Here is a 56,780-nt window from a genome sequence, read left to right as displayed (position 1 = left end):
GGTGCTCTACGAGCTCGCCGCCGAGGAGGAGGGGGCCGACGCGCAGAACGCCACCGCCGAAGCCGATGCCGAACTGGCCAAGCTGCGCGAGGACATCGAGGCGATGGAGGTGCGCACCCTGCTGTCCGGCGAATACGACGAACGCGAGGCGGTGGTGACCATCCGATCCGGCGCCGGCGGCGTCGACGCGGCCGACTGGGCCGAAATGCTCATGCGCATGTACATCCGCTGGGCCGAACAGCACAAATACCCGGTCGAGGTCTTCGACACCTCCTACGCCGAGGAGGCCGGCATCAAGAGTGCGACCTTCGCGGTGCACGCGCCGTTCGCCTACGGCACGCTCTCGGTCGAACAGGGGACCCACCGCCTGGTCCGGATCAGTCCGTTCGACAACCAGGGGCGCCGCCAGACGTCGTTCGCCGATGTCGAGGTGCTGCCCGTCACGGAGACCACCGATCACATCGACATCCCCGAAGGCGACGTCCGGGTCGATGTCTACCGCTCGAGCGGTCCCGGCGGACAGTCGGTGAACACCACCGACTCGGCCGTGCGGTTGACCCACATCCCCACCGGAATCGTCGTCACGTGCCAGAACGAGAAGTCGCAGCTGCAGAACAAGGTCTCCGCGATGCGGGTGCTGCAGGCCAAGTTGTTGGAACGCAAACGCGTGGAAGAACGCGCCGAGCTCGACGCCCTGAAGGGAGACGGCGGCAGCTCGTGGGGCAACCAGATGCGCTCCTACGTCCTGCACCCGTATCAGATGGTCAAAGACCTGCGCACCGAATACGAGGTCGGGACTCCCGCTGCGGTTCTCGATGGCGACATCGACGGATTCCTCGAGGCCGGCATCCGCTGGCGCAACCGGCGCGATGACGACTAGCACGCCGCTGGCGAACGGCTTCTCCGACGGCTGGCACAACTTCTGGAGCGGCGAGATCGGCACCTGGCTGCTGAGCCAGGGGTTGCAAATCGCCCTGCTGATCGTCGGCGCCCTGCTGGCCGCGCGCTTCATCAACTGGATCGCGCGGCGGGTCACGCGGCGCATCGACGCCGAGTATCAGGAATCCGACCAGCTGGTGCGCTCGGAGAGCGCGAAGCATCGCCAGGCGGTGGCGTCGGTCATCTCGTGGGTGTCCATCGCCATCCTGTTCGTCGTCGTCGCGGTCGAGATCACCGACGTCGTCAACGTCCCGGTGGGCTCACTCGTCGCGCCGGCCGCGGTACTCGGCGCCGCGCTGGGCTTCGGCGCCCAGAAACTGGTGCAGGATCTGCTGGCCGGATTCTTCATCATCACCGAACGTCAATACGGGTTCGGCGATCTGGTGCAGCTGAACATGCTGGGCGCGCCGGATGCGGCCGAGGGCACCGTCGAAGAGGTCACGCTGCGCGTGACCAAGCTGCGCACCGGCGAGGGCGAGGTGTTCACCGTCCCGAACGGCAACATCGTCCGGTCCCTCAACATGTCCAAGGACTGGGCACGCGCGGTGGTCGACATCCCGGTTCCCACGACGGCCGATCTCAACCGGGTCAATGAGCTTCTGCACGCGGTCGGCGAAGACGCCATCGAGGATCCGGGCCTGCGGGCGCTGCTGCTGGACACACCGCAGCTCATGGGTGTGGAGAGCATCGAACTCGACACCGTCAATCTGCGGATGGTGGCCCGGACCCTGCCCGGCAAACAGTTCGAGGTCGGGCGGCGGTTACGCATCCGCATCATCGCCGCGCTCAATCGGGCCGGCATCGCCACCTCCGAACACAGCCCGACGGTGGACACCATCGCCGGTCACGGCGAGGCCCCGCAGGGCCGGGCGGAGTCGAAGCAGTGAACATCACCCAGCGGTTGCGCAGCTGGCGCCGCGAGGACCGGGGCTGGCCCCGCTACATGCCGGGTGGGCGCATCCGCACCTCGACCGCCGGCCTGGTGGTGCTCTTCATCGCGCTGGCCTGGGTGCAGCAGACTTTCGCCCCGGAGCCGGCGCCGACGCCCCCGGCCAATCAGCAGGTGGTCCCACCCGGATTCGTCCCCGACCCCGACTACACCTGGGTGCCGCGCACCCAGGTGCAGGAGCCGCCCCCGACCAGGCGGCCCACCTCGACCACGACGACCACCACGCCGACCACGACGACCACCACGCCGACGACCACGACGCCGACCAGCCCGACCTCGCCGACATCGCCGGGCTCATCGCCGTCGTCCACGCCGACGACCACGGTGATCGATCCCGACGGGCCTGGTTTGCTGCCGCCGCAGACCGTCACCGAGCCCGCGCCGGCGTCGCCGAGCCCCCCGCCGGCCCCGGTGCTCCCGGGCCTGCCCGGTCTGCCGGGGTAGCGGGGCCCAGCCCCGCTCACCGCTACACTGGCGTGCCGTGATGATCACCCTCGACCGTGTGTCGAAGCAGTACAAGTCCTCGGCGCGCCCCGCCCTGGACAACGTGTCGCTCAAGATCGACAAGGGTGAGTTCGTGTTCCTCATCGGCCCGTCGGGGTCGGGCAAGTCGACGTTCCTACGTCTGCTGCTGGCCGAGGACTCGCCCACCCAGGGCGACATCCGCGTCTCCAAATTTCACGTCAACAAGCTGCCCGGACGGCACATCCCGGGTCTTCGCCAGGTCATCGGCTGCGTCTTCCAGGATTTCCGGCTGCTCCAGCAGAAGACGGTGTTCGAGAACGTCGCGTTCGCGCTGGAGGTCATCGGGAAGCGTTCGGAGGTGATCAACCGGGTCGTGCCCGATGTCCTGGAAATGGTCGGGTTGTCCGGTAAAGCCACCCGGCTGCCGGCCGAGCTGTCCGGCGGTGAACAGCAGCGGGTGGCGATTGCCCGGGCGTTCGTGAACCGCCCGCTGGTGTTGCTGGCCGACGAGCCGACCGGAAACCTGGACCCGGATACGAGCAAGGACATCATGGACCTGCTCGAGCGCATCAACCGCACCGGTACGACCGTGCTGATGGCCACCCACGACCATCACATCGTCGACTCGATGCGCCAACGCGTCCTCGAACTGGAACTGGGACGACTGGTCCGGGACGAGCAGCGCGGAATCTACGGAATGGATCGCTAAGTGCGCTTTGGTTTCCTGGTCAACGAGGTCCTGACCGGACTTCGTCGCAACGTCACCATGACGGTGGCGATGATCCTCACGACCGCCATCTCGATCGGTCTGTTCGGTGGCGGTCTGCTGGTCGTGCGCCTGGCCGATCAGTCCCGCGACATCTACCTCGACCGGGTGGAGAGTCAGGTCTTCCTGACACCCGAGGTGTCTTCCGGCGATCCGACCTGTGACGCCGACCCGTGCAAGGCGCTGCGTGCGCAGATCGAGGACCGCGACGACGTCGCGTCGGTGCGCTTCCTCAACCGCGACCAGGCCTACGACGACGCCATCAAGAAGTTCCCCCAGTACAAAGAGGTGGCCGGTAAAGACGCCTTCCCCGCGTCGTTCGTCGTGAAGCTGAAGAACCCCGAGGAACACCAGGACTTCGATCAATCCATGGTCGGCGCACCCGGGGTGCTCAATGTGCTCAACCAGAAGGATCTGATCGACCGGTTGTTCGCGGTACTCGACGGCATCAGCAACGCGGCGTTCGCGATCGCCTTGGTGCAGGCGGTCGGCGCGGTGCTGCTGATCGCGAATATGGTTCAGGTCGCGGCCTACACCCGGCGCACCGAGATCGGCATCATGCGTCTGGTGGGCGCCAGTCGCTGGTACACCCAGCTGCCGTTCCTCGTCGAAGCCATGCTCGCGGCGTTCATCGGTGTGGTGCTGGCGATCGTGGGGCTGATCCTGGTGCGGGCGCTGTTCCTGGAGAACGCGCTCGACCAGTTCTACCAAGCCAATCTGATCGCCCAGGTCGACTTCCGCGACGTCCTGTATTACTGCGCGCCGTGGATGCTCTTCCTCGGCCTGGCGATGTCGGGCGTCACCGCATACGTGACCTTGCGGCTGTACGTGCGAAGGTAGGTCGTGGCGAAAAAGGCCGGCGGCACGAAGGACCGCAACAACCAGGTGGTGGCGAGCAATCGCAAGGCCCGGCACAACTACACGGTTCTGGACACCTATGAGGCCGGTATCGCCTTGGTCGGCACCGAGGTGAAGAGCCTGCGCGACGGGCAGGCCTCGCTGGCCGACGCATTCGCCACCGTCGACGACGGCGAGATCTGGCTGCGCAACCTGCACATCCCGGAGTATCACCACGGTTCCTGGACCAACCATGCACCGCGGCGCAACCGCAAGCTGCTGCTGCACCGCAAGCAGATCGACCAGCTCGTCGGCAAGATCCGCGACGGGAATCTGACCCTGGTACCGCTGTCGCTGTATTTCACCGACGGCAAGGTGAAGGTGGAACTCGCGTTGGCCCGCGGTAAGCAGGCCCACGACAAGCGGCAGGACCTCGCCCGCCGCGACGCTCAACGCGAGGTCGTGCGCGAACTCGGCCGACGCGCCAAGGGCATGTCCTGATCGGAGTCCTGTTCGCGCTGGCCTCCGCGACGGCTTACGGGGTCAGCGACTTCGTGGGCGGTGTCGCCTCCCGGTATACCGCCGCCATCCGGGTCGTGCTGGTGTCCTATCCCATCGCGATGGTGCTGTTGGCGGTGCTCTCGTGGGCGGTCGGCGGCGAGATCACCGCGCCCGCGGTGCTGTGGGGAGCGCTGTGCGGCGTCTCCCAGGGTCTGGGCGTGTGGTGGTTCTACGCCGCGCTGGGGGCCGGGCCGATCTCCGTGGTGTCGCCGCTGACCGCCGTGCTGGTCGCTGCGCTGCCGGTCGGGGTGGGGCTGGCGCTCGGCGAGCGCCCGGGGCTGATCGCCGCCGGCGGGGTCGTGGTAGCCCTGATCGCCGTCGTCCTGGTGAGCCGCGAGACCACCGACGAGGACGTCCGGCCGCACCGATTCACCAAGAAGGTCGCCTGGCTGACGCTCGGCGCCGGGGTGGCCTTCGGTCTGAACTTCGTCCTCATCGACCAGGCGCCGGTCGAGGCACGGCTGTGGCCGCTGGTGTTCGCCCGGATCGCCGCGACGGTCCTGGTCATCGGCATCGCGGCGGCCGGCCGCCAGCTACGCGTTCCCACGGGTGTGCCGCTTCGGCTGGCACTGCTCGCCGGAGTCCTCGATACCGGCGCCAACGTCGCGATGCTGCTGGCGCTGCAGGCGTCGCTGCTGTCGCTGGCCGGTGTGCTGATGTCGCTCTACCCGGCCGCGACGGTGCTGCTGGCGATCGTCGTCCTCCGCGAGCGGGTCACCGCCTGGCAGGGATGCGGCATGGTGCTGGCGTTGGCCGCGGTGGCCATGATCGCCGGCGGTTGAGGTTCGCGGCAGGCGCCGCTGGTCGAGATTCGAGGCGGCTCGCCATCGCCGAGGTGGCACGATAGGTCTCGATTTACTTTGCCGAGGGGGGCGTGTGGCGGTCAGGGGCTATCAGAAGCGCCTCGTATTGTTCGCCGTGGTCGTGCTGCTGTGGGCCGCGAACGCGGCCGCTCCCTACGGCGCCGACCTGGCCGGAGCCATCGCCTTCGTCCTGCAGGCGGCGGTCACCAGCGGGGCCGTCGGGTGCGCGGTGGTCGTTGCCCGTCGGATGCACGGCACCATGCGTTGGTGGCGGCTGCTGATCGCGGCCGCGTTGGCCTGTTGGTTGTTCGCCGAAATCCTGTGGTGGGCCGGCGGTGGGTCGGCGCTGGGCGGCTTCGAGGCGCCGGCCGGAGTCGCGGCCTACTACCTGTTCCCGGTGTTCGGGCTCGCATCGCTGGTTCTGCTGGCATGGTCGGGCCAGTCCATCTTCGGTCCGCGGGACGGCCCGACCCGGTTGTACGTGGTGACGACGGTGCTCGACGGTCTGGTCGCCGTCCTGTCTTTTTCCATCTTCGTGCTGATCGCCAGGCTCGGGATGTATGCGCCACGGGCGCTGCCGCGGTCCGGGAATCGATATGTGGACCTCGGCTTCGTACTGCTCGAATCGGGTGTCGTGGTGGTGGCCATCGTGATGGCCATGGTCTACCGGCCGAATCGGCTGTACCGCGCCAACGGACTGTTGCTGACGGGCGGCGTCCTGGCCATCGCGGCGTCGGACCGTTTGTTGGCATACCTGCACAGTGTCGGTGTCAACGACCAGGAACTGTGGGGCGGCGGCGGATTCGTCATCGGCCCGTTGCTGATCGCGTTCGCGGTGTTGCCCCTACAACCGCGGCCCCGGAGCGGGTCGGATGGCAGCCATCGCGCGATGGACTGGGTGCAGCTGATCCTGCCGTACGCCGGATTCCTCGGCACCGGCGTGTTGTTCGCCTTCCATGTGCTCATCGGTCAGGTCCTGCAGCCGGTCGTCGTGACGTTCGCCATGGTCCTGATCCTGCTCGTGGCGACCCGTCAGGTGATCGCCATGCGCGCGCAATGGCTGCTCACGCTTCGGCTGTTTCAGACCCAGCGCTCACTGGCCCACCAGGTCAACCACGATCCGCTCACCGGTCTGCCGAACCGGCTGCTGTTCGCCGAACGGCTGCAGGCCGCCATCGAGACGGGCCGGTTCGTCCTGATTTTCGTCGACCTCGACGATTTCAAGGTGGTCAACGACCGTTTCGGTCATGCCGCGGGCGACGAACTGCTGTGCGCGGTGGGGGAGCGCCTGCTGCGGTGCATGAGTGACGGCGACACTCTGGCTCGGATCGGCGGCGACGAATTCGCGATCCTGGTGCAGGGCGAGACCGAGACGCCGGAGGTCGTCGCCGACCGCCTGCGGGTGGCACTTCGCGAGCCGTTCGCCGTCCACGGCTCGGCGGTGCGCGTGCGGGCAAGCATGGGGCTGGTCCGGCCCGGCACCGAGGGACCCACGCCGACCTCGGATGACCTCCTGCGTCAAGCCGACATCTCGATGTACGCCGGTAAACGGATGGGCAAGGACACCGCCGTCGTGTACCAGCCGTCCTCGGCGGCGACCATCGATTTCCCGACCGCGCTGCGGCAGGCCGACGGCGGGATCCCGCCCGGGTTCCGGCTGACCTACCAGCCTGTCGTACGCCTGACCGACGATCAGCCGGTCGCGGTCGAGGCGTTGGCGCGCTGGAGCACCCCCACCGGCATCGAGATCCCTCCCGAGACGTTCGTGGCCGCCGCCGAGGCGGCCGGTCTGGGGGCCGCTCTGGACGCGCTGGTCCTCGATCTGGCCTGCCGTGAGGTCCGCGAGGCCGGGCTGCCACTGGTGCTGCACGTCAACGTCGGTGCCGCCCGACTCGGCAACGGTGGGTTGACCGAACAGGTGCGGCGAACGCTGCAACGGTGGGAGCTGCCGGCCGAGCAGCTGGTCGTGGAGATCACCGAGACCGTGCCGATCGTGGATCTGGCTGAAGCGGCGGCCGAGATCGAACGGCTCAACGGGCTGGGTGTGCGCGTCGCCCTCGACGATTTCGGTGCCGGCTACAACTCGCTGACGTATCTGCATGGGCTGCCGGTGCAGATGATCAAACTCGACCGGGGCCTGGCGGTCGGTGCCGACCCGAAGCGCGACGTCACGCTCTACCGCTCGGTGATCGGGCTGTGCGACGCGCTCGGTCTGGACGTCATCGCCGAGGGCATCGAATCCGCCGCGCAACGCGACATCATCGTGACGGCGGGGTGCCGATTGGCCCAGGGCCATCTGTTCGGCCAGCCGGTGCCGATCGGGGATATCTCCGGCCGGGTCGCGGAAGAAACGGGTGGAGCGCAGCGTTGACTCTCGCGTACCATTGACCATCCCGCCGAAAGTCGACGGGGATGCGAGGGGCTGAACGGTTTCGACTTCGCGCATCGAATCAAGGGAAGCGTGCCGGTGCAGGCAAAGACCACCGTAAGCGTCGTTGCAAACCAATTAAGCGCCGATTCCAATCAGCGCGATTACGCTCTCGCTGCCTAAGCGAAGCTAATCCGTCAGACCGGGAGGGCCCTCGGCCCGGACCCTGGCGTCATCTAGAGGGACCCACCCACGGGTTCGGTCGCGGGACCCGTGGGGACATCAAACAGCGACTGGGATCGTCATCCTGACTTGTTCGCGTGATCAGGAGATCCGAGTAGAGACACAGCGAACTGCGCACGGAGAAGCCTTGAGGGAATGCCGTAGGACCCGGGTTCGATTCCCGGCAGCTCCACCGACGACAAGCAGGCCGGTTACCACCCGGCCTGCTTGTTGCTTTTCGCCGACCCGTCGTTGCCGCGAGCCGCTCTGCCGGTTGCGGTAGATTCCCCGGCATGCCACCTCGTTGCGGGCGTAGCTCGGCGACGGATGCGCGATCGACGGGCCGCTGGGCCGGTGGCGCGGTCGCGCTGGTCCTCGCCGCCGGTGCGCAGTGGATGCCGAATGCCCTACCGGTTGCGGCCGCCGCGGACTGCGCCGACGCCGAAGTCGTGTTCGCCAGGGGCACCGACGAGCCTGACGGCATGGGCGTCGTAGGCAACGCCTTCGTCGGCGCGCTGCGCGAGCAGGCCGTCGGCATGAACATCTCGACCTACCCGGTGGACTACGACGCGGGCAAGCTACAGCTGGGCAGCGGCGACGGCGCCAAGGACATGATCAAGCGCATCAAATCCACTACGGCATCGTGTCCCGACACCAAGATCGTGTTGGGCGGGTACTCGCAGGGCGCGAACGTCGTCAACATCGTCGCGGGCAATCCCATCGTCGGGATCGCCTGGGGCGAGTCACTCCCGCCATCGATGGCGGACAACATCGCGGCGGTCGCCACCTTCGGCAACGTCGCGAACCGCTCGGGTACCAAGCTGCCGTCCCAGTCCCCGATGTTCACCGGTAAGGCGATCGACCTCTGCAACCCCGCCGATCCGATCTGTCACGCCGGCCCGGGCAACGCGTGGAGCGGACACACCGACGGCTACGTCCCCGCGTACACCGCGCAGGCTGCGAGTTTCGTTGCGTCCCGATTGTCGGTGGGTTCAGCCCCATCGCTGCCCGGATTCGGGCCGCCGACGGGTTATGGGCCGCCGGCATATGCCTCCCAGACGCCGGTGTATGCGCCGCCGCCGCAGGGCGCCGACCACATGCCGCCGGCGTACACGCAGGTTCCGGCGTATCGCCCGCAGGCGCCGGGGTATCAGCAGCTGCCCGGCTACTCCACGTCCGTGCCGGGCTACGCGCCCTCGGCCGTGGCCGGCTTGCCCTGACGCTCGATGACGGTATTCCGCCCACCGACGCGGTGTGGCGACGTCGCCCTGAATGGGACAGTGTCTTCATGCGAGCGCTTCGGAAGGTCTTGGCCGTCGCATCCACGGCGCTCGCCGTCGCCACGGTGTCCTCGTGCGGACAGGCCGGCCCGGTGGCGGCCACGCAGCTGACTGTCCCGGCGGCGACGACGATGCAACCGCATGCCCCGCCTCCGGTACCGCCGCCGGCGCCGACGTGGCAGCCGGCGGTCACGGCCGACTTCGGCGCCGTCTCCCGGCTCGTGAACGACGCAATCGGCGCTCGCAAGCTGCCCGGCGCCGTCGTCGAGGTCGGCCACGCCGGACAGGTGGTCCTTCGTCAGGCGTACGGGCTGCGCAAGCTGGCCGGCGAACCGGGCCTCGACGGCCGGCCGGCCGCGGCCGAACCCATGACCGAGGACACCGTCTTCGACGTGGCCTCGCTGACAAAGTGCCTGGCCACCGCGACGGCGATCATGCAGCTCGTCGAACACGGGTTGCTGCTGCTCGACGACCCGGTGCAGAGATACCTGCCCGAATTCAACCGCGCCGCCGATCCACAACGCGCCGCGGTCACCGTGCGAATGCTGCTCACCCACACCTCCGGGGAGGTGCCGGATGTCAATCTCGAAGATCCGTGGGGACTGGCCGGCGCTGACAAGGCCGAAGGCCTCACCCGTGCGCTGACCGCGCCGCTGATCTCCCCGCCCGGCGAGGTGTTCCGCTACTCCGACATCAACTTCATCATCCTCGGCGCGATGGTCGAGAAGATCACCCGCCAATCGCTGGACGTCTACGCCCAGCGTTACGTCTTCACCCCGCTCGGTATGAGCGACACCCAATACCTGCCGGCCGCGAAAGCGTGCGGCCCGCACCGGATGTGGGGTTCGGTGCTGGGCTGGTCACCCGGACCGCCCGAGACGTGTCCCACCGGCACGTGGAGCACCGGCCTGCTGCCACGCATCGCACCGACCGCCCACGACGACGAGAACTGGCGCGACCCGACGCGGAACCCGGATTTCGGCCGGCTGCTGCGGGCCTCGGTGCACGACACCACGGCCCGCCGGATGGGTGGGGTGGCCGGGCATGCCGGTGTCTTTTCCACCGCACGCGATATCGGCGTGTTCGCCCAGGCACTGATCGATCGACTCTCCAACCGCCCCAGTGCGTTTCCGCTCACCGTGTCGACAGCGCAGTTGATGACCACGCCGGCGCAGCCCGGACACAACGCCCGTCAGGTCCCCGCGGCCAACCGTGCGTCTATCGCGGCCGCCGCGAAGACACCGAACCTCCGCCATCCGATGCTGGCCCCGAGCTATCCGGCCATCCCGGGGCAGAACCTGCGTGGTCTCGGCTGGGACATCGACACCGCGTTCTCGCAGCCACGCGGAATCGTCTTTCCGATAGGGAGTTTCGGCCACACCGGCTTCACCGGAACCGCCCTGTGGATCGACCCGGGCTCGGACAGCTACGTCGTCCTGCTGGCCAACGCCATCCATCCCCGGGTCAATCCGCCGATCTCGATCCTGCGCGGCGAGGTCGCCACCGCGGCCGCTCGGGCGCTGGGTCTCTACGGCAGTGCGCGCTGACCGGCTATCCGGTGCGGTCGAGGTCCCACTGCCCGTAGTCGGCGGCGAGCACATCGTCGACGTCCACGTGCGTGCCGCCGATGGCCACACCGGGTTCCGATGCGGTGACAACCACCGACTGGTAGAGCACCGCCCGGGCTTCGCGCTGTCCTGCTGACCAGGCCTTCGTCTGCCACGCCCACCAGTGCCCGGGCGTGGTGGAACGTCCGATGACGCCGTCGTCGATCGCCCAGGCGCACACCCGGTTGTGTCCGTATACGCCGGTGCGGTTCACGCCGAGCACCGAGTTGATGCCCCGTAGCCATTCGACCGCCGTGGTGGTCCAGGCGTCGGCGTCGATGTCCTCGTCGATGCTGAAGAAGATCGGTGCGGTCGGCGGTCCGCCCGCGGCGGTGTGCCACTGCAACGCGGTCCGGGCGTCGGCAACCCCGCCGGCATATCCACGGGTGTAGTCCGACGGGGTGGGCCAGCCCGGCTTTCCGTACTGATAGCAGCTGACCACCTGAAGCCCTTGTGCGCGAAGCGCGTCGGCGTAGCCGCGGGTGACCGGTTTGAAGTCGAAGTCGGCGCCTGGCCGCAGTTCGGACACGTAGACCAGGGCGCCGTCGAAGCCCGCCGCCTTGATCTGCTCCGGCGCCACCAGTCGGTGGGTGAAGTCGATCAGCCGCAGCGGTGCGGCCGCCGCCTGTTGGGCACACAGGGTCGCCGCCGCCGGTGCGAGCGTGAGCAGCATGGGCGCGGACACCGCATAGGTCAGGACATCGCGGCGGCTGATCGGCCGTCGTCCGCCGGGCCGTGGCGGGGGAGGCGACGGGTGCACGGCGCGATGCTAACAACGCGGACATGTCAGCGAGGGCGGGTCCGGCGGTACTGCTCCACCGGGATCGGCGCGCTGGCCGCATAGCCGACGGGCAGCACCACATCGCCGGCGGTGGTGGTGTAGGTGACGTCCCAGCGGTAGTAACCGGCGAACGCTTCCGGATCGTCGGCGAGCACCGCGGCGTACGCCCGCACCGCCCGTACGTAGTGAGACGAATTGTTGTACCGGTACAGCGCGTGATCCGGGTCGCGGGCGAATCCGTGCGCGTCGAGGAATCTGCCGGCCGCGATGATGGCATCGCGGGGTGAGTTGATGTCGCCACCCGAACCGTAGGCGGCGAACGTCGACGGCAGAAACTGCATCGGCCCCTGCGCCCCGGCGGTGCTCACGCCGGCGATGCGGCCGAATCCGTTCTCGATGAGGTTGATCGCGGCGAGATAGCTCCACCCGACACCGGACATCGTCTCGGCTTCGCGGTACCAGCGCATCAGGTCCGGGGCCGGCGGCGGCGGGATGATCCGCCAGGCCGGCAGGGTGGCCTTGGCCTGTCCGGCACTCAACGCCGTGAGTTCGCGGCGGGCTTCGACGTTGCGGTCGTAGGACGCCCGCAGACCGGGCGGGATACGCGGCTGCGCCACGGGATCCCACTCGGGGCGGCGGCCCAGCACCCGGTAGGCGGCCTGCTGGCGGGACGCCGCCGCCACCAACAGATCCTCCGGCGAGGCTGGACCACGCAGCACCCGTTCGTCGCTGACCAGATCGTCGGCCAGCCGCACCGGATCCGACGCCAACACCCGCTCGGCGGGCGGTGGCCGCGGCGGATCCGACGCGACCGCGGGGGTGGTGGAGCCGGCCGGTGGTGGTGTCGACGGCCCCGGCGAGCATCCCGTCAGGACGGCCAGGGCCAGGACCAGGGCTGCGATGCGCTGCATGCTCAGCCTTCTGCGCTGTCCGACCGGGCACCGATGTAGGTCAGCACCCGCGGATCGTTCGAGTCGAACCGGTCGACCTCCTCTCCGCCGTCGCACGTCATCAGCGCCACGGTTACCCGCCCGGCGCCGCGCGAGACGACCCGCCACCGGGCGCCGCTGTCCTCCCCGCGCCTCAACTCGGCCACCCGGTCGCGGACGGTCATGACACCACCATCGCACAGGGCGGGGCTGGGCCTACGCTACGAGCGTGCACGCAGCGTCGTCGGTGGCCGCCGCGGCGTCCTTCATGTGGCTGGGCATGGTGGTGGCGATCTCGTTCATCGAAGCACCGCTGAAGTTCCGCGCACCGGGAGTCACCCTGCCACTCGGCCTGGGCATCGGGCGGCTGGTGTTCCGTGCGCTCAACGTCGCCGAGGTGGTCCTCGCCGCCGTCATCGTGACGGCATCGGTGATCGGGGAACCCACCAGAACCTCGGTGGCCACCGCGGGACTCGCGGTCGTCGTCCTCGCCGTTCAGGTCCTGGTGGTCCGCCCCCGACTGAGCCGCCGCTCCGACGCCGTTCTGGCCGGTCAGCAGGGTCCGCGCTCGCATGCGCACTGGGTGTACGTCGGGTTGGAATGCGTCAAGGTGGTCGCCCTGCTGATCGCCGGCGGGACGCTCATCTCGGGATGAGGTGTCCGGTAGGCTCGGCCGACAAATGACCGAGATCGACGAGGCGCACGCGCCGATCCTGCCGCGCCAATTGACGTCGGTGTCCGAGACGGTCCGGTCGGTGCCCGCACCGCCGATGCCGGTGCTCACCGAACCGTTCGCGGTGCGGGTGGTCGACGCCGAGGCCGACTGCGAGCTGATCTCGGAGTGGATGAACCGCCCGCACCTCGTCGAGGCGTGGGAGTACCCCTGGCCCCCTGACCGGTGGCGCCGCTATCTGCGTGCGCAGCTCGACGGTGACTATTCGCGCCCGTTGATCGGCAGCTTCCGCGGCGAGCCGGTCGCCTATGTCGAGCTCTACCGGGCGGCCAAGGATTCGATCGCGCCCCGTTACCCGGCCGACCCGCACGACATCGGTATGCACGTCGCGATCGCCGACGAGCGGTTCATCAACCGGGGGATCGCCCCGCTGCTGCTGCCGAGGGTGGTGGCCAGCATCTTCGAGACCGAACCGCAGTGCCGGCGAATCATGTTCGATCCGGACCATCGGAACAGCGGGGCCCGCCGGGTCTGCGAGTTCGCGGGCTGCGTCTTCCTCGGCGAGCACGATATGGCCAACCGCCGCATGGCGCTTTATGCCTTGGCGCGCACACCGCAGGACGCACCGCCGCTGCCCGCCGACACCTAGTCGCTCCCGCCGAAGAGCGAGAAGAACCGGTACGACGGGTCATTCGCGTCGAGGGTGCCGGTCGGCGTGCCCGCGGTGATGGGATGGCTGAGATCCCGCCGTGACGGGTCGTGCACAGTGGCCCAATCGGTGACGATGGCGCGTTCGAGGAACTTCCAGGCGCCGCGGCGCTTTTCGTACCTGTCCAGATAGCGCCCGCCGACCACGACGTCGACCTCGCGTTCGCCTGCGGAGAACGTGTGGGTGGCGATGCTGTAGATCTCGCCCTCGGCGCGCTCCCCGTCGATCTCGAAGTTCTGGGTGGTGATGTGGTGTTGCATCGACCGCAGATGGGGTCGCGCCGCCGCGATCCCCTCGACGAAGCTGTCGACCGCGCCTGCCGAGAACGTGCCGTGATCGTCACGTGCGTCGTCGTGGTACAGCGCCCGCAGGGCCGAGACGTCGCCGCGGTCGACGGCTCGGCAATAGCGGTGCACCAGCTTGCGCAACTGGTACTCGTCGAGCATTTCTTGCGGCAGCCCATCGGAACTCACCTCGACACCGTGCCATACGAAGCCGGGCAACACGCCGGAACAGGTGACCCTATTCGCCCTGGTCGACGGGCATGATGGTTCGCTGATGAACGCCGTAACGTTGGTGGACAATGTGTTTCGGCCCACCGCCGACACTCGCGGGTCGATGCCGTCGCCGCCCGCCGAGGACATCCGCGACGGTGATCTGGTACGACTGATCGCCGGGCTGGTCGACGACGCCCCCGATGACCCGGGGGCGATGGCAGGCGTTCTGCTCTACGGGTTCGCCAGCGGGATCAGCTCGTCGCGGGTGATCGCTCGTAAATGCGCCGAGGACCCGCGATTTCGGTGGCTCGCAGCGGGTGAGCAGCGGGACCATCGGGCGATCGCCCGGTTCCGCCGGCGGCATACGGCCGAGCTGACGGCGCTCTTCGTGCAGTCACTCGAGCGGTGTCAGTCCGAGGGTCTGGTCCGGCTGGGCCGGATCATCGTGTCCGGCAAGCCCAGGAGTGCCCTCGCGGAGGAAGTCCGGACGCTGCTGGCGAACGCCGAACGCATCGATGCGGCCGAGAACGACGCACCCGCGACGTCGAATACCACCCGCGCATGGGTGGGCGCGGTTCTGGTGGCGTTGATCTGCGCCGGCGGTTACGCCGTCGCGGCCGCCAAGCACGTGACCCTGTCGGTCGACGGCGTCACGACGACGGTGTCCACGATGGAGTCGAACGTCGGTGCCATCCTGCGGGACAGCGGTTATGTGCTCGGCCCCCATGACGCGGTCAGTCCGGCTGCTGACCAGGTCGTCGCCGCGTCCGGGACCATCGAGCTCAGCCGGGGGCGTCCGGTGCAGATCTCGGTCGACGGCCGAGCGGAGGAGCAGATCTGGACCACGGCGCTGACCGTCGGTGCCGCCCTGGACGGGGTGTCGATGCACGAGGTGGCGCCGGTGGCGGCATCGCGCGCGGACCCGGTGCCGCTGGCCGGGATGGCGCTGACGGTGGTGACCCCCAAGCGGGTAGTCGTCGACGACGCCGGTGTCGCGAGCCGGCCGCGGATCGCCGCGGCCACCGTCGGCCGGCTACTGGAGGTCGCGGGGTCGCCGCTCGAACAGCAGGACACGGTGAGCCCCCCGCCGTCGACGCCGGTGGTCGAGGGGATGCGCATCGTGGTCACCCGCATCAGGGTGCATCAGGTCTCCGAACGTCTGCCTCTGCCACCGCCACTGCGGCGCATCCACGACCCCGCGCTGAACGTCAGCCGCCGCGTCGTCGACGATCCGGGTAAGCCCGGAACCCAGGACGTCACCTTCGCGGTGTCGACGGTCAACGGCCGGGTGACCGGTCGGCAGGTGCTCGATCGCCACGTCGTCTCGCCCGCCCGGCCGCAGGTGCAGCGGGTCGGGGCCAAACCCGGCACATACGTGCCGCCGGTCGGCAACGACGACACCTGGGATGCGCTCGCCTCCTGTGAATCCAGCGGCAACTGGGAGATCAACAGCGGCAACGGATTCTACGGCGGCGTGCAGTTCACCCAGCGGACCTGGGAGAGCTTCGGCGGACTGCGCTACGCCCCGCGCGCCGACCTGGCCACCCGCGAGGAACAGATCGCGATCGCCGAACGCACCCGCGCCGGTCAGGGCTGGGGTGCCTGGCCGGTGTGCAGCAAACGGGCGCGGCGCTGAGCGTCGCTAGCCGTCCGCGCCCGCCGGCGCTTCGATGAGTTCGGCATATCCCTGGTAATCCGGTCGCATCGCGGCCGCCACCAGCTCCCACAGCACCTCGTCGGTGCCGCCGCCCACCCGGGCCAGCTTCATATCGCGCCACCAGCGGCCCAACGGGGTCTCCCCGGTCAGATATCCCGAGCCGCCGAAGATGTGCATGCATTCGGAGAGCACTTCTTCGCCCAGCCGTGCGGCCGTGACCTTCATCGCGGCGGCCGAACGCAGATCGAGACGGCCCTCGGCGGCGATCCCGGCCAGCGCGTAGCGCAGCATGTCGACTCGCGCCTGCAGATCGGCCATCCGCATGCGCAAGGCCTGGTGCTCGTAGAGGGTGTGGCCGAACTGGCGTCGTCTCATCATGCGCGCCAACGTGATTCCGATGACCCGCTGGGACGCCCCGGCGACCTGACCGGCGATCGACAACCGTTCGTGCGCCAACGCCCAGGAAATCGCGGCCAGACCGGTGCCCGCCCGGGCGACCAACGCATCCGCGGGCACCCAGGTGTCGAGGTGGACCGCGGCGGTGTCCAACGGGCCGGCCCCGACCTTGCGATAGGGCGCATGCACCTCGACCTGCGACATCGGCACCGCGACGACCACGACGTTGCCGTGTCTGCTTGCGGGGTCGTGGTCCACGCTGCGGCCCACCACCATGATGTGGTCGGCGATCGGGGACAGGGAGACGAACTTCTTCACCCCCCGCACCGCGAACCCGCCATCCGCCGAGCGCACCTCGGTGCCGACGATCTGCAGATCGGATCCGCCGGATTCTTCGGAGGCGCCGATGCACAGCACCGCATCTCCGTGTATCGCCGCCTCGCAGATGTCACGGAGATGGTCGGTTCTGCCGAACCGGCGCAGCAGCGCGATGGCCGAATCATGCAGGCTCACCCCGACACCGATACCCGCTGATCCCAGTCCGCCGAGCCGAATCGCCAAGTCGACGAGCTTGCCGACGTCAGGATGGGGTCCATTGCCCCATTTCTCGGCGAAGACGCCGCAGCGGCCGAGATGTTCGATCAGTGCGCGCGGAAACCGCTCGGTGACTTCCGCTTCGGCCGTCCATGCGGCAACGCGCTCGCCGAAGACCCGGTCGAGCAGATCCTGGTAGTCGGCGTCCGCCGCGACCGGGGCGGTCACGTGTTGCTCTGCGCGGCCGGCAGTTTGGCGGCGATGGCCTCGTCCAGATCGGCGACGGTGTCGCAGCTGAGGAGATCCTCCTCACTCAGCGCGACGCCCAGGCGATCCTCGATCGCCACCATGCCGACGGCGAAGGCGACCGAGTCGAGCCCCACGTCGTCGATCAGGCGGGAATCCCGCGTCACCCGGCCGATGTCGACGTTCAGATCGTCACGCAGGATCTCGGTCAGGACGGTGCTGACCGACTTGCCGACCGACGCGGTGTTTTCAGCTGACACGCGCAGGGACGGTACACCCACAAATCAGGTAAGGCTAGGCTTACCCGTCGAGGTCACCCGTCATATCGCAGGGTGCCTCGGCGTTCGCCGTCGTCGATCGACACCGCCGCCGGAACCGGCCCCACGCTGACCACACCGGCGTCGCCGGTGAGCTCGCCGACCACGTCGAATGCGGCCGCGATGCGCTCGGCGGTGTCGATCATCACCGTCGTCACCGGCGCCCGCCGGCCGAATTGGAACATCCGGTCAGCGTGCGGCTCCCGATCACCTTGATACCCCCACACCCCGTGCAGCACGGTCACACCTGCGGTCGGCTGCACGTCGAGCAGGGCCCGCACCAGCGCCCGGTGTACCGGGAGCCCATCGTGCAGATCGGCGGATGCGGTGTGCACCATCAGGCGCTGCCGCGGCCACGCCCGCTCCGGCCTGGCCAGTTGCCGGCCGCCGACCTTGCACACCTGCGCTGCGTCCACGGTGACCAGTTCGACGCCGGGCAACCCACGGATGTCCGTGGCGGCTGGTCGTGCGCCGCTCGCTGGGCCGACAGCCAGCACCACGGTCGGCACCGCCACGTTGCGGCTGAAGAAGCCAGCGCGCCGGCGGGCACCGCCCACGGTGCCGTCGACGCCGCGGTAGGCGGTGGCGGCCGCAAAGCCATGCGTCCGCAGCACGTCGACGACCGCGACGTGATCTCCGCCGCTGAGCGCGACGGTGAGCTGGATCGACGGGTGCTCGGGTGGTTCCTCGGGCGACCACGCCTCCTCGATGGTGACCAGGCCGCGGTCGACGAGGTTCACCACCTGCGGTGCGATGCGCTCGATGTGCTCGGCGAGGTCGACCGCGATCACGGTGACCGGGGGGTCCTCCGACAGGCTCAGCGACACATCGGTGCGCAGCCGGTGGCGCGGCCCGAATCCGGCGATGCCGCGCAGGACCACGCTGGTGGCCATGTCGTCGGCGGCCAACAGGTCGAGCAGGGCGTCGACGGTGAAGCGGTGGCCACTGCGCAGTCGCTCGCCGAAGTACGCGGTCAACTTCAGATGCTCGGCAGTCACAGCAATCCTCCGCACCACAGGCCCAGCGCCGCGGCGGCCAGCCCCAGGGCCACGCTGACGGCGATGTTCGCGAACGCCGCCCACAGCCGTCGCTCCTCGGTCAGCCGCTGGGTCTCGAGCATCCACGTCGAGAACGTCGTGTAGGAACCGACGAACCCGGTGCCGGCGATCAGCGCGAGGTGGGAGGGGAGGGCCAGTCCGCCCAGGAAGCCGAGCACCAGCGCGCCGGAGACGTTGACCGCGAGCGTGCCGAACGGGAACGGCCGGCCCAGCCGGGCGGTGACGGCGCGGTCGGCCAGAAAGCGGCACACCGCCCCGGCACCGCCGAGCAGCGCGACTGCCACCCACACGGCGAAGGCCGTCATCTCCGCACCCGCCGAGCCAGTCCGGTGGCGACGACCACCGCGAGCAGACCCGCGGCGAGGCTGGCCGCGGTGTAGCCGCACGCCAGGCCGAGGTGGCCGCGTTCGAGCATCCGCACCGTCTCCACCTGCATCGTCGAGAACGTCGTCAGGCCGCCGCACAACCCGGTGCCCAGCAGCGGACGCCGGTAGCTGGACACCGGCAGGCGTTCGAGCAGGCGGGTGGTGAAGTACCCGAGCAGGAACGCCCCGAGCACGTTCACGGTGAAGGTGGGCCACGGCCACCGGCCGGGGTCCGACGCGGCGAGCTCCTCGAAGCCGGCCCGGGCCAGTGTGCCCAGCGCACCGCCGACGAAGACCGCGGCCAGTTCACGACGGTCCAAACGGGGCATGAGGAGAAAGTATGACGGGAATACACCCGACCGTCGGAGACCCCACGTCGCGCGAGGAGCAGAATCAGAATCATGGCCGCCAATCCCCGCGCCGGTCAGCCGGCGCAACCCGAAGACCTCATCGACGTGGCACAGGTGGTGACGGCGTACTACAGCGTCGACCCCGACCCCGACGACGTCGCCCAACAGGTCGTGTTCGGCACCTCCGGTCACCGCGGATCCAGCCTGGACGGCGCGTTCAACGAGGCGCACATCCTGGCGACCACGCAGGCGATCGTCGAGTACCGCGCCGCCCAGAACACCACCGGTCCGCTGTTCATCGGACGGGACACCCATGCGCTCTCGGAGCCGGCGTGGACGTCGGCGCTGGAAGTGCTGGCTGCCAATGACGTTGTGGCGTTGATCGATTCGGCGGACCGCTACACCCCGACGCCCGCGGTCAGCCACGCGATCCTGCAGTTCAACCGCGGCCGCGACGCGGATCTGGCCGACGGCATCGTGGTGACGCCGTCGCACAACCCGCCGCGTGACGGGGGCTTCAAATACAACCCGCCCAACGGCGGACCGGCCGACACCGACGCGACCGGGGCGATCGCCAAGCGGGCGAACGAGATCCTGCGCGGTGGGTTGCGCGAGGTCAAGCGCGTCCCGCTGGCGCAGGCCCGCCGCACCGTGCAGCGCCACGATTATCTGGACGCCTATGTCGAGGACCTGCCGAACGTCGTGGACATCCACGCCATCCGGGCCGAGGGTGTGCGGATCGGTGCCGACCCGCTCGGTGGGGCGAGTGTGGACTATTGGGCGGCGATCGCCGAGCGCCACAATCTGGAGCTGACGGTGGTCAATCCGCTGGTGGATGCGACGTGGCGGTTCATGACCCTCGACACCGACGGCAAGATCCGAATGGACTGCAGCTCGCCGAACGCGATGGCCAGCCTCATCGCCAACCGCGAGAACTATCAGATCGCCACCGGCAACGACGCGGACTCCGACCGGCACGGCATCGTCACCCCCGACGGCGGGCTGATGAACCCGAACCACTATCTGGCCGTCGCGATCGACTACCTGTACACCCATCGCAAGAGCTGGCCGTCGGGCACGGCGGTGGGCAAGACGGCGGTCAGCTCGTCGATCATCGACCGGGTGGTGGCCGGGCTGGACCGGACGCTGATGGAGGTGCCGGTCGGCTTCAAATGGTTCGTCGACGGATTGATCAGCGGCACCATCGGTTTCGGTGGGGAGGAAAGCGCCGGAGCGTCCTTCCTGCGCACCGACGGGACGGTGTGGACGACGGACAAGGACGGCATCATTCTCGCGCTGCTGGCCTCGGAGATCCTCGCGGTGACCGGGTCCACACCGTCGCAGCGTTACGACGCGCTGGCCGAGAAGTACGGGGCGCCCACCTACGCGCGGATCGACGCGCCGGCCAACCGGGAGCAGAAGGCGCGGCTGGGCAAGTTGTCGGCTGAGGAGGTGACCGCTACCGAGTTGGCCGGTGAGCAGATCACCGCGAAACTGACCGCTGCGCCGGGCAACGACGCCCCGCTGGGCGGGCTGAAGGTGACCACCGAGAACGCGTGGTTCGCCGCGCGGCCGTCGGGCACCGAGGACGTCTACAAGATCTACGCGGAGTCGTTCCGCGGCCCCGACCACCTCGCCGAGGTGCAGGAGGCCGCGCGCGACGTCGTGAACAAGGTCATTTCTTGAGTTCACGAACCGAGGACGAGTGTTCGACGGACAAGCGCCGACTGCCTCGCGAAGTCTGGGTTCTGGTTGTCGCCAACGTCGTCGTAGCGCTGGGGTACGGGGTGGTCGCCCCGGTGCTGCCGCAATACGCGCGGCACTTCGGGGTGAGCATCGCGGCGGCGACGTTCGTGATCACCGCGTTCGCCGTGATGCGTCTGGTCGGGGCGCCGCCGGCCGGATTCCTGGTGCAGCGGTTGGGGGAGCGGCCGGTCTACATCAGCGGCCTGATGATCGTCGCGGTGTCGACGGCGGTCTGCGCGTTCGCTGAAAGCTATTGGCAACTGCTGCTTTTCCGATCCCTGGGCGGGGTGGGTTCGGCGATGTTCACGGTGTCGGCGCTGGGTCTGATGATCCGCATCTCGCCGGCAGATGCGCGCGGGCGGGTATCCGGGTTGTTCTCGTCGGGCTTCATGGTCGGTTCGGTGGGCGGTCCGATCCTGGGCAGCCTGACCGCGGGGTTCGGGTTGTCGGCGCCCTTCCTGATCTACGGCGCCGCGCTCTTGGTCGCGGCGGCGGTGGTATTCGTCAGCCTGCGCAACTCCTCGGTGGTGGGCCGCGAGGACGACGAGGTCCACACCCCGGTGCCGTTCCGTACGGTGTTCCGGCACCGCGCCTACAAAGCGGCGCTGTTCTCCAACTTCGCGACCGGGTGGGCGTCGTTCGGGTTGCGCATCGCCCTGGTCCCACTGTTCGTCGTCGAGGTGCTCGGCGAGGGGCCGGGGGCGGCCGGCTTGGCGCTGACGGCGTTCGCCATCGGCAACATCTCGGTCGTCATCCCCAGCGGGTATCTGTCGGATCGGCTCGGGCGGCGCAAACTGCTGATCTTCGGGCTGACGCTGGCGGCGGTGTCGACGGCGCTGGTGGGCTTCACGACGTCCCTGCCGGTGTTCCTCGTCGCGGCGGTCATCGCCGGCGCGGCGACGGGCATCTTCGTCTCGCCGCAGCAGGCCGCCGTCGCCGACGTGATGGGCAACAAATCTCGCGGCGGAACCGCAGTGGCGACGTTCCAGATGATGGCCGACTTCGGGTCGATCGGCGGCTCGTTGCTGGTCGGGCTGATCGCGCAGTACACGTCCTACGGGTGGGCATTCCTGGTCAGCGGGGTCATCCTCGGCGTCGCCGCCCTCGGTTGGGTGTTCGCACCCGAGACGCGGCCGCGCGCGACGCCGGAGCACACCGAGGCTCGCCCGCTGGGGCCCGAGGCCGGCGGTGAGGTGCCCTGATCCGGCGATTTGGGGCCGCTCGCGCCCGTGGTGTAACTTCGATGAGCACGACACGGGGCTATGGCGCAGTTGGTAGCGCACCACACTGGCAGTGTGGGGGTCAGGGGTTCGAATCCCCTTAGCTCCACCCATTTATGCAGGTAGCGGCGATTCTAGGTCGGTTTGGACTGAAGGTCCACATATCCCGTCCACATCGCGCCATAGACTGACAACTATGTCGGTTCGTTTCCGCACGCTGGAGGATGGCACGCCGTAGTGGCAGGTCCGCTTCCGTGAAGAGAGAGCGGAAGGAACCCGGGAGGCCAGCATCTCCTGGGACAACCCCGCCGACGCCGAACGCTGCGACGAGCTGATCAAGAAGCTGGGCCCCGCGACGGCGCGCAAGATCCTCAAGATCATCGAGCCCGGAACGCGGATGACGCTCACCGACTGGCTCACCCAGCACGTCGACTACCTCACTGGAGTCGAGCCCGGAACCACCCGCCGGTACCGGTCCTATCTGAAGAACGACATCGGCCCGGTCATCGGCGACATTCCGCTCGAGCACCTGTCCCGCGACGACATCGCCCGCTGGATGAACGGGCCCAAGGGCAAGGACGGCGGCAAGCCCAGCGGGAAGACGATCGCCAACAAGCACGGCTTTCTCGCCGGCGCCCTGAAACGCCGCGGTGATCGCCGGCCGAATCAAGGCCGACCCATGCGACGGGAACCGGCTTCCGCGCTGGGATCGCGAGGAGATGGTGTTCCTCGACCGCGACGAATTCCGGCTGCTGCTCACCGCGGTGACTGAGCATTGGCGGCCCCTGGTCGAGTTCCTCGTGTCTTCCGGGTGCCGGTGGTCCGAAGCGACCGCGCTGAAGCCTGCGGACGTCAAAGTGTCCGCAGGGACGGTGCGGGTGCGGCGCGGCTGGAAAGGCCGGCGACAGCGGCGGCTATGTCCTGGGCGTCCTCAAGACGAAGAAGAGCGTGCGCACCATCTACGTGCCCACCACGGTGCTGCAGAAGCTCGACCTGTCCGGGGAGTGGGTGTTCACCAACTCCGGTCGCGGCCGCCGCAACGCCGACGGCCCCGTGCGGATCCACTTCTTCCACCCGAACGTCTGGGTGCCCGCCGTCGCCCGGGCCCGGGAAGACGGGCTCACGAAGAAGCCGCGCATCCACGATCTGCGACACACCTGCGCGTCCTGACTGATCCAGGCCGGCCGGACGCTGCCGTCGGCGCACCAGCAGCTCGGCCACGAATCCATGCAGATGACCAGCGACGTGTACGGCCACCTCGACCGCTCCAGCGGAAAGGATAACGCCGACGCAATCGCCGCAATGCTCGCGTGATCGGGACACAGTTCGGCGGCGGTCTGAGAGTCGACTACGGGCGTGCTAAGGCTCCCTCGTGCCGGAGTCGAGAATCATTTTGTTGATGCCCTTTATCCAACAAGCCGACGCCAGCCATCGAGAGAAACAGAAACTCCAGGCAGCGGCGCCACCGAGACAGGTTATGGCCGTAACTGCGCCCCCGGCGTGTGCGCGAAAGCTGAACGCTGCCACCATAATCGGAGGAGTCAGGCCGAACAGAACAGTGGTGTAGCCCAGTCCGAGAATTCTTTCGCCCAGCTCTTCTCGCCGATGCCTGACGAACTCCGAACGCTCACGACTCCAATAGGTCAGTGTGCCGTCGCGCAGTTGCCTGAGAAGCGTTCCCATGCGAATACATCGAGGCTGCCGGTGAGCTGGGTCAGTTTGTGCCTAAGGTGGACGGCCACGTACGCCGCAACCCGATACATCCCGGATACGTGGTCCAGGTAACGGAGCCATAGCAATAGAGTTATGCCGGCTAGAGCTGGGAAAACGTATGCATGGTTAATCGCGACTGGGATGCCAACCCCTAGCGACGCAATCTCGAGGGAGACAATGGCGCTAGCGGTGGAGTTGTGCAGTCGACTCTCTGCACATAGCTGTTCGTACTCCGCGATGAGAGCGTCGCTCGCATCCATACGCCCCCCCCAGCGAACCAACGATTGGATCTCATAGTTTGAACTATGTGATGCGGTCTGGAGGCCGAATACGATGGGCGGAGGCGAAGCTGCTCCGCCCAGGCTTGTTCTGGCACCCCTCATCCCGCCCGCCGGCGCCCGTGATAAGCCGTCCGGTAAAGCCATAGGGTGCAGGCGGTGAACGGGGTGTGGACAACTCGCATGGCCCTGCTCGCAGCGTGCGCCATCCTTGCGTTGGGCGCCTGCAACCAGCAAGGTCAGGGTGACGACGATCGGGGTGTACGGACACCTGGACCGGCGGATTGCGCAAGCGGCCGCTGTTCCGATTGGAGAGGAACTACCCTAATTCGATAGCGGCACGGCGTGTCGCCCGCGGACCGCGACCGGTACGGGTAACTTCCGCGGTTTGCGAGTGTGTGGCTTCAGTGTCGAAGAGGGGTGGTTCAGATTACAAATCCGCAGCAGCCCTCGATCAGTACGAGCATACTTGCGAAGATTGCCGCCGTTGGCGATGACGGGCGCACCCTCTTCCTGCGTCTTCCAAACGGCTCCTTCACTACGTTTACGCTTCACGACGTGATGCCTTTCAACGTCGAAGATGTTGTCTTCCTTGGCGACTCGCAAATTGGTCTTGCGCCACCGGCGCTGTGGGCTGAGCGTGACAACGTCGGCGTCGTACGGCGAGTCCTTGAGTCGGGTGATCTTCTCATCGAGCGCAGCGTGGGGCTTGAGAAGGTTCGGGATCCGAACGAGTTGACGGTCGACGTCGGAAATACCGTCGCTTATAGCGACTTCGGTGGGATCAAGCGAGTTCTCGCAGACGGACCGGTGGGAGTTAGGGACTTCGATCTACATGAACAGGATCCGGTCGCACTTTACCGAGTCGACCTCGGCAACTCGGGCCTTACCTTTGGCGACTTTGGTGGTTATCGAGACGTCGTGGACCGGGCGAATGAAATAATCGACACGCAGCTTAGTCGCAAGGCGCAGCTGGACAAGATAGGTGCACGGCCTATAAAGGGAGTTCTTTTCACTGGCCCGCCTGGAACGGGGAAGACTTTGCTCGCAAGGATCATAGCAGCCGAATCCGGCGCGGACTTCTTTCTTGTGAGCGGCCCCTCTATTGTGAGTAAGTGGGTCGGTGACAGCGAGGAGACGCTTCGACGAATTTTCGAAGCAGCGGCAGAGTCGCCTCGGTCGATTATTTTCTTCGATGAGATCGATAGCTTGGCTGAAAAGCGCTCGGGCGACACCCATGAGGCCTCGAAAAGGCTGGTGGCACAGCTGCTTACGCTCATGGATGGGTTTGACAGCAGCTCGGGAAACACCGTCGTAATTGCCGCCACGAATCGCGTTGATGATATCGACGTTGCCCTCAGGCGCCCGGGTCGCTTCGACTGGGAGATCTACTTTGGTATGCCGGATGTCAGCGATCGATATGAGATCTTAAACGCGTCGATGCGAAACTTGGCTGTCGATGGAGACATGCCGCTTGAGGAACTGGCCCTACTGACGGAACAATGGTCTGCAGCCATGCTTGCCTCCCTATGGACAGAATCTGCGCTTCTTGCCGCATCGGACGGGCGAAGCTCTATCTGTGAAGAGGATCTTGTTCTCGCATATCAGAGAATTAGCGATCGTCAGTCGGTTGGGCGATAATAATGGGGCTAGCGCGTTGGTGGAACGGCAAGAGGTCGAAATTTGGGAAGCGATCCGGTGGACGGACGGAGCAACTGCCCCTGCGGGAATTTGTCTACCTGGACGAAGTTAGTCTTGTCAGCCTGATGTCGTCGGTTAGCGGAGAATTGAAAGACGAAGTTTCTACCGCAATTTCCTCGGCAGAGGAGGCTCAGGTTGTCGCTGGCGCAACGGCTTCCGTAGGGCTTCTCAAGTCTGATCTGAGTTCGAAATATCAAACTTCCAATAGTCAATCGACCCAGACGAAGCGGAAGGCCAACATCCAGTCCCTCTTTCGCGATTTCCGATCGGCAACTGCGGACAGTCTGCTGCTTGAGTCACTGCAAGCCCTGGCTGAGGATGATGGCCGTCAGCGAGCTGAGGTCATCGCAGACAAAAGTTACTGTATCGATGTCGACCGCCTCGAGCGCGGGTGCTTGATCGAAGTCACAGTCGAATTGGAGGCGGATCCGATCTTCCGTGTCAGCACTATGATGTCGGAAATTTATGATCTCGGGTCTGAGCATCCGGCGGTTCTCGGAGCTTCGTCTTTCCCGCCAGAGATGACGCAGATGGTCAAGATGCTAGAGCGACTCCTGACTGGCTTGGTCCCTATCAGAGGCACGAGTGTCGACCTGCACGTATTCGTGGAAGACGACAGGACATACATCGCACGACGACAGACTCTGGAATCTCTTAAAATCCTGGGACGGCCACTCGTCGTAGTTGGTGTGACTGACCATCTTTCCTATTGGAAAGATATTCGACGAATCTTGTTCTCGAAGTCCCGATTCAATATGCTTTGCCGGATCAGTCGCGATGGTGTACAGCGCGAGTGGACGCCCGTAAAGCTGTCCGATGTCTTCGCGAACGTCGTTCCCGAGATCGGTAACCTCTCGGAGCTTGTGAATGCGATGAGTCAGTCGCTTCTAACGGCGACTCCCGTTCGGCAGCAAGGCGACCTCGCTGCCGCTAATGCGCTGCGGCACTATGCGGCTCAACTCGATGTAGAAGGGGGCGAGGGACTGTTGGATGGCAGAGTCGAGCAACTAGAAGCTCTCGTCGATGACTTGAGTCGTCGGAAGCTCCGTGATGTGGCAGCGCAGAGAGCGGCCTTCGACGCGGTCGCTTCATTCGTAGGAGCTACAACCACGCCGCAGCGTGCGGTCGAAATGCGGCGCGAGGCGAGACTAGCTTCGGGGATGAGCCTATTTCCAGAGTCGAAGTCTCGTCTAGCCTATCGCGCCTCGGACGCCACGCGCGAAGACGAGCCGTTACTCGATACAGAAGTGATCGCGATCTACTGGTAGCGGATTTGCCGTGATTAGCGGAAGATCGAGAGTCGATCAGGTAACTGCGGTCGTGCTTGGCGACACGTCGCGTGTTTAATCGCTCAGCGAAGCGGCTGTGCTTCGAAAGGCCAGAAGCAGAGGGTGTGTCGGCAGGTCGCGCATCGACGCATATCCACTCAATGGCTGCTTAGGGTCGCTTCGGCGCATCAGGACGGCGTGCATAGCCAGGATCGCGTTGTCGTCGAGTCGGTCGGCAGCGCGACTGCAGCCTTCATGGCTTCGGTGTTACTCACGATCAGCGTGGCATCGCGCCGGCTGGTGTAGCCGAGGGCTTCGGCTTCGGCGATCGCGCGGGCGGAGGCGGTCAGGTTTTCGATATTCGAACTCGCCGCGGACTCCGATCGCAGCAAGACGGCGGCGAAGGGCGCGATCTCGTCGCCGAGCTCAGCGTCGAAACGGGTGATCTCGATGCTCGTTTCTTCGGCGTCGGCCAGCACCGCCGCAGGAAGCGACACCGCGAGTTCGGCGACGGACGCTGGGATAGCGGCCTCGTACGCTCCGGCTTGTCGCTGAGTGATGCTATCTGCTGACCGTGGCGATGATGTCCCCGCTGGAGTGCCGTCGCATGTTCGCGTCACGTCCCCGGTCCTGGCAGCTTGGGATCAAGGTGGAAACCCCTTGGCTCCACTCCGCTAGGCGGATGCGGCGCATCACGTGGCGACGCTGGCGACCGGCTCGATTCCGTAGGTTCGGGCGTAGCCGTTCTCGACGCCGACGAGTAGGTCGACGATCTCGAAGTAGCGGTCCCAGAAGGGTGTTTCGCGCAGCGCGTCGACGAGCAGCTGATAGGCGTGGTGACTGTCGGCTTCCCACACCCAGACGTCGGTGACGCGGGCGGAGTAGAACTCGGTGTCGTAGAAGCGGGACCGCACGCCGGTGGTTTGAGCTTCGATGGCGGGTAGGACCTGGGTGGTGAACGCGACGACGCGTTCCTCGACGGTCAGCGCCAGCCACTCCGGGGTGGTCTTGACGAGCATGAATGCGGTGATTGGAGCCTGAGATTCGTCAACGGACATCAGAAGTTCTCCTTCGAATTGGGTGAGGTGTGCACGGCGGGGCGCGTCAGATAGCGGGCACGAGAACCCGTGCGCACCAGTGCTCGAACGTGGTCATCGACGCGGTCTGCGGGGTGCGGGCGACGCCTGCGTCGAGGCCGGCATCCTTGGCGCGCTTCATGTCCACGACGGCCTGCGCGAATGCTTCGTTCAGGCCGTAGCGGAGCAGGGTGCGGTGCAGGTCGTCGAACGACTCGCGTTCGTAGCGAATCGGCCGCCCGAGTTGTTCAGTCATGATGCGGGCCAGGTCATTCGGCGACAGATCCTGCGGGCCGAGAACGGGGATGCTGTCGCTTCCGGTCCACGAGCGGTCGAGCAGTAAATCGGCGGCAACGGCAGCGATGTCGGCGACCGCCACCATGGGCGCTTTGCGGTCCGCATCGAGGACGTCGACGAACACGCCTCTCTCGCGGATCGATTCGACCTCCTCCAGGAGGTTCTCGAAAAAGGACGGGTTGGCCAGCGCCCGGTAGGCGACGCCGGCCCCGGCGAGCAGGTCGTCCATCGCCAGAGAGGCGGTGACCAAGCCGGCACGGTCGACGACCGCGGTGCCCCGGCCGAGAGCAGATACCCCGACGACATGTCCGACGCCGTGGGCCGCAAGCGCTTCTGCGGCCGGACAGGTGAAGTCGATCCACGCGGCATGGGGCGTTTTCGACGCGTCCGGTGGAACGAGCCAGAACACGGCGTCCGCCCCGTCGAACGCCCGCTCGAGGACCGAGGCGTCGGCGTGCGAGCCCGCGATCACCTCGACCCGTTCGCGGACCGCGGCGGGGAGTCGGGCCGGATCCCGGGTGATCACCCGCAGTTCCTCTTGCGTCTCGGGGGCTGACTCCAGCAGTCGAGACAGCAGGGCAGAGCCGATGTTGCCGGTGGCGGCGGTGATGACGATCAATGGGAAACCTCGTGTGTCGTGATCGGTCGGGACGTCCGCCAGCATGCAGATGGCCATGCGAATGCCACAATGGGAACTTCGGCACGGAATTATTGATCAGAGTGGAAAAACGGTGGTAGATCGATCGATGAATGCGATTGTCGACGCGAATTTGGCCGTCGCGTTGGACGCGCTGCTGGCCGAGAACAGCGTCACGCGGGCAGCCGAGCGGCTGCACACGTCGCCGGCAGCGATGAGTCGGACCCTCGCGCGGCTGCGCCGCATTCTCCAGGACCCCCTTCTGGTTCGCGCCGGGCAGGCCATGGTTCCCACACCGCGGGCTCAGGCCCTGCGCGACGAGGCCGCCACCGTGGTGCGCAGCCTGCAAGCGTTGCTGAGCCCGGGTACCGGCGTCGATTTACTCGGCCTGAGCCGTAACTTCACCCTGCAAACCGCCGACCTGGTCGGGGCGGCCTTGGCGTCGCGGCTGCTCGACCGGGCCCAACAGGAGGCGCCGGGAATCACGTTCCGACTTCGTGCCGAAGAGTTGGAGGCCGGGCCGGCGCTGCGCGACGGCCGCGTGGATCTGGAAGTCGGATCGATCGACCATGTCGACCCCGAAACGCACGTCGAAGAACTGGTCCAGCTCCGCATGATGGCGGCGGTTCGGCCGGACCACCCCCTCACCGACGCGCCACTGACCCCCACACGGTTGGCTGCCGCTCAGCACGTGGCCGTGAGCCGGCGCGGCCGCTTCAGCGGCCCGCTCGACGCTGCGCTGGCCGAACACAACCTCACCCGGCGGGTCACGGTCGTGCTTCCGAGTCATCTGTCTGCCATGACTCTCGCCGCACGCAGCGACGTCGTCTGCCTGGTGCCGGCCGCAGTCCCCGGTGCCGATCCGTCACCGCTCACCGCCGACGCGACTGCTCTCGGACTGCGCCTACTCGACATCCCTTTGGACCTGCCGCCGGTGGTCATCGGCATGGCATGGCACCCTCGCCACACCGCCGACGGCGCGCATCGATGGCTTCGCGCCACGATCCGCGAGGTGCTTCAGACGCCATGACCGCAGCGATTGCCTCTAGGTTTGTCCCGTGACCATCCTCGATCTCGCCACCGCCCAGCGCATCGTCGCCGCCGCACTCGCCGAAGCGGCGCGCCGCTCGGTGCTGGTCTCCGCGGCCGTGGTCGATGCCGGCGGGCATCTGATCGCCTTCGGCCGGATGGACGGCGCCGAGATCGCCGGGCCGGTACTGGCGGTCGACAAGGCCTACACCGCCGTGGCCAACCGCATCGCGACCGCCGAACTGGCTGGCCTCGCGGCGCCCGGGGGCGAATTGTTCGGACTACACGCCAACGGCGGCGGCCGGTTCGTCATCTTCGGCGGCGGCGTTCCCATCACGGTCGGCGACGCGATCGTGGGCGGCGTCGGGGTGAGTGGTGCGAGCACCGCCGACGACGACGCCTGCGCGAGAGCCGGGCTGGCCGTCCTGCCCTGAGGCGCTTCGACTGCGCGCCCGAGACTGCGGGGACGGTGCGGCGCCGTGAGCGATGGCCGTGCCCGCCGAAATACCGGCGGCGAAGGCGTGCACGGCGTCGCCCAGCTGAACGAGTCGGTGTCGGGCGGTGCGGGTGCTCGGATGCATGATGTCCTCCAATGGGATTGCGGGACAGCCGATTCGGATTCGGCTGCGTTCCGATATCTCTACGGTAGGCGGCCGCCCCGTCCACCACCAGTGGCCTGATTGCCATTAATGGTTAAGATCGGGCCATGAAGCATGTGGTCGCCGTCCCGGTCTGCGACGGAATGACGATGCTCGAGACGGGCATCGTCATCGAGGCGCTCGGCTTTCGCTGGAGCGATCAGCTCGACCTCGGGTATGACCTCGTGACCTGCGGGGACACCACGGGCGTCGCTGTCGTCGGGGGCGCCACCTTCTATCCCGAGCATCCCATCGAGGCGTTGGCCGACGCCGATACCGTGATCACCACCTGCGTGGCCAGCGTCGTCCGGAACGAACTGCCCACCTGGGCGCCGCTGCTGTGCGCGGCATCCGAGCGGGGAGCCCGGATGGTCTCGATCTGCAGCGGGGCCTTCGCCCTGGCCGACGCGGGGCTGCTCGACGGCAGACAGGTCACCACACACTGGCGCCACGCCGCAACCCTGCAACGGCGATTCCCCCAGGCACGCGTCACGCCTGAACACCTCTACGTCCGGGACGGGAACGTCCTCACCGGCGCCGGCTCGGCCGCCGGCCTCGATCTGTGTCTGACCCTGATCCGGGACGACCACGGGGCGGCTGCGGCCAACGGTGTGGCCCGGCACCTGGTCGCCGCACCGCACCGCGACGGCGGTCAGGCGCAGTTCATCGACCGCGACACCGCTCCTGACCCCTCGGCGGGTTTCGGCGAGCTCCTCGAGGGCATCCTGGCCCGTCTCGACGAACCGCACGACACCGATTCCCTGGCCAGGGCGGCCGGCGTCTCGCGTCGGACCCTGGCTCGCCGCTTCCGCGACGAACTCGGCACCACCCCGATGAAATGGCTGAGCCGGCAACGGATCTTCCTGGCGATGCAGCTCCTGGAAACCACCCGTGAGACCGTCGAGGCCATCACCGGTAGAAGCGGATTCGACTCCCCGGCGACCCTGCGCTACCACTTCGCCGAGCAGGTCGGCCTGACCCCGACCGAATACCGCTCCCGGTTCCGGTCACCCGAGTGAGGGCCAAGGCCACCGGAAGCATCCGATCTCGCAATCATCCGGAAACCCCATGTCATCCCTATCGGCACCCGGTGTCGCATACCCTCAGTGCAACAGCAACGAGTTCGACTCGCGACGGGGGGACCACCGGGATGGTGACGGGCGCGAGGTGCGTGGTGCGCTGGGTCGCCGGGATCGCTGTTTCGGTGTCGCTGGTGGCGTGCGGTGGAGCCGAAAAGTCCGACGTCAGAGACCTTCTCAGCGGAGCCCCGCCGACTCCGACGGCCGTGATGGGCAACCCGGTCGCATGCGCTCAGACCGACGGCCCCGCTGTCGACATCCCTTCCGCCGACGACTTCGAGCCGAGGATGCGCATACCGCAACCTCCCGGTTGGGTGCGTAACACCCAGCTCGACAGCCAGTTGGTCCGCTTCGTCCTGATGAACCAGGCGCTCACCGCCGATCAGTTCACGCCCAACGTCGTGGTGACCGTGGAGAAGGCGCCGGCCACGGATGCGCGCACCATCTACGACCAGGCGCGCAAGAACCTGGTGAAGCTGGCCGGCGCCACCGATGTGTCCGCCGTTCCGGCCGACGTCTGCGGTCTGCCGGCCGAAAAGGTCACCTACCGCAGCGCGGCGACCGGGGCGGCCACTGCCGAACGGTCACTGACAACGCTGTACGTGGCGACCCGCGACGGCGACCGGTCGAATCTGATCTCGGTGACGATTCAGACCACCCGGCCCGACAATCCGACGTATCAGCGCGATGCGGCGCTCATGCTCGACGGCTTCGAAGTGCTGCCCTCCCCGGCGGGCGCGCCGTAGCCCCGGCGCGTCGGTGCCGCGTCGCCCTCGGCGGCGCCGCGCTCTGCCTCGCCGCGCTCGACGCCGCCACGGATGCGGGCGTTCGGGCCGTCGTCGGCCGCTGACGGGCGCGACGTCGGCAACGGTGTCGGCGACTTCGTCGGCTCAGCGGTAGTCACGCCGTTCGCGCGGTCATCCGATGACGCGGTCGCCATGCGTGGTCGGATTTCATTGCCGGACAACGACATCTCGGATTGGCGTGACTGCTCTACCGAGGCGACCCGGGTCTGCGGGCCGGTCCCGGTGGGCTCGGCAGCAGCCGTGGCCTCGGCCTGCCCGTTGTCGGCCGCCGCGCCGGTTCCGACCAGAGCGGCGTTGTCGTCGGCGTAGCGCTGCACCGGATCCGCACCCCAGGGGGTGAGCAGACCCGGGGCCGGGATCGGGTCGCCGCCCACCTCCCCGGTGAGCAGTGGCCGCAGATCGCCGTATCCGCCGTTGAGAAACCCGTCCACGACGTGGCCAGGCGCGGCGAGAACCGCCTCGATGAACGGCGCGATCTCCCAGGTGGTCGTGGAGTAGTAGATCTGCTCGTGCGCGGCGCCGGCCGCGCCGATCGCCGACAACACGGGTCCGACAGCCCGGACGACGGCGTACTCGACGAGGTCGGGAATGCGCAGGATCACGTCCGCCTGGCCGGGCAGCGCCTCGGCGACGGCTTCGGCGATCGCATCGTTGACCGGGCCGATCACCAGCGGGGCCAGCGGGGCCAGGAAGATGTCGGTGAACAAAGCGTAGTTCCACGGCAGCAGTTCCGGATCCGGCCACTGCTCGTGGACCTGCCAGTACAGCGCCGGAGAGGTGTTCACCAGCGCGTCGCCGCTCTGCTGCACCGCGCTCACCACACTGGTGAGCACCTCGGCGAAGCCGGTGAGCGCGACGGCCCGGGTCTGCTCCACGGCCACCTCCGGAGCCACGGCGACCTCCTCGGTGGGCACCGCAGTCACCGTGGCCAATGTGATTGCGCTCGCGCCGGCCAACGCCGCCCCGGCGAGCAGGGGTCGGTGAAACACTCTGTACGCCATGTGTTTTTGCAGCTCCTGGTCCGGAGGGGATCGTGGACTGGAGCGGACAGTAGCCGAAATCGCCCGGCGGTAGTGGGCTCCGTGGGCGCGCGATGAGTTTTGCGAGCCGGCCGGGTCGATACTTGCAACGAAGGAGATGAGGAGGTTGTGACATGACCGTATCGCCGAAGACCGGCGGAAAGCCGCCCGTGGTCGACCAGTCGACCTGGCGCGCGGCGCTCGACGAATTGCGCGTACGGGAGAAGGCCGCCACCCGAGAACTCGACGCCATCGCCGCGCAGCGCCGCCGGCTGCCCATGGTCGAGCTTCCGGAGTACACCCTGGTCGGTGCCGACGGACCGGTCCGGCTGGCCGAGGTCTTCGCCGGCCGGTCGCAGCTGATCACCTACCACCACATGTGGTCGCCGGGAGCCCAGTGGCAGTGCGGTGGCTGCACCGGCTTCACCAGCCAGTTCACCCGCCTCGAATTCCTCGACAACTACGACGCACGGTTCGTCGTGGTCACCACCGGCGCGATCGACGAGGCGCTGGCCTACCGGGACCGGGTCGGCAACCGGATGGAGTGGTATTCGTCGTCGGACAGCCCCTTCGCCGCCGATGTCGACGCCCCGCCCGGCGGAGGATTCGCCGTCAACGTCTTCTTCCGTGACGGCGAGACGGTGTACCGGACGTGGCACACCAACGGACGCGGCACCGAACAGCTCAGCCACACGTTCGCGCTGATCGATCTGCTGCCGTGGGGGCGCCAGGAGGCGCGCTTCGACTCGCCCCCGGGCTTTCCCGCCGGCCCGACGTATGCGGGGTGGCTGGACTCTCCGGACATCGCGGCGGCCTACGGTCAGCAGTAGGGTGCGGGCATGACGCCCGGCCCGGTGACCGTCGATCAGGCTCTGGAGGAGCTGGTTCGCGACATCGCGACACACCAGCCGGACGGCGGCCGGCAGATGGTGGGCCTCGCAGGTCCGCCCGGTGTCGGGAAGTCCACTCTGGCAAGCCTTCTCGTCGAGCGGCTGGGTGCCGACGCGAGCTACGTACCGATGGACGGCTTTCATCTCGCCACCGCCCAGCTGGAGCGGCTCGGCCGTCGGGGCCGCAAGGGTGCGCCCGACACCTTCGATGTCGGCGGGTACGTCGCCGCGCTGACGCGCATCGCCGCCGGCTTCCGCACCCACGACGTCTATGTGCCCGGCTTCGACCGGGCGATCGAGGAACCGGTCGCAGCGGCCCTGGTGGTTCCGGCGGATGCCCCGGTGGTGGTCACCGAAGGCAACTACCTCGCGCTGTGGGAGGAGGTCCGGTTGCGGCTCGACCGCATCTACTACCTCGACGTCGATCCGCAGGTGCGGCAGACGAGGCTGGTGGCACGCCACCGGCAGGGCGGACGCGGCGAAGACGACGCGATGCGCTGGGCCCGAGAGGTCGACGGCGCCAACGCCGAGCGGATCGCCGCCACCCGCGATCGCTGTGATCGCGTCTTCGTCCTGGCGCCCTGATCACCGCGCACAGGTGCTCGGGTGTCCGGTTGCAGCGCTGTCAGTGATCGGTGCCGGGCAGGATCAGCGCAAGCATGGTGTCGAGACGAGTGGCCATCTCCCGATAGCCGATCCGCTGGGACTGCGCCTGCAGCAACGCACCCCAGAACAGGGTCTCCACGGTTGCCAGCACCTCCGGCCAGGCCCCGGTCCCCAGCGCCGCGGCTACCCGCCGATGGACCTCGGCACCGATGCGTTCACGGGTCGCGGCGACCGCCGCATCGTCGGTGCGCAGCAGCGCCCGACTGCACGCGGCGGCCAGTTCGGTCTCGTCGACCATCACCAGGGTGATTGCCCGCAGCGCAGCACTGACCCGCGCCGCTGCGCCTGCGGTGGCGTCGACGTCGAGCGGCAGCGCCGAGACGCGATGCAGGTAGAGCTCGGCGAACATCGCGTCGACCGAGGGAAAGTGCGCCGTGACCGCGGCAGGGGCCAGTCGGGCGCGGGCCGCCAAGGTCGGCATCGATACGTCGTAGCCCGCCGATTCGCCGAGTATCTCCGCCGCGGCGGAGAACACTCGCCGGCACGCATGGCTACGTCGGCCATGGGCGTCGCGCAGCAACGCGACGCGAGACCCTCCCAGGCTGGACATGTGTCCACAGTATCCGCGCTGCTCGGCGGCGGCAATGACCTGAATTCGACAACTTGATGGACAACTGTCCAACTCCGGTTCAGGGTCGCGTCAACGCGGCGTAACGGCTGAGGTGATGGTCGGTGGACCCGAACTCGTACTGCAGCGCGGTGAGCCGCTTGAAGTAGTGGCCGATCGCGAGTTCTTCGGTCATCCCCATGCCGCCGTGCAGCTGGACGGCGTTCTGGCCGATGAACCGCGCGGCCCGGCCGATCGTCGCCTTGGCCGCCGACACGGCCCGGCGGCGTTCGTCGTCTCCGGCCTCGCCGTGCAGTACCGCGAGGTACGTAGCCGCCACGGACTGCTCGAGTTCCATGTGCATATCGACCAGCCGGTGCTGCAATGCCTGGAAGCTGCCGATCGGTACACCGAACTGGTGGCGCTGTTTGCAGTATTCGACGGTGTCGTCGAGGACCCTGCGCATCGCGCCGACAGCCTCCGCGCAGACGGCGGTGGCACCCTCGTCGCGGGCCTTGTCGATCGATGCCCACGCCTGCCCGGCCGGTCCGAGCAGCGCGTCGCCGGGCAGGTCCAGCCCGTCGAAGACGATGTCCGCGGCCCGGCGGTCGTCGATCGTGCGATAGGCGTGGCTGCGGATCCCGTCGGGGCTCGACGACAGGTCGACGAGGAACAGCGAGATGCCCCCGGCCGCACTGTCGTCACGGGACGTCCGCGCGGTCACCAACAGATGGGTGGCGATCGGCGCGCCGAGGACGACGATCTTCTCACCGCGCAGCGTCCACCCGTCCCCGGTCTGCGCAGCGGTGGTCGATACGTCGCTCCAGTTGTCGCCCGAACCGGCTTCGGCCGCCGCCAGTGCCACGATCGCCGATCCGTCGGCAACGGCCTCGAGGACCGCTGCGGCACGAGAGCCGCCGGCGCGGTGCAACAGTCCACCCGCCACGACGACCGTGTCGATGAAGGGTTCGACGACCAGCGCGTGCCCCAGTGCCTCGGCGATCACCATCGTCTCCACCGGGCCGCCGCCGATTCCCCCGGCCTCCTCGGGCAGGGTGGCGCCGAGAATGCCCAGTTCGCCGGCGAAGCCCCGCCAGATGTCGGGTTGCCAGCCGGCGCCGGATTTCGCTGCGGCGCGGCTCTTTTCGAGGTCGTATCGGGTCGAGAGGAACTTGGTCAGGCCACTGCGCAGCAGCTCCTGTTCCTCGGTGAGCGAAAAGTCCATTACAGCCCCAATGCCGCCTTCGCCAGGATGTTGCGTTGAATCTCGTTGCTGCCGGCGTAGATGGACCCGGCGCGGTCGTTGAAGTAGCGCAGCGCAGCCACGGCCTGCCACGGTTCACCGCTGACGTAGCCGTCGCCCGGCGGCTCGTATTCGGCGATGGGGCCACCCGGGCAGGTGGCATGCGGTTGGTAGACCCGGCCACGCGGGCCGGCGGCCGCCATGGCCAGCTCGGTCAGCTGCTGGCTCAGCTCGGTTCCGAGCACCTTGAGCATGGACGACGCGGAACCCGGATTGCGCCCGGCGGCGACCGCGGCCAGCACGCGGTACTCGAGGATCTCCAGAACGTCGGTGCGGATGCGGGCATCAGCGAGTCGACCGGCGAACACCGGGTCGTCGATGAGCCGGCCGCCGGACGGGCCGGGGGAGGCGGCGGCCACCGACGCGATGTCCTCGGCCAGCACCTGGAGCGCCGGTGCGGAAGCCCCGCCACCGCGCTCGAATTCGAGCAGGTACTTCGCGACCGTCCAGCCGTCGTCGATCTGGCCGATGACGTTGCTCTTGGGCACCCGGACCTCGTCGAAGAACACCTGGTTCTGCACCTCTTCGCCCGAGGTCATCACCAGCGGTCGGATCTCGATGCCGGGAGTGGTCATCTCGACCAGGACGAAGGTGATGCCCTGCTGTTTCTTCGGCCGGCGCGAGGTCCGCACCAGGGCGAACATCCAGTTCGCCTCCCTGGCGTGCGTCGTCCAGATCTTGCTGCCGGTGCAGATCAGGTGGTCGCCGTCGTCCGCGGCGGTCATTGACAGCGCGGCGAGATCCGAGCCGGCCTCGGGTTCGGAGTATCCCTGGCAGAAGAACACCTCGCCGGTGAGGATGCGCGGCAGGAAGAAGTCCTTCTGCGCCTGCGTGCCGAACTTGATGATCGCATGGGCCACCATCCGAATACCCATGGGCGACAACGACGGAGCCCCGGCCAGCGTCGACTCGCGGCCGAAGATGTAGTGCTGGGTCAAGCTCCAGTCGCATCCGCCGTGTTCGACCGGCCACGCCGGCGCCGCCCACCCGCGCTCGTGCAGGATGGCCTGCCACTGCATGCTCGCGTCGTGGTCGGCGTACACACTGGTCATCAAGCGGCCGGCCCGGCGCAGTTCCGGCGTCAACTTGTCGGCGAGGAATTGACGAACCTCATCGCGGAAGGTCGCGTCCCGCTCGGACCAGCCTAGTTCCATCGCGTCCGTCCCGTCGTCGAATGTGCTGTCCACAGAGTAAACCTAGTTAGTCAACTGACGATCCACCGGCGCCCGAAACTACCGTCCACGTGTCGACACCGAGACGGGTCAGGCGGGGCCCTGGCCGCGGGTCTCCCGGGCGAGGAATTCGGCGAAATACTGTCGGGAGTCCTCGGCGACGGTGGCGGGCAGGACCAGCGAGAACATCCGCGCCACGCGCAGGCGCAGATCGGCGCCCGCGGTGGTGGCGTCCGCCAGCACCGCACTGCCGACGATGGCGCTCACCAGCGTGTCGGCGAGCGCCTGGACGTCGACATCGGCGCGCAGATCGCCTTCGTCACGGGCCCGAGCCACGTCGGCGGCCATGGACGTCAGCCAGGCGGTGTAGATCGCCGTTGCCGCGTCGCTGAAGCCGGCGAACATGCGCAGCAGTGCCGTGCCGACCCGCGCCAGGTCGTCGCTGCGCACCTGATCGATGACCAGGAACGTGCCGTGGATGATGCCTTCCAGCGCAGGCGCCTGGGATGCGGTGATCTCCTCGAAGGTGCGGGACAGGCGGGCGCCGGCCTCCCCGACGATCGCGCCGGCCAGTGCCTCCTTGGACTGGAAGTGGTGGTAGAGCGCGCCTTTGGTCATACCGGCGCGCTCGACGATGTCACTGAGCGCCGTACCCGGATAGCCCCGTTCGCTGAACAATGCGACGGCCGCACCGATGATCCGGTCGCGGGTGAGCGCGGCCCGGGCGTGGCGCGTCATGAGGTTGCCCTGGCGATCGCGAGCGCGGTGCGTCGCTTCAGAAACGTGGTGAGGTAGTCGGTGCGATCGCGGGTCGCCATCGCCGGCAGGATCATGATCCAGGCGCGCTCGAGATCGGTCAGGTAGCGGGCCGGGTCGTCGAGGTCGGTCGATGCGCGAACGCCCAGATAGAACGACACCAGCAGCCGGGCCAGTTCGACCGGGTCATGGTTGGTCGACACATCGCCGTCGGACTGGCCACGCTTTGCTATCGGGGCGAACGCCTCGGCCCAGGTGCCGATGACGTGCCGCCCGATCTGCTCACTGCGGCCGATCGATTCGAGGAGGTTGAAGCCCGCGCGCGCGAGCGGGTCGGCGATGTCTTCGACAGCGATGAGGTAGGTGACGTCGACCAGCGTCTCGACCGCCGAGTTGCGGCGCGCCACCACCTGGGCCACCGACGCCAGGCTCACCTCGACCCACTGCTGGACGACGGCGGTCGCCAGCGCGTATTTGGACCGGAAGTGAAAGTACATCGCCCCCTTGGTCACCGCGGCATCGGCGAGGACCTCGTCGATGCTGACCAGGCTGTACGGCTTGCGGGCGAAATGAGTTGCGGCTGAATGGATCAGCTGGCGGCGTGTGACGTCCGACCGACGATCGCCCGGTTCGGACACCTTTGACCCTCACAGTTCTCATCGGTGCGATCCGTGCACCCCGGATCGGACGGTGCGCGGCCTCCACCCGGTCTGCGTGGTGGCCGTCACATCGTTGCGAGCGGTAATACCCTAAGGCATCTACCGGAATGCTTCACATCCGAACAGTATGTAATGTGCGACATGTGATGACTCCCGGTCTTCCCATTGAGGTGCCCGCACGTTGACGTGGGATGACGAGGTCGACGTCGTCTGTATCGGCGGTGTCGTCGGAACCCTGGCCAGCGCGGTGGTGGCCGCGGACGCCGAGGTCGAGGTGTATGTCGCGACGACTGTCGCGTCCGACGGTGGCTGGCTCGGCACGGGGGTCACCGACCCCGAGACGCTCGAATACTTCGCGGCCTTGACCGCCGGCCCCGGTCCGGTGGAGCCGACCACCGACGACGGCGTTCCGATGCGGGTCGTACACGACGCACCCGCCGACGAACGCCGTGGCCGCAAGGTGGCGCCGTTCTTCGGGGGCCGGCTCGACGCCTGGGCCGCCGACTGCCTGTCCTCGCCATACGGGCTGTTGCACACCCGGGTGACCGACTGGGATACAACGGCCATGCGGACTCTCGACGACAAACCGGTTCAGGTCAAGATCGTGGGCACCATGGCTCTCGATGGCCCCGACGGCGCGTCGTCGCTGGCCGGGTGGCTGTTCGATGCGGCCGACGCCCGGGGGATCGACATCCACACCGACACCGCGCTGCAGCGACTGGTGCTGGAGGAGGGCATCGTCACCGGCGCCGTGCTCGACACCGCCGACGGGCCGTGGGCGATCCGCGCGCGGCACGGTGTGACGCTGGCACCGGCGGTGACCGTGGGCGAAGCGGCGGTCGCGGCCGGGGGTTCGCAGGTACAGGTGGCCCTGGTCAGTCAGACCGGCAGCCGCTTCGCCCGCGTCGAGGCGCTGGTACCGGCGGCCGCGCCGTCGACCGGCGGCGCGCACTGCTCGACCAGCAGTGGGCGGCTCTCGGAGACCCTGCGGGACCGGCGCAGCGGACGTTCACCGAGTCGGCGCCGGCGAGAAGTCGACCGCCACCCGCCCTTCGGCCAATAGCCGCTCCATCGCCGTGCCGTCGATCGGCCGGGACAGCAGGAAGCCCTGCGCGCGATGACACCCGTGCTGCAGCAGGGTCATGGCGGCCGACCCGGTCTCGACACCTTCGGCGACCAGTTCCAGTCCGAAGGCCTCGGCCAGCGCGATGATCGCGCGCACGATGGCCAGATCCCTCGCGTTCGCGCCCAGGTCGCACACGAAACTCTTGTCGATCTTGAGGGTGTCGACCGGAAGCGTCTTCAGCAGTGACAGAACGCTGTAGCCGGTGCCGAAATCGTCGATGGCCACGTTGAGGCCGGCCTCCTTGATGCCGGCCAGTGTGACCTGGGTGGTCTCGATGTCCTGGACCACCACGCTCTCGGTGATCTCCAGGCACACCGAACCGCGCTCGAGTCCGAACTCGGCCAGCACCGCCGCGACCGACTGCGCGAACCCTTCGGTGACCAGCTGAACGGGGGAGACGTTGACCCGCAGCATGATGTCGCGGGCCAGCCCCTGGGCGCGCCACTGCGCGAACTGCGCACAGGCATTGCGCAACACCCACCGGCCGACGTCGCCGGCGAGGTTGATCGATTCTGCGACACCGATGAACGAATCGGGGTACAGCAGCCCACGGGTGGGATGCTGCCAGCGCACCAGCGCCTCCGCGGCCAACACCTCGCCGGTGCGCATGTCGAACTCGGGAAGATAGTGCAGCACCAGCGCCCCGCTGTCGACGACGTTCTGCAGGTGCAGCTCGATGTCGTTGCGCAGTTCGCTTGCTCGCGACATCGACTCGGAGAACGCGGCGAGGCGGTTGCCGCCCGCACTCTTGGCGGCCATCACGGCCTGATCGGCCCGGCTCAGCAGATCCGACGGGGTGTCTGTCCCCGGTTCGGCTACGGCCACCCCGATGCTGACCGTCCGGGTGAGGAGCTCGCCGTCGATCGCCACCGGGTCACCCAGAATCGATCTCAGGTGTTCGGCGACCGCTTCGGCGGCTCGCGACGCCGTGGCGGCGGCGGGCACCACGACGAATTCGTCGCCACCGAGGCGGGCGACGAAGTGGTCGCCGCCGGCACGGACCAGCCGTTCGGCGAGGATCTGGATGAACCAGTCACCGGCGCTGTGGCCGAGGTAGTCGTTGATGGACTTCAGCCGGTCGAGATCGAAGAACACCATCGCCACCGGCCCGGGACTGCCCTCGGCGAGGCGATCCGCCAGGTGGCTCAGCAGAGCCCGACGGTTGTGCAGACCGGTCAGGTCGTCCCGATCGGCGAGCAGACGCAGCCGCTGTTCGGCGATCACCCGGGCCTGCACCTGGGCGAACAGCGACGCGATCGCACGCAAGGCGTTCAGCTCGTCGGCCGACCAGTCCCGCGCGCCGGTGAACGCCAGCACACCGGTGGTGACGTCACCGCCGCGCAGCGGCACCACCACCCAGGTCGGTGCCTGGGTGATGGTCGGCTCGGTGTACCAGGCCGATCCGGCCAATACGCGGTCGGCGCCGGCCAGCGTGGTGTGGTCATCTTCCACCGGCCAGGCGGCCACCAACTGTGCGGGGACGCCCTCACGGCCGGTCCGGTGGGCGAGAATGCCGCCGTCGACGCCGAAGCGGCTCACCAGATCGCCGAGCACCTCGTAGGTCACCCGGGCCGACGTCGCAGCGTCGGCCGCCATCAGCCGGGTAGCCACCGAGGTGACGACCAGCTCGATATTCGCTGGCACGTGCCTTCTCTCTACCGCCGCGGATCATGAGCTGCGGGCACGACGCCGACTTCGGGTCGACGCGCGACCGGCGTAGGACAGTCTGAGCACCAGTGCCTGCGACTCATCCGGACCGGTTCCGGTCAGCGTACGGAATTCCCGGCGCAGATCGACGAGCCGGTCGGCGAAACGCGGCGCGAGTTCGGCATTCTCGGCATCGTCGTGCGCGTAGAGGAACACCGGGGAGACCGGCTGCACCCCGATGCCCAGCTCTTCGGCGGCCACCCACACCGCCTCGACCGCCGATCCGCCCGCGACGAAGTCGGTCAGGTCGCCGCCGTCGATCACGACGACGGCCACGGCGGCGCTGGACACGATGCGTTCATAGGTGTCCTCACCGAGCGCTTCGCCGCCGTCCCAACCGGCGATCTCGGCCATCACCTCGGAACGGCGCAGGATGTCCAGCTTGACCAGATCCGTCTGGCCCAGCTCGAGGCCGCGTACGTCGATCCCGGTGTCGGGCTCCGGATCGCCGGGCCAGCGCAACTCCGAGAACATCTGCTGGTGCAGCCGCGGCGTCAGATACCGGATCCGGTCGGCCGCGGCGAGAATGCGCGCCGCCCGGTCGACGTCGGATGGCTCGGTCAGCAGCACCAGTCGTGCGCCCTCGCCGACGGCCGCATCCTGCAGCGCGCGGATCGCCGGGTCGTCGAGCCGCACGCCGCTGCCGCGGTGGCGGTTGGTCTCCCGGCGCATCATCGCGTCGTAGCGCGCGGCCAGATCGGCGTCCTCATCGGCTCCCAGGCGTACGACGGCCTGTACCGGCGCGCGTTCGTCGCCCGGCCCGTAAGACACCTCACCCACCCGCTGCGCGGCGGCGGCGGCGACCCGCGCGTTGTAGACCGCCGCGCCCAGAGCCACCGCGCTCGCTCGATAGCCGACATCCATGGCCGTGGTGCACTCCGGGGCGACGCGCAGATGCACCGCGTCGGGGTGCACCTCGATATGCCACGGTTGCACATTCCCGCCCGACGGGGCCCGCATCGCCGCCTGTGCGACGGCGTTCGCCACATCGGTCGCCGCCTCGTGGCCGTCGGGCTCATCGGCGGGTTCATCGGCGGCGGGCTCGTCGATTCGTAGGCCGGAGCCGACAGCCAGCGGATCCTCGATGCGGTCCAGCGTCGCGGGGGCGTCGATCCGGACCCGGCCCGATGGAAGCGCTTCGCCCAGGCCGATGCGGCGCACCGCCTCAGCCACCGCCGTCGCGCCGAGGCCCACCTCGCCGGCGAGCTGGGGCCAGGTGGACAGCGTCGACCCCACCTCGACCAGCGACGCGGCCATCCGCGGTGACAGAGCGCCGGCGTCGAGGATCCGCAGCACGTGGGGCACCTTGTCGCGGCTGGACAGACCGGCGAGCGCAGCGGCGTCGATGTCGCCGAGCAGCCCGTGCAGGATCGGCCGCGTCGGTTCGAGATCGAACCGCTCGACGTCGAGGAGACCCCGGTCGCTCGTGGTCATCAACACCGGCAGGCCGCGGGCCCGGGCCCGCTCTCGGATCAGCGCTTTGGCGTCGAGTGAATCGCATTCCTCGACGACGATGTCCAGGCCGTCGAGGAACGCGTCGATCGTGGTGGCGCTGACGCCGTCGGTCATGACCTGAACCGGCAGATACGGGTCCAGCTCGGCAATCCGGCGTGCGGCCACCACGGCCTTGTTCACTCCGATGTCGAACAGCGTGGCCGGCACACGGTTGAGATTCGACAGCTCCATCTCGTCGAAGTCGGCAAGCCGCATCTCGCCGCAGAATCCCTGTGCGACAAGGGTGTGAGCGATCGCATGTCCGACGCTCAGCCCCACGACGCCGATGCGGAGCCGGCCGAGCCGATCCTGCTCCTCGGCTGTGACGAGATTGCGGTTGCGGTCCAGTCGCAACCGGCGATATCCGTTCGGACCGAGGATCCCGGCCAGCGTTCGGCGCCACGGGAAGTACGCCCAGCGCGTCGGTTCGCCGATCAGCCCGTCGTCGCTCGTCGACTCGGCCAGGGCGGCGCGTTGCCGGGCGGCCGTGTCGAGGACCTCCACACGGGTGTCGGCCCGCAGCTCGGACAGCACGGTCTGCTCGCGCGGGGTGTCGTCGGAGAGGACAACGGCGGAGTGGGTCGAATCCGGTGTCGATGAACCCATCACATGCTCGCCGCGGCGGTCGCGAACTGGCCGGCCGGAACGGGGCCGCTGCTGACCGCATCCGCTTCGGCCAGATAGGCCGCAAGCTGGCCGGGGCTGGCGTGACCGGCGAACGTCCGCCGATCCCACCACATCATCTTGGTCTGATAGCGGGCGTCCGGGTACGGGGTCGCGGGGATCTTGGCCGCCAACACCCCGCCCGAGGACAGCCAGCGCTTGAGGACGTAGGCGGCGGCGGTCGCGACGGCGAATTGCGAATCGAGTAGACCCATCGAATGCAACGGGAAGCGTGCCAACACGTCGGTCAGTGCCCGGCTTTGTTCGGGATCGTCGCTGACCCACGCGGATTTGATTTCCACGACGCCGAATGGCAGGCGGTCGCCCACCATTTTGCGCACGGCGTCCAGACCCGGCTGACCGCTCCATTCGGTGACGGCATGGCACTCGTCGACCTCGATGTAGGGTCCTTTCGCCCGCACTCCGCCGACGACCTCGCCGGTGCGGCTGATTCCCGCGCAGAACAGCGCGGTGTCATCGCCGCGGTGCAGCGCGGAGGTATCCAGGGCCTGCTCGACTCCGTGCTTGAGATAGCTGTGTTCGGCTCCGCGAACGTAATCGCGCCACAACTCGGGTTCGGCGGACGGCGTAGCGACGACGATGGTGCAGTCACTGGCGGCGTCCCACCAGGTGTGCCGGATGTCGGAGGCGAAGCGGTCCGCGGTCGAGAGGTCGAGCGGGGCGATGGTCATCGATTTACGTCCTTCGGGCGGTGGTCCGGCCGGGCGGGGTATCGCCGGCCGTCGTGTGTCAGTCGCGGGTTCGCGATTGTGCGGAATGAGTATCCCGCCGACAGCTCATTTCATTACAGCTAGCGAGAAAATCGTGGAAGAAGGCCGCGTATACGGATAAGGGCTGATTGCCGTATTCCCTGCACGGCGGACGGTCGGCAATCCCGTCAGGGGGCGTCAACGCAGGTCGTTACTGCGGTTATGAAGCCGGGCGAACTGTGCCATTGTCCGAGCCGGTCGAATTCGCGCTCAGATCGCAGCCAGGCCTCTTTAACGGTGTTTGCGCTCGCGGGATAGCGGCGGGTGGTTCGAGCCAGGGTCACGGCTGCCACCCAACGCGTCCGGCCGCCGCCGAACCGGGCGACCGGACCGCCGATCAGGATGCGCACCGAGCGGCCAGCGCGCTGACCACCTCGAATGCGCCGGCGCGTCCGCGGGACCCCGGCGTGGCCGTCGGCGTCCCGGGCCGGCGCCGGGAGCGCTCGACGTCCGGCGACTTCGGCCGAATTTGCCGGTGACGATCGGCGACTTTGGTGACCGGCCGGTAACAATCGCGAGCCGAAGACGGCTTTTGGCGGGTACCGACATTTCCGCCGACCGGTAGAGTTTCTTGGCGTCGACGGCAGGCCGGGACCCTACCGTCGAACGGCCGATTGGGCCACCGCCCGCCGCGACACGTATCAGCCGGCGCCTGCACTTAATCGACGCGTGTTCCATAATTCGACCGCAATTGGGCCTTCATTCTTGACGCCATCACGATTGGGTAAACACCGAAAGCGCCGCGCGGCTCGCCGGAGAAAGCAGCGCACCCGGCCGTTCGACGGCCCGAGTGCATTCCGCTGGCAGCCGCGACCCGACACCGTTCGCGGCGCCGGCGGACCGTATCGTTCGTGGCCGAGGCGGCGCGTCGGGCGTCGGCGGAGGAGAAGCGCCAGTGAAGACCTTCAGCGGGCTCGAGGAGTTCGTGGCGGCCGAGGGCAGCGCCCTGGGCCCCACCGAGTGGCTCGAGATCACCCAGGACCGCGTCAACCTGTTCGCGGACGCCACCGACGACCACCAGTGGATCCATGTCGACCCCCAGAAGGCGGCGGACGGCCCCTTCGGCGGCACGATCGCCCACGGCCTGCTCACGTTGTCGCTGCTCCCTCATTTCAGCCATCAGCTCTACACGGTCGACAACATCGCGATGGCGATCAACTACGGCTACAACAAGGTCCGCTTCATCTCACCGGTGAAGGTAGGGGCGCGTCTGCGCGCCCGAGGCGAGATCACCAAGGTCGACCGGCTCGACGGCGCGGTGCAGGCCACCACCACGATCACCGTGGAGATCGAGGGCGCCGAGAAGCCCGCCGCGGTCGCGGAGTCGATCGTCCGCTTCCTGGGCTGACGCTCAAAACTGGGTGGAACCGAGGCCGACGGCGATCGACCCTGCGGTGACATAGCGGGATTCGTCGCCGGCCGGCCGGCCGGTCATGAATTCGCCGCCCGCTGTGCGGCTTTGACCAATCCGCCGCCGATGATCAGGCGCTGGATCTCACTGGTGCCCTCGTAGAGCCGCAGCAACCGCACATCCCGGTAGATCCGCTCGACGGGAACCTCGCGCATGTATCCACTGCCGCCGTGGATCTGGACCGCCAGATCGGCAACCTGCCCGGCCATCTCGGTGCAGAAGACCTTGGCCGCCGACGGCGCGATGCGCCGGTCCTCGCCGGTCACCCACTGCCGCGCGGCATCGCGTACCAGTGCGCGGCCTGCCATCACGCCGGTCTGCTGGTCGGCGAGCATGGCCTGCACCAGTTGGAACGTGCCGATCGGAGAGCCGCCCTGGGTGGCGTTCGCGGCATAGGCCACGGATTCGTCGAGGGCGCGCTGCGCGGTGCCGACGGCCAGCGCCGCGATGTGCACTCGCCCCCGGGCCAGTGAGGTCAGCGCCGCCCGATACCCGATGTCCTCGCTGCCGCCGATGAGAGCCGAGGGCGGGACTCGCACGTCGGTGAAGGTGACATCGGCCGTCCAGGCCCCCTCCTGGCCCATCTTGGCGTCCTTGGCTCCCACGCTCACGCCGTCGGCGTCGGCCGGGACGAGGAAGACGGCGATGCCGGCGCCCTCGCTGTCGGCCGGGCGGGTCCGCGCGAACGTGACGAACAGATCGGCGGTCGGGGCATTGGTGATGTACTGCTTGCTTCCGTTGATCACCCAGTCCTGGCCGTCGCGGACAGCTTTCGTGCGCAGACCGGCGGGGTTGGAGCCGGCGCCGGGCTCGGTCAGCGCGAAGGAGGCCACGATGTCGCCGGAGGCGATCCCGGCCAGCCAGCGGTGCTTCTGTTCGTCGGTACCGAATCCGACGAGGACCTGCCCGGCGATGCCGTTGTTGGTGCCGAACATCGATCGCAGCGCCAGCGAGGTGTAGCCGAACTCCATCGCCAACTCGACGTCCTGGGTGAGGTCCACACCGAGTCCGCCCCATTCCTGGGGGATGGCGTAGCCGAACAGGCCCATCTTCTTGGCTTGATCCCGCAGATCGTCGGGAACTTTGTCGGCGGCGAGGATCTCCGACTCGCGGGGGACCACCGCGGTACGGATGAAATGCTTTGTCTGCGCGAGGATCTCGCGGAAGTCGTCGGCGCTGACCTCGCTCATCACGGATCTCCTGTCGGGGCGGAACGGGCTGGCGATATCGTATACGAAATATTATGCTCACTTCGCGACCCGGGCCGCCCGGGCTGGGAAGGGTGATGATCTATGACACTGCTCGACGGCCGGACCGCGGTGATCACCGGTGGCGCACAGGGTCTCGGTTACGCCATCGCCGAACGATTCGTCGCCGAGGGTGCCAGGGTGGTGCTGGGGGACCTGGACCTCGATGCGACGACCGCTGCCGCCCAGCGATTGGGTGGCGACGCGACGGCCGTGGCCGTGCAGTGCGATGTCACCGACTCGGCGCAGGTCGAGGCGCTGGTGGCGACGGCCGTCGATCGTTTCGGCGCACTGGACATCATGGTCAACAACGCTGGCATCACCCGTGACGCCACCCTGCGCAAGATGACCGAAGACCAGTTCGATCAGGTGATCGCCGTGCACCTGAAAGGGACCTGGAACGGGCTGAAGTCCGCGGCTGCGGTCATGCGCGAGCGCAACAGCGGTGCGATCGTCAACATGTCGTCGATCTCCGGCAAGGTCGGGCTGGTCGGACAGACGAACTACTCCGCGGCCAAGGCCGGCATCGTCGGTATGACCAAGGCGGCGGCCAAGGAACTCGCCCACCTCGGTGTGCGGGTGAACGCCATCCAGCCGGGGCTGATCCGCTCGGCGATGACCGAAGCGATGCCGCAACACATCTGGGATCAGAAGCTCGCCGAGATCCCCATGGGACGGGCCGGCGAACCAGCCGAGGTCGCCAAGGTGGCACTGTTCCTGGCCTCGGACCTGTCGTCGTACATGACCGGCACGGTGCTCGAGGTCACCGGCGGGAGACACGTATGACGTTGCGTGACACCGTCATCTGTGAACCGGTCCGCACCCCGATCGGCCGGTACAACGGGATGTTCAGATCGCTGAGCGCCGTCGAGCTCGGCGTCGCGGCACTGCGTGGTCTGCTGGCCCGCACCGGGGTCGCACCCGAGACCGTCGAGGACGTGATCGTCGGGCACTGTTACCCGAGCATGGAGGCGCCCGCGATCGGCCGGGTCATCGCGCTCGACGCGGGGTTACCGGTGACGGTGCCCGGCATGCAGATCGACCGGCGCTGCGGCTCCGGACTGCAGGCCGTCATCCAGGCCACCATGCAGGTGGCCACGGGCGCCGACGAGCTCGTGGTCGCGGGCGGCGCGGAATCGATGAGCAATGTGGTCTTCCATTCGACCGACATGCGCTGGGGCGGCGCCCGGAGCGGGATCACCGTTCACGACGCGCTGGCCCGCGGGCGCACGACCGCGGGCGGGAAGAATCACCCCGTGCCCGGCGGCATGCTCGAGACCGCGGAGAATCTGCGTCGCGAATACGGCATCGGCCGGGCGGAACAGGACGAACTCGCGGTGCGGTCGCACCGCCGCGCGGTCACCGCGCAGCAGGACGGACTGCTCGGCGAGACGATCATCCCCGTGACGGTGCGCAGTCGGGCGGGCGAGGACGTCGTGGACACCGACGAACACCCGCGGGCCGATACCTCGATCGAATCGCTGGCGAAGCTCAAACCCGTGCTGCTGGAGGCGGATCCGCAAGCCACCGTGACGGCCGGGAATTCGAGTGGACAGAACGACGCGGCCGCGATGTGCCTGGTGACCACGGCGCGCAAGGCTGCCGAGCTGGGGCTGCGGCCGCTGGTGCGATTGGTGTCGTGGGCGGTCGCCGGTGTGGCCCCCGCGGTGATGGGCATCGGGCCCGTGCCGGCCACCGAGGTGGCGCTGGCCAAGGCCGGGTTGACGTTGGCGGACATGGACCTGATCGAACTCAACGAGGCGTTCGCCGCTCAGGCGCTGGCGGTGACGCGGGAGTGGGGCTTCACCGACGCCGACATGGAACGGACGAATGTGCACGGGTCGGGCATCTCGCTCGGGCATCCGGTCGGTGCGACCGGCGGGCGAATGCTCGCGACGCTGGCGCGCGAATTGCACCGCCGGGGCGCCCGCTACGGGTTGGAAACGATGTGCATCGGCGGCGGGCAGGGGCTCGCAGCCGTCTTCGAGAGGGTGGCGGCGTGACCAGACTGGCGCAGACGCTGGGGCTCACCGACACCCAGACCGAGATCATCTCCACCGTGCGGCAATTCGTCGACAAGGAGATCATCCCGCACGCGCAGGAGCTCGAACACGCCGACGCGTATCCGCAGGAGATCGTCGACGCCATGCGGAACATGGGCCTGTTCGGGCTGATGATCCCCGAGGAGTACGGCGGGCTCGGCGAATCGTTGTTGACCTACGCGCTGTGCGTGGAGGAACTGGCCCGCGGCTGGATGAGCGTATCCGGGGTGATCAACACCCACTTCATCGTCGCCTACATGATCCGCCAGCACGGCACCGACGCCCAGAAGCGAAAGTTCCTGCCGCGGATGGCCACCGGCGACGTCCGGGGTGCCTTCTCGATGTCGGAGCCCGAGTTGGGGTCCGACGTCGCCGCGATCCGCACCCGGGCGCGACGAGACGGCGACGGTTACCTGATCGACGGCCAGAAGATGTGGCTGACCAACGGGGGGAGTTCGACCCTGGTCGCGACCCTGGTACGCACCGACGAGGGTGCCGAGAAGCCGCATCTCAACCTGACCGCGTTCCTCATCGAGAAACCCGAGGGCTTCGGCGAGGTCGCCCCGGGCCTCACGATCCCAGGCAAGCTGGACAAGCTGGGCTACAAGGGTATCGACACCACCGAACTGATCTTCGACGGATTCCGGGCGGCCGCGGATGACATCCTCGGCGAGCAGCCGGGTCAGGGGTTCTTCCAGATGATGGACGGCGTCGAGGTGGGCCGGGTCAACGTCTCCGCCCGCGCCTGCGGTGTTGCGTTGCGGGCCTTCGAACTCGCGGTGCGCTACGCCCAGCAGCGCCAGACGTTCGGCAAACCGATTGCCGAACACCAGGCCGTGGCGTTCCAGCTCGCCGAGATGGCCACCAAGGTCGAAGCGGCCCATCTGATGATGGTCAACGCCGCGCGGCTCAAGGATTCCGGTGAGCGTAACGACGTCGCCGCCGGCATGGCCAAGTACCTGGCATCGGAGATCTGCGCCGAAGTCACCCAGCAGAGCTTCCGGATCCACGGCGGATACGGCTACTCCAAGGAGTACGAGATCGAGCGGCTGATGCGTGACGCGCCGTTCCTGTTGATCGGTGAGGGTACGAGCGAGATCCAGAAGAACATCATCAGCAAGCGGCTGCTGGCCGACTACCGGATCTGACCGTGCCCGCCTCCGACCCCGCCTTCGAATCCGGCCCGCCGTTCGCCCTCCGACCGCGGCTGGCCGAAGACGTCGCACGTCTGGTGCGTCGCCGCATCTTCAACGGCACCTACGCCGCCGGCGGGTACATCCGGCTGGAACAACTGGCGGTCGAGCTGGGGATCAGCGTGACTCCGGTGCGCGAGGCGCTGTTCCAGTTACGCGCCGAGGGGCTGCTCGACCAACAGCCCCGGCGCGGCTTCGTGGTGCTGCCGGTGACCGACCGCGACATCGCCGACGTCGCCGACCTCCAGGCCCATGTGGGCGGTGTGCTCGCCGCCCGCGCCGCGGCCAACATCACCGCCGAGCAGTTGCGCGTCCTCACCGAGATCCAGGATCAGCTCGAGGATGCCTACGCCCGCGACGACGGTGAGGGCGCGGTGCGCCTCAACCACGACTTCCACCGCGCGATCAACGTCGCCGCGGATTCGCCGAAACTCGCTCAGCTGATGTCGCAGATCACCCGCTACGCACCGGAGTCGGTGTTCCCGACGATCGAGGGCTGGCCGCGCGAATCGACGCGCCACCACCGCCGGCTGCTGAAGGCACTGACGGCCGGCGACGCGGACGGTGCCAGGGCGGCGATGTCGGAGCACCTGGCGGCCGGTGCGACGCCACTGATCGAGCACCTGGTCGCGCGCGGCGTCGTCACGACGGGTGGCGAAACGCAATCCTGACCGTATGACCGTGGGCCGACCACGTGGTGTGATCGGCCCACAGTCATGATCCGGCGGTCAGAGGTGACTGTCAGCGGTGTCCAGCGCCCGATCGAGGATCGCCAGACCCTCCCGTGCCTCGTCCTCGGAGACGGTGCACGGCGGGACCACGTGGATGCGGTTGAAGTTGGCGAACGGCAGCAGTCCACCGGCCTTACACGCCGCGATCGTCGCGTTCATCGCCTCGCTGCTGCCGCCGTAGGCGGCCAGCGGCGCCCGGGTGGTCTGGTCGGCGACCAGCTCGACGGCCCAGAACACGCCCAGGCCCCGGACCTCTCCGACACTCGGGTGCTTGGCGGCGATGTCCCGCAGACCCGGTTCGATGACCTCGCGGCCGACGCGGGCCGCGTTCTCGACGATGCCTTCCTCCTGCATCGCGGTGATCGTGGCCACGGCCGCGGCGGTGGCCAGCGGATGACCCGAATACGTCAGGCCGCCGGGGTAGGGGCGATGGGCGAACGTCTCGTAGATCGCGGGGCTGATCGCCACGCCGCCGAGCGGCACATAGCCGGAGTTGACCCCCTTGGCGAAGGTCAGCAGATCGGGCACGACGTCGAAGTGGTCGATGGAGAACCACTTACCGGACCGGCCGAACCCGGCCATCACCTCGTCGGCGATGTAGACGATGCCGTAGCGGTCGCACAGCTCCCGCACTCCGGCGAGGTACCCCGGCGGCGGGACCATGATGCCGGCGGTACCGGGGATGGTCTCCAGGATGATCGCGGCGATCGTCGCCGGACCCTCCATCTGGATCAGCTTGTCGAGGTACTCCAGGGCACGCTCGCATTCCTGCTGCTCGTTCTCGGCATAGAACGAGGAGCGGTAGAGGAACGGACCGTTGAAGTGCACGATGCCGGCATTGCCGTGGTCGTTGGGCCAGCGGCGCGGGTCACCGGTCAGATTGATCGCCGTCTCGGTGCCGCCGTGGTAGGAGCGGTACCGGGACAACACCTTGTAGCGGCCGGTGTGCAACCGCGCCATCCGCACCGCGTGCTCGACGGCATCGGCGCCGCCGTTGGTGAAGAAGACGCGGTTGAGCTCACCGGGGGTCTTCTCGGCGATCAGCCGGGCCGCCTCCGAGCGGGCCGCATTCGCATGCTGCGGCGCGACCGTGCAGAGTTTGGCCGCCTGATCGGCGATCGCAGCGACCACCTTGGGGTGCTGATGGCCGATGTTGGTGTTCACCAGCTGCGAGGAGAAGTCGAGCAGCCGGTTTCCCTCGCCGTCCCACACGTAGGAACCCTGGGCCGCGGTGATCGTCATCGGCTTGAGCTCGGCCTGAGCCGACCAGGAATGGAAGACGTGGGCGCGGTCGAGTTCGTAGGCGCGGGCGGCCTCGGCCTTGGCCTCGTCGACGGTCAGGCCGTTGGGCAGGGCGGTGTCGGACGCGGAGCGGTCGAGCAGTGTCATGGTGGTGTCTTTCACTGGTTCTGCGGGAAGCCGAGGTTGAGGCCGCCGTGGCTGGGATCGAGCCAGCGCTGGGTGACCACCTTGCCTCGGGTGAAGAAGTGGATGCCCTCGGTCCCGTGGGCATGGCTGTCACCGAACAGCGAGGCCTTCCATCCGCCGAAACTGTAGTACGCCATCGGCACCGGGATGGGCACGTTGATCCCGACCATGCCGACCTCGACCTCGTTCTGGAAGCGTCGCGCTGCGCCGCCGTCGTTGGTGAAGATGGCGGTGCCGTTGCCGTACGGGTTGGTGTTGATCAGCTCCAGCGCCTCGTCGTAGGTCTCCACGCGGACCACCGACAGCACGGGGCCGAAGATCTCGTCGGTGTAGACGCTCATCTCGGGGGTGACCTGGTCGATCAGTGTGGGGCCCAGCCAGAAGCCCTCGGCGGCGCCGTCGGGCTGCACCGTACGGCCGTCGACGACGATCTTGGCTCCGTCGGCTTCGCCGGCATCGATGTAGGAGGCGACCTTGTCGCGGTGGGCCTTGGTCACCAGCGGGCCCATGTCGGCGTCGCGGGTGCCGTCACCGGTCTTGAGCCCGACGGTCCGCTCGGCGATCTTGGCCACCAGGTCGTCGGCGATCGGGCCCACCGCGACACAGGCGCTGATCGCCATGCAGCGTTCACCCGCGGAACCGAATCCGGCGTTGACCATGGCGTCGGCCGCCAGGTCCAGATCGGCGTCGGGGAGCACGATGGCATGGTTCTTCGCCCCGCCGAGCGCCTGGACGCGCTTACCGGCCGCGGTGCCCGTGCCGTACACGTACTGCGCGATGGGCGTGGAGCCCACGAAGCTCACCGACTTGATCTGCGGGTTGGTCAGCAGCTCGTCGACGACGGTCTTGTCGCCCTGCAGCACATTGAACACACCGTCGGGCAGGCCGGCCTCCTTCCACAGCCGCGCCAGCCACAGGGAGGCCGACGGATCCTTCTCCGAGGGCTTGAGCACGACGGTGTTGCCGGTGGCGATCGCGATGGGGAAGAACCACATCGGCACCATGGCGGGGAAGTTGAACGGTGAGATGATGGCGACCGGCCCCAGCGGCTGGCGGATCGAGTAGACGTCGACCTTCGTCGACGCGCTCTCGGTGAATCCGCCCTTGAGCAGATGCGGGATGCCGCAGGCGAACTCGACGACCTCCTGGCCGCGAGACACCTCGCCGAGGGCGTCGGAGACGACCTTGCCGTGCTCGCTGGTGATGATGTCGGCCAATTCGTGCTTACGGGCGTTGAGCAGCTCCCGGAAGCTGAAGAGCACCTGGGTGCGCTTGGCCAGCGACGCGTCGCGCCACGCGGGGAACGCTGCAGCGGCGGCCGCGATCACCTCGCGGGCGTCCTCGACGCTGCCGAGCGCCACCTGCCCGGAGACCATGCCGGTCGCCGGATTGGTGACCGGGGCGGTGCGGTCGGAGTTGCCGGGGAAGAGGGCGCCGTTGCGCCAGTGCTGAACCAATGCGGTCACGGTGTTTCGCTTTCGGTCGACTCGATGCGGGCGCGCCCCATCGCGCGCGGGATCGTCTCCCACTGTGCCACCGCGGATAGGCGGTGTCGGCGCCGAAGTGTAAACAATCCACACTCGATGAATACACTGTGTAAATGGGTTTGACCGTGGCGGACGTGGTCGCGCTGCCGGTGATCCAGGCCGGCGACCCGCAGGTCCTCAGCGACCGCCGCTGGCAGGACTCGATCCGATGGGTGCACGTCGGTGAGGTGGCCGACCTGTCCGACCTGCTGCAGGGCGGTGAATTGGTGCTGACCACCGGTTCGGCGTTGCACACCGACCCCGACCGGTACCTGCGGGGCCTCGCCGATGCCGGTGCGCTCGGGGTCGTCGTCGAGCTGGGTCCCGGCCATGGTGGTCTTCCGTCGGCCGTGGTCGAGCAGGCCCGGCACCTCGATCTCGCGCTCGTCGCCCTGCGTCGCGAGATCCGGTTCGTCGACGTCACCGAGGTGGTGCACCGGCGCATCGTGGCCGCGCAGTTCGACGAGGTCGCCTTCGACCGACGGGTGCACGAGACCTTCACCGAGCTGACCATGAACCGGGCCTCGGCGGTGGCCATCGTCGACGCGGCATCCGACATCCTCGACGAACCGATCGTGCTCGAGGATCTGGCTCACCAGGCGGTGATCGTCTCCACCCACGGCGGCCGGGCGGCGAACATGCTGACCGACTGGGAGCGGCGGTCACGGCGAACCCCGGCCGGTGGCGACGGTGCCGAATCGTGGGCGGCCACCGCCGTCGGACCGCGGGGCGAGGAATGGGGGCGGCTCATCATCCCGCACCCGCCCGGCGATCCGTCGCGGGCGACGATGGTGCTCGAACGGGCGGCCGCCGCCCTGTCGCTGCACCGGATGATCGAGCGCAATCGCACCGGTCTGCACCATCAGGCCCAGAGCGGGCTCGTGGAGGATGTGCTGGCCGGCCGCATCGCCGACGACCGCGAGATCGCCGCGCGGGCGCATGCCCTGGGCCTACGGGTGCAATCGGCTTACCACCCCGTGGTGATCCGGGTCGCCCGTTCGCTCCCTCAGGTCGACCCGGTCACCGCGCAGCGTCACAACGTGGGATTGCTGAACGCGGTCGCCCATGCGGTCAACGCCGCGGGGCACAGCGGGTTGTTCTCCGTACGCGGTGACGACGAGATCGGTGCCCTGGTGGCGCTGCGCCCCGGCCGCGGCGCGGACAAGGCCTTCGACGCGCTCGGCGAGCGGTTGCACGCCGATCTGCTGCGACTCGACGGCACGCAGCGGTGCGTATGTGCGCTGGGCGAATCCTCCACCCAGGTCGCCGACGCCATCCGCGGCCTGCCGCAGGCCCAGCACATCGCGGCGGTCGCGATCGCGATGGACGACAGTGCACGACGGGTGTTCCGCGCGTCGGACGTCCGACTGCGCGGGCTGATCGCCCTGCTGCGCGATGACCCTCGGGTGCAGCAGTTCGCCGAATCGGAGTTGCGCGCACTGCTGGTCGACGAGGCCGCCGGGCAGCGGTCGAATCTCGAGGTGCTGCGGCGTCTGGTCGCCTCCGGGGGGAACAAGGCGCTGCTGGCGCAGCGGCTGCACATGAGCAGACCCGCCCTCTACAAGCGGCTGTCGGCGATCAGCCGGACCCTGGGCGTCGATCTGGACGATCCTGAATCGCTGACCTCGCTCCA

The 56,780-nt window shown here is 68.0% G+C and carries 56 protein-coding genes, 1 tRNA gene and 1 other RNA gene (2 of these 58 cut by a window edge); 34 read left to right on the top strand and 24 right to left on the bottom strand.

The window, feature by feature from the left end; translation table 11 throughout:
* The 11 genes from prfB to ACN27E_RS10235 form a co-directional block, all read left to right on the top strand.
* Positions 1-880: the 3' portion of a peptide chain release factor 2 gene (prfB, locus tag ACN27E_RS10285; protein WP_422748758.1), read on the top strand. Its footprint begins 236 nt before the window's first position; the window shows 880 of its 1,116 coding nt (coding positions 237-1,116); the start codon falls outside the window, past its left edge; its stop codon occupies positions 878-880.
* Entirely contained in the window at positions 870-1,826 is a 957-nt protein-coding gene (locus ACN27E_RS10280) for a mechanosensitive ion channel family protein (RefSeq protein ID WP_422748756.1), read from the top strand. Before prfB ends, ACN27E_RS10280 begins: the two co-directional genes overlap by 11 nt.
* Positions 1,823-2,332: a hypothetical protein gene (locus ACN27E_RS10275; protein ID WP_422748754.1), complete on the top strand. Its 510-nt coding sequence runs from the start codon at positions 1,823-1,825 to the stop codon at positions 2,330-2,332. The genes ACN27E_RS10280 and ACN27E_RS10275 overlap by 4 nt, the downstream gene beginning before the upstream one ends.
* 40 nt (positions 2,333-2,372) lie before the next feature.
* A complete protein-coding gene (ftsE, locus tag ACN27E_RS10270; protein WP_422749791.1) occupies positions 2,373-3,062 on the top strand; it encodes a cell division ATP-binding protein FtsE in 690 nt (229 codons plus the stop codon).
* Positions 3,063-3,959 (top strand): permease-like cell division protein FtsX, encoded by an 897-nt coding sequence (gene ftsX / locus ACN27E_RS10265; protein ID WP_422748752.1) that lies wholly within the window; start codon positions 3,063-3,065, stop codon positions 3,957-3,959.
* A 3-nt stretch (positions 3,960-3,962) separates the two neighbouring features.
* Complete coding sequence (gene smpB / locus ACN27E_RS10260) at positions 3,963-4,457, top strand: SsrA-binding protein SmpB (RefSeq protein WP_422748749.1); 495 nt, start codon at positions 3,963-3,965, stop codon at positions 4,455-4,457.
* A complete protein-coding gene (locus ACN27E_RS10255; RefSeq protein WP_422749789.1) occupies positions 4,454-5,299 on the top strand; it encodes an EamA family transporter in 846 nt (281 codons plus the stop codon). The genes smpB and ACN27E_RS10255 overlap by 4 nt, the downstream gene beginning before the upstream one ends.
* 94 nt (positions 5,300-5,393) lie before the next feature.
* Positions 5,394-7,691, top strand: coding sequence for a putative bifunctional diguanylate cyclase/phosphodiesterase (locus ACN27E_RS10250; protein ID WP_422748746.1), 2,298 nt, complete (start codon positions 5,394-5,396; stop codon positions 7,689-7,691).
* Between the two features lie 47 nt (positions 7,692-7,738).
* Positions 7,739-8,106: a transfer-messenger RNA gene (gene ssrA / locus ACN27E_RS10245) on the top strand.
* Between the two features lie 199 nt (positions 8,107-8,305).
* Positions 8,306-9,130, top strand: a complete 825-nt coding sequence (locus ACN27E_RS10240) for a cutinase family protein (protein WP_422749787.1) — start codon at positions 8,306-8,308, stop codon at positions 9,128-9,130.
* A gap of 68 nt (positions 9,131-9,198) precedes the next feature.
* A complete protein-coding gene (locus ACN27E_RS10235; RefSeq protein ID WP_422748743.1) occupies positions 9,199-10,737 on the top strand; it encodes a serine hydrolase domain-containing protein in 1,539 nt (512 codons plus the stop codon).
* A gap of 4 nt (positions 10,738-10,741) precedes the next feature.
* On the opposite strand, the gene ACN27E_RS10230 is transcribed toward ACN27E_RS10235, so the two are convergent.
* From ACN27E_RS10230 to ACN27E_RS10220, 3 genes are read right to left on the bottom strand one after another with little or no spacing between them, the layout of a single operon-like run.
* On the bottom strand, positions 10,742-11,557 hold the full coding sequence (locus ACN27E_RS10230) for a DUF1906 domain-containing protein (RefSeq protein WP_422748740.1): 816 nt from the start codon (positions 11,555-11,557) through the stop codon (positions 10,742-10,744).
* Between the two features lie 26 nt (positions 11,558-11,583).
* Entirely contained in the window at positions 11,584-12,489 is a 906-nt protein-coding gene (locus ACN27E_RS10225) for a lytic murein transglycosylase (protein WP_422748737.1), read from the bottom strand.
* A 2-nt stretch (positions 12,490-12,491) separates the two neighbouring features.
* Positions 12,492-12,692 (bottom strand): hypothetical protein, encoded by a 201-nt coding sequence (locus ACN27E_RS10220; RefSeq protein ID WP_422748735.1) that lies wholly within the window; start codon positions 12,690-12,692, stop codon positions 12,492-12,494.
* Positions 12,693-12,736: 44 nt separating this feature from the next.
* Between ACN27E_RS10220 and ACN27E_RS10215 the strand changes: the two genes are divergently transcribed.
* Together ACN27E_RS10215 and ACN27E_RS10210 are read left to right on the top strand one after the other, a co-directional pair.
* Positions 12,737-13,162, top strand: a complete 426-nt coding sequence (locus ACN27E_RS10215) for a hypothetical protein (RefSeq protein WP_422748732.1) — start codon at positions 12,737-12,739, stop codon at positions 13,160-13,162.
* A 25-nt stretch (positions 13,163-13,187) separates the two neighbouring features.
* Entirely contained in the window at positions 13,188-13,829 is a 642-nt protein-coding gene (locus ACN27E_RS10210; protein WP_422748729.1) for a GNAT family N-acetyltransferase, read from the top strand.
* Here ACN27E_RS10210 and ACN27E_RS10205 read toward each other — a convergent pair.
* A complete protein-coding gene (locus ACN27E_RS10205) occupies positions 13,826-14,335 on the bottom strand; it encodes a nuclear transport factor 2 family protein (protein WP_422749785.1) in 510 nt (169 codons plus the stop codon). The two genes, ACN27E_RS10210 and ACN27E_RS10205, sit on opposite strands and share 4 nt — an antisense overlap.
* A gap of 112 nt (positions 14,336-14,447) precedes the next feature.
* Between ACN27E_RS10205 and ACN27E_RS10200 the strand changes: the two genes are divergently transcribed.
* On the top strand, positions 14,448-16,022 hold the full coding sequence (locus tag ACN27E_RS10200) for a transglycosylase family protein (RefSeq protein ID WP_422748727.1): 1,575 nt from the start codon (positions 14,448-14,450) through the stop codon (positions 16,020-16,022).
* A 6-nt stretch (positions 16,023-16,028) separates the two neighbouring features.
* On the opposite strand, the gene mbtN is transcribed toward ACN27E_RS10200, so the two are convergent.
* From mbtN to crcB (ACN27E_RS10175), 5 genes are read right to left on the bottom strand one after another with little or no spacing between them, the layout of a single operon-like run.
* A complete protein-coding gene (gene mbtN, locus ACN27E_RS10195) occupies positions 16,029-17,201 on the bottom strand; it encodes a mycobactin biosynthesis acyl-ACP dehydrogenase MbtN (protein ID WP_422748724.1) in 1,173 nt (390 codons plus the stop codon).
* Complete coding sequence (locus ACN27E_RS10190) at positions 17,198-17,479, bottom strand: acyl carrier protein (RefSeq protein WP_422748722.1); 282 nt, start codon at positions 17,477-17,479, stop codon at positions 17,198-17,200. Before ACN27E_RS10190 ends, mbtN begins: the two co-directional genes overlap by 4 nt.
* A 53-nt stretch (positions 17,480-17,532) precedes the next feature.
* Positions 17,533-18,534, bottom strand: a complete 1,002-nt coding sequence (locus ACN27E_RS10185; protein WP_422748720.1) for a DUF190 domain-containing protein — start codon at positions 18,532-18,534, stop codon at positions 17,533-17,535.
* The gene (crcB, locus tag ACN27E_RS10180) at positions 18,531-18,899 is read right to left on the bottom strand and encodes a fluoride efflux transporter CrcB (protein ID WP_422748719.1); all 369 of its coding nucleotides are present in this window, start codon (positions 18,897-18,899) and stop codon (positions 18,531-18,533) included. Before crcB (ACN27E_RS10180) ends, ACN27E_RS10185 begins: the two co-directional genes overlap by 4 nt.
* Positions 18,896-19,288 carry a fluoride efflux transporter CrcB gene (gene crcB, locus ACN27E_RS10175; protein WP_422748716.1) on the bottom strand — a complete coding sequence of 131 codons (393 nt, stop codon included), beginning with the start codon at positions 19,286-19,288 and terminating at the stop codon, positions 18,896-18,898. Before crcB (ACN27E_RS10175) ends, crcB (ACN27E_RS10180) begins: the two co-directional genes overlap by 4 nt.
* Positions 19,289-19,360: 72 nt before the next feature.
* On the opposite strand from crcB (ACN27E_RS10175), the gene pgm reads away from it, so the two are divergent.
* The 7 genes from pgm to ACN27E_RS10140 all read left to right on the top strand — a co-directional run bounded on the left by pgm (position 19,361) and on the right by ACN27E_RS10140 (position 27,235).
* A complete protein-coding gene (gene pgm / locus ACN27E_RS10170) occupies positions 19,361-20,995 on the top strand; it encodes a phosphoglucomutase (alpha-D-glucose-1,6-bisphosphate-dependent) (RefSeq protein ID WP_422748714.1) in 1,635 nt (544 codons plus the stop codon).
* A complete protein-coding gene (locus ACN27E_RS10165; RefSeq protein WP_422748713.1) occupies positions 20,992-22,257 on the top strand; it encodes an MFS transporter in 1,266 nt (421 codons plus the stop codon). The genes pgm and ACN27E_RS10165 overlap by 4 nt, the downstream gene beginning before the upstream one ends.
* A gap of 54 nt (positions 22,258-22,311) precedes the next feature.
* Positions 22,312-22,384, top strand: a tRNA-Ala gene (locus ACN27E_RS10160).
* 288 nt (positions 22,385-22,672) lie between these two features.
* Positions 22,673-23,047, top strand: coding sequence for a hypothetical protein (locus tag ACN27E_RS10155; protein WP_422748711.1), 375 nt, complete (start codon positions 22,673-22,675; stop codon positions 23,045-23,047).
* 176 nt (positions 23,048-23,223) lie between these two features.
* Positions 23,224-23,445 (top strand): hypothetical protein, encoded by a 222-nt coding sequence (locus ACN27E_RS10150; protein ID WP_422748710.1) that lies wholly within the window; start codon positions 23,224-23,226, stop codon positions 23,443-23,445.
* A 1,382-nt stretch (positions 23,446-24,827) separates the two neighbouring features.
* Positions 24,828-25,907, top strand: coding sequence for an ATP-binding protein (locus ACN27E_RS10145; protein WP_422749783.1), 1,080 nt, complete (start codon positions 24,828-24,830; stop codon positions 25,905-25,907).
* A 2-nt stretch (positions 25,908-25,909) separates the two neighbouring features.
* Positions 25,910-27,235 (top strand): DUF6414 family protein, encoded by a 1,326-nt coding sequence (locus ACN27E_RS10140; protein ID WP_422748707.1) that lies wholly within the window; start codon positions 25,910-25,912, stop codon positions 27,233-27,235.
* 188 nt (positions 27,236-27,423) lie between these two features.
* Here ACN27E_RS10140 and ACN27E_RS10135 read toward each other — a convergent pair whose 3' ends face one another.
* The 3 genes from ACN27E_RS10135 to ACN27E_RS10125 all read right to left on the bottom strand — a co-directional run bounded on the left by ACN27E_RS10135 (position 27,424) and on the right by ACN27E_RS10125 (position 29,227).
* Complete coding sequence (locus tag ACN27E_RS10135) at positions 27,424-27,714, bottom strand: hypothetical protein (protein WP_422748706.1); 291 nt, start codon at positions 27,712-27,714, stop codon at positions 27,424-27,426.
* Positions 27,715-27,927: 213 nt separating this feature from the next.
* Positions 27,928-28,293 (bottom strand): darcynin family protein, encoded by a 366-nt coding sequence (locus ACN27E_RS10130; protein ID WP_422748704.1) that lies wholly within the window; start codon positions 28,291-28,293, stop codon positions 27,928-27,930.
* A 46-nt stretch (positions 28,294-28,339) separates the two neighbouring features.
* Positions 28,340-29,227, bottom strand: a complete 888-nt coding sequence (locus tag ACN27E_RS10125) for an NAD(P)H-binding protein (RefSeq protein WP_422748703.1) — start codon at positions 29,225-29,227, stop codon at positions 28,340-28,342.
* Positions 29,228-29,354: 127 nt separating this feature from the next.
* Here ACN27E_RS10125 and ACN27E_RS10120 point away from each other — a divergent pair, with 127 nt between their 5' ends.
* The 4 genes from ACN27E_RS10120 (at position 29,355) to ACN27E_RS10105 (ending at position 32,737) form a co-directional block, all read left to right on the top strand.
* Positions 29,355-30,275: a LysR family transcriptional regulator gene (locus tag ACN27E_RS10120; RefSeq protein WP_422749782.1), complete on the top strand. Its 921-nt coding sequence runs from the start codon at positions 29,355-29,357 to the stop codon at positions 30,273-30,275.
* A 28-nt stretch (positions 30,276-30,303) separates the two neighbouring features.
* On the top strand, positions 30,304-30,708 hold the full coding sequence (locus tag ACN27E_RS10115) for a GlcG/HbpS family heme-binding protein (protein WP_422748702.1): 405 nt from the start codon (positions 30,304-30,306) through the stop codon (positions 30,706-30,708).
* A gap of 272 nt (positions 30,709-30,980) precedes the next feature.
* Positions 30,981-31,931 carry a GlxA family transcriptional regulator gene (locus ACN27E_RS10110; protein ID WP_422748700.1) on the top strand — a complete coding sequence of 317 codons (951 nt, stop codon included), beginning with the start codon at positions 30,981-30,983 and terminating at the stop codon, positions 31,929-31,931.
* Positions 31,932-32,062: 131 nt separating this feature from the next.
* Positions 32,063-32,737, top strand: a complete 675-nt coding sequence (locus ACN27E_RS10105) for an LpqN/LpqT family lipoprotein (protein ID WP_422748698.1) — start codon at positions 32,063-32,065, stop codon at positions 32,735-32,737.
* Here ACN27E_RS10105 and ACN27E_RS10100 read toward each other — a convergent pair.
* Positions 32,671-33,720 carry a hypothetical protein gene (locus ACN27E_RS10100; RefSeq protein WP_422748696.1) on the bottom strand — a complete coding sequence of 350 codons (1,050 nt, stop codon included), beginning with the start codon at positions 33,718-33,720 and terminating at the stop codon, positions 32,671-32,673. The genes ACN27E_RS10105 and ACN27E_RS10100 overlap by 67 nt on opposite strands.
* 230 nt (positions 33,721-33,950) lie before the next feature.
* Here ACN27E_RS10100 and ACN27E_RS10095 point away from each other — a divergent pair, with 230 nt between their 5' ends.
* A complete protein-coding gene (locus ACN27E_RS10095; protein ID WP_422748695.1) occupies positions 33,951-34,646 on the top strand; it encodes a DUF899 domain-containing protein in 696 nt (231 codons plus the stop codon).
* Between the two features lie 9 nt (positions 34,647-34,655).
* Entirely contained in the window at positions 34,656-35,291 is a 636-nt protein-coding gene (locus ACN27E_RS10090) for a nucleoside/nucleotide kinase family protein (RefSeq protein ID WP_422748693.1), read from the top strand.
* Positions 35,292-35,331: 40 nt separating this feature from the next.
* Here ACN27E_RS10090 and ACN27E_RS10085 read toward each other — a convergent pair whose 3' ends face one another.
* The 5 genes from ACN27E_RS10085 to ACN27E_RS10065 form a co-directional block, all read right to left on the bottom strand.
* Positions 35,332-35,922, bottom strand: coding sequence for a TetR family transcriptional regulator (locus ACN27E_RS10085; RefSeq protein ID WP_422748692.1), 591 nt, complete (start codon positions 35,920-35,922; stop codon positions 35,332-35,334).
* 79 nt (positions 35,923-36,001) lie between these two features.
* Positions 36,002-37,144: an acyl-CoA dehydrogenase family protein gene (locus tag ACN27E_RS10080; RefSeq protein WP_422748690.1), complete on the bottom strand. Its 1,143-nt coding sequence runs from the start codon at positions 37,142-37,144 to the stop codon at positions 36,002-36,004.
* Entirely contained in the window at positions 37,144-38,376 is a 1,233-nt protein-coding gene (locus ACN27E_RS10075; protein WP_422749780.1) for an acyl-CoA dehydrogenase family protein, read from the bottom strand. Before ACN27E_RS10075 ends, ACN27E_RS10080 begins: the two co-directional genes overlap by 1 nt.
* Before the next feature lie 108 nt (positions 38,377-38,484).
* Positions 38,485-39,132 (bottom strand): ScbR family autoregulator-binding transcription factor, encoded by a 648-nt coding sequence (locus tag ACN27E_RS10070; RefSeq protein ID WP_422748688.1) that lies wholly within the window; start codon positions 39,130-39,132, stop codon positions 38,485-38,487.
* Entirely contained in the window at positions 39,129-39,788 is a 660-nt protein-coding gene (locus tag ACN27E_RS10065; RefSeq protein WP_422748686.1) for a TetR family transcriptional regulator, read from the bottom strand. Before ACN27E_RS10065 ends, ACN27E_RS10070 begins: the two co-directional genes overlap by 4 nt.
* A gap of 202 nt (positions 39,789-39,990) precedes the next feature.
* On the opposite strand from ACN27E_RS10065, the gene ACN27E_RS10060 reads away from it, so the two are divergent.
* On the top strand, positions 39,991-40,872 hold the full coding sequence (locus tag ACN27E_RS10060; RefSeq protein WP_422748684.1) for an FAD-binding protein: 882 nt from the start codon (positions 39,991-39,993) through the stop codon (positions 40,870-40,872).
* Here ACN27E_RS10060 and ACN27E_RS10055 read toward each other — a convergent pair.
* Genes ACN27E_RS10055 through ACN27E_RS10045 form a run of 3 tightly spaced genes read right to left on the bottom strand, consistent with a single transcriptional unit; the run spans position 40,819 to position 45,491 of the window.
* Positions 40,819-42,579, bottom strand: coding sequence for a putative bifunctional diguanylate cyclase/phosphodiesterase (locus ACN27E_RS10055; RefSeq protein ID WP_422748682.1), 1,761 nt, complete (start codon positions 42,577-42,579; stop codon positions 40,819-40,821). The genes ACN27E_RS10060 and ACN27E_RS10055 overlap by 54 nt on opposite strands.
* Positions 42,580-42,603: 24 nt before the next feature.
* Positions 42,604-44,742, bottom strand: coding sequence for an Rv1355c family protein (locus tag ACN27E_RS10050; protein ID WP_422748680.1), 2,139 nt, complete (start codon positions 44,740-44,742; stop codon positions 42,604-42,606).
* Positions 44,742-45,491: a hypothetical protein gene (locus ACN27E_RS10045; protein WP_422748679.1), complete on the bottom strand. Its 750-nt coding sequence runs from the start codon at positions 45,489-45,491 to the stop codon at positions 44,742-44,744. Before ACN27E_RS10045 ends, ACN27E_RS10050 begins: the two co-directional genes overlap by 1 nt.
* Before the next feature lie 973 nt (positions 45,492-46,464).
* On the opposite strand from ACN27E_RS10045, the gene ACN27E_RS10040 reads away from it, so the two are divergent.
* The gene (locus tag ACN27E_RS10040) at positions 46,465-46,917 is read left to right on the top strand and encodes a MaoC family dehydratase (protein WP_422748678.1); all 453 of its coding nucleotides are present in this window, start codon (positions 46,465-46,467) and stop codon (positions 46,915-46,917) included.
* A gap of 83 nt (positions 46,918-47,000) precedes the next feature.
* On the opposite strand, the gene ACN27E_RS10035 is transcribed toward ACN27E_RS10040, so the two are convergent.
* Positions 47,001-48,170, bottom strand: coding sequence for an acyl-CoA dehydrogenase family protein (locus ACN27E_RS10035; RefSeq protein WP_422748676.1), 1,170 nt, complete (start codon positions 48,168-48,170; stop codon positions 47,001-47,003).
* 102 nt (positions 48,171-48,272) lie between these two features.
* Between ACN27E_RS10035 and fabG the strand changes: the two genes are divergently transcribed.
* Genes fabG through ACN27E_RS10015 form a run of 4 tightly spaced genes read left to right on the top strand, consistent with a single transcriptional unit; the run spans position 48,273 to position 52,133 of the window.
* Positions 48,273-49,013 carry a 3-oxoacyl-ACP reductase FabG gene (fabG, locus tag ACN27E_RS10030; RefSeq protein WP_422748674.1) on the top strand — a complete coding sequence of 247 codons (741 nt, stop codon included), beginning with the start codon at positions 48,273-48,275 and terminating at the stop codon, positions 49,011-49,013.
* 2 nt (positions 49,014-49,015) lie between these two features.
* Positions 49,016-50,230, top strand: a complete 1,215-nt coding sequence (locus ACN27E_RS10025; RefSeq protein WP_422749778.1) for an acetyl-CoA C-acetyltransferase — start codon at positions 49,016-49,018, stop codon at positions 50,228-50,230.
* Positions 50,227-51,417: an acyl-CoA dehydrogenase family protein gene (locus tag ACN27E_RS10020; RefSeq protein ID WP_422748673.1), complete on the top strand. Its 1,191-nt coding sequence runs from the start codon at positions 50,227-50,229 to the stop codon at positions 51,415-51,417. The genes ACN27E_RS10025 and ACN27E_RS10020 overlap by 4 nt, the downstream gene beginning before the upstream one ends.
* Before the next feature lie 2 nt (positions 51,418-51,419).
* Positions 51,420-52,133, top strand: coding sequence for a GntR family transcriptional regulator (locus tag ACN27E_RS10015; protein ID WP_422748671.1), 714 nt, complete (start codon positions 51,420-51,422; stop codon positions 52,131-52,133).
* A gap of 57 nt (positions 52,134-52,190) precedes the next feature.
* Here ACN27E_RS10015 and ACN27E_RS10010 read toward each other — a convergent pair whose 3' ends face one another.
* Together ACN27E_RS10010 and ACN27E_RS10005 are read right to left on the bottom strand one after the other, a co-directional pair.
* A complete protein-coding gene (locus ACN27E_RS10010; protein WP_422748669.1) occupies positions 52,191-53,582 on the bottom strand; it encodes an aspartate aminotransferase family protein in 1,392 nt (463 codons plus the stop codon).
* Positions 53,583-53,593: 11 nt separating this feature from the next.
* Positions 53,594-55,087, bottom strand: coding sequence for a CoA-acylating methylmalonate-semialdehyde dehydrogenase (locus ACN27E_RS10005; protein WP_422748668.1), 1,494 nt, complete (start codon positions 55,085-55,087; stop codon positions 53,594-53,596).
* A gap of 134 nt (positions 55,088-55,221) precedes the next feature.
* Here ACN27E_RS10005 and ACN27E_RS10000 point away from each other — a divergent pair, with 134 nt between their 5' ends.
* Positions 55,222-56,780, top strand: partial view of a PucR family transcriptional regulator gene (locus ACN27E_RS10000; RefSeq protein WP_422748666.1) — the 5' portion only. Its footprint extends 40 nt past the window's final position; only the first 1,559 of its 1,599 coding nucleotides appear in the window; the start codon lies at positions 55,222-55,224; the stop codon falls past the right edge of the window.

The organism is Mycobacterium sp. WMMD1722, assembly GCF_049315205.1.
GTDB lineage: Bacteria > Actinomycetota > Actinomycetes > Mycobacteriales > Mycobacteriaceae > Mycobacterium.
Note: the sequence above shows the minus strand (reverse complement) of the source record. Positions and strands in the feature narration are given on the sequence as shown.

What these genes read in the sequence shown, in the direction of transcription:
- ACN27E_RS10280 (WP_422748756.1), top strand. Translation starts at nt 870, where the DNA reads ATGACGACTAGCACGCCGCTGGCGAACGGCTTCTCCGACGGCTGGCAC.
- ftsE (WP_422749791.1), top strand. Translation starts at nt 2,373, where the DNA reads ATGATCACCCTCGACCGTGTGTCGAAGCAGTACAAGTCCTCGGCGCGC.
- ACN27E_RS10240 (WP_422749787.1), top strand. Translation starts at nt 8,306, where the DNA reads ATGCCGAATGCCCTACCGGTTGCGGCCGCCGCGGACTGCGCCGACGCC.
- ACN27E_RS10235 (WP_422748743.1), top strand. Translation starts at nt 9,199, where the DNA reads ATGCGAGCGCTTCGGAAGGTCTTGGCCGTCGCATCCACGGCGCTCGCC.
- ACN27E_RS10225 (WP_422748737.1), bottom strand. Translation starts at nt 12,489, where the DNA reads ATGCAGCGCATCGCAGCCCTGGTCCTGGCCCTGGCCGTCCTGACGGGA.
- ACN27E_RS10220 (WP_422748735.1), bottom strand. Translation starts at nt 12,692, where the DNA reads ATGACCGTCCGCGACCGGGTGGCCGAGTTGAGGCGCGGGGAGGACAGC.
- ACN27E_RS10210 (WP_422748729.1), top strand. Translation starts at nt 13,188, where the DNA reads ATGACCGAGATCGACGAGGCGCACGCGCCGATCCTGCCGCGCCAATTG.
- ACN27E_RS10205 (WP_422749785.1), bottom strand. Translation starts at nt 14,335, where the DNA reads ATGCTCGACGAGTACCAGTTGCGCAAGCTGGTGCACCGCTATTGCCGA.
- ACN27E_RS10200 (WP_422748727.1), top strand. Translation starts at nt 14,448, where the DNA reads ATGAACGCCGTAACGTTGGTGGACAATGTGTTTCGGCCCACCGCCGAC.
- crcB (WP_422748719.1), bottom strand. Translation starts at nt 18,899, where the DNA reads ATGACGGCCTTCGCCGTGTGGGTGGCAGTCGCGCTGCTCGGCGGTGCC.
- crcB (WP_422748716.1), bottom strand. Translation starts at nt 19,288, where the DNA reads ATGCCCCGTTTGGACCGTCGTGAACTGGCCGCGGTCTTCGTCGGCGGT.
- pgm (WP_422748714.1), top strand. Translation starts at nt 19,361, where the DNA reads ATGGCCGCCAATCCCCGCGCCGGTCAGCCGGCGCAACCCGAAGACCTC.
- ACN27E_RS10155 (WP_422748711.1), top strand. Translation starts at nt 22,673, where the DNA reads ATGACGCTCACCGACTGGCTCACCCAGCACGTCGACTACCTCACTGGA.
- ACN27E_RS10145 (WP_422749783.1), top strand. Translation starts at nt 24,828, where the DNA reads ATGCCTTTCAACGTCGAAGATGTTGTCTTCCTTGGCGACTCGCAAATT.
- ACN27E_RS10140 (WP_422748707.1), top strand. Translation starts at nt 25,910, where the DNA reads ATGGGGCTAGCGCGTTGGTGGAACGGCAAGAGGTCGAAATTTGGGAAG.
- ACN27E_RS10130 (WP_422748704.1), bottom strand. Translation starts at nt 28,293, where the DNA reads ATGTCCGTTGACGAATCTCAGGCTCCAATCACCGCATTCATGCTCGTC.
- ACN27E_RS10120 (WP_422749782.1), top strand. Translation starts at nt 29,355, where the DNA reads ATGAATGCGATTGTCGACGCGAATTTGGCCGTCGCGTTGGACGCGCTG.
- ACN27E_RS10110 (WP_422748700.1), top strand. Translation starts at nt 30,981, where the DNA reads ATGAAGCATGTGGTCGCCGTCCCGGTCTGCGACGGAATGACGATGCTC.
- ACN27E_RS10105 (WP_422748698.1), top strand. Translation starts at nt 32,063, where the DNA reads ATGGTGACGGGCGCGAGGTGCGTGGTGCGCTGGGTCGCCGGGATCGCT.
- ACN27E_RS10095 (WP_422748695.1), top strand. Translation starts at nt 33,951, where the DNA reads ATGACCGTATCGCCGAAGACCGGCGGAAAGCCGCCCGTGGTCGACCAG.
- ACN27E_RS10090 (WP_422748693.1), top strand. Translation starts at nt 34,656, where the DNA reads ATGACGCCCGGCCCGGTGACCGTCGATCAGGCTCTGGAGGAGCTGGTT.
- ACN27E_RS10085 (WP_422748692.1), bottom strand. Translation starts at nt 35,922, where the DNA reads ATGTCCAGCCTGGGAGGGTCTCGCGTCGCGTTGCTGCGCGACGCCCAT.
- ACN27E_RS10080 (WP_422748690.1), bottom strand. Translation starts at nt 37,144, where the DNA reads ATGGACTTTTCGCTCACCGAGGAACAGGAGCTGCTGCGCAGTGGCCTG.
- ACN27E_RS10075 (WP_422749780.1), bottom strand. Translation starts at nt 38,376, where the DNA reads ATGGAACTAGGCTGGTCCGAGCGGGACGCGACCTTCCGCGATGAGGTT.
- ACN27E_RS10070 (WP_422748688.1), bottom strand. Translation starts at nt 39,132, where the DNA reads ATGACGCGCCACGCCCGGGCCGCGCTCACCCGCGACCGGATCATCGGT.
- ACN27E_RS10050 (WP_422748680.1), bottom strand. Translation starts at nt 44,742, where the DNA reads ATGGGTTCATCGACACCGGATTCGACCCACTCCGCCGTTGTCCTCTCC.
- ACN27E_RS10045 (WP_422748679.1), bottom strand. Translation starts at nt 45,491, where the DNA reads ATGACCATCGCCCCGCTCGACCTCTCGACCGCGGACCGCTTCGCCTCC.
- ACN27E_RS10035 (WP_422748676.1), bottom strand. Translation starts at nt 48,170, where the DNA reads ATGAGCGAGGTCAGCGCCGACGACTTCCGCGAGATCCTCGCGCAGACA.
- fabG (WP_422748674.1), top strand. Translation starts at nt 48,273, where the DNA reads ATGACACTGCTCGACGGCCGGACCGCGGTGATCACCGGTGGCGCACAG.
- ACN27E_RS10010 (WP_422748669.1), bottom strand. Translation starts at nt 53,582, where the DNA reads ATGACACTGCTCGACCGCTCCGCGTCCGACACCGCCCTGCCCAACGGC.